This window comes from Streptomyces sp. NPDC001231 (assembly GCF_042896885.1).
In the GTDB taxonomy this organism is placed as follows: Bacteria; Actinomycetota; Actinomycetes; order Streptomycetales; family Streptomycetaceae; genus Streptomyces.
This window is the reverse complement of sequence record NZ_JBIAXS010000010.1, coordinates 113,597-170,885: the sequence shown is the minus strand read 5'-3', so window position 1 is coordinate 170,885 and position 57,289 is coordinate 113,597. Positions and strand designations below refer to the sequence as shown.

General features: G+C 72.8%; 46 protein-coding genes, 4 pseudogenes and 1 riboswitch (1 of these 51 only partly in view). Of the genes and pseudogenes, 20 read left to right on the top strand and 30 right to left on the bottom strand.

Annotated features, from left to right (window positions below):
- Positions 1-76: 76 nt before the first annotated feature.
- Together ACFY3J_RS14870 and ACFY3J_RS14865 are read right to left on the bottom strand one after the other, a co-directional pair.
- Positions 77-322 carry a DUF1963 domain-containing protein gene (locus tag ACFY3J_RS14870; RefSeq protein WP_384181683.1) on the bottom strand — a complete coding sequence of 82 codons (246 nt, stop codon included), beginning with the start codon at positions 320-322 and terminating at the stop codon, positions 77-79.
- A gap of 233 nt (positions 323-555) precedes the next feature.
- Complete coding sequence (locus tag ACFY3J_RS14865) at positions 556-1,656, bottom strand: hypothetical protein (protein ID WP_384181681.1); 1,101 nt, start codon at positions 1,654-1,656, stop codon at positions 556-558.
- Positions 1,657-1,974: 318 nt separating this feature from the next.
- On the opposite strand from ACFY3J_RS14865, the pseudogene ACFY3J_RS14860 reads away from it, so the two are divergent.
- Positions 1,975-2,669 (top strand): annotated as a pseudogene (locus tag ACFY3J_RS14860) (IS701 family transposase); the annotation flags it as partial.
- Positions 2,670-2,673: 4 nt separating this feature from the next.
- On the opposite strand, the gene ACFY3J_RS14855 reads toward ACFY3J_RS14860, so the two are convergent.
- Positions 2,674-3,876: a hypothetical protein gene (locus ACFY3J_RS14855; RefSeq protein ID WP_390841014.1), complete on the bottom strand. Its 1,203-nt coding sequence runs from the start codon at positions 3,874-3,876 to the stop codon at positions 2,674-2,676.
- Positions 3,877-4,510: 634 nt separating this feature from the next.
- Here ACFY3J_RS14855 and ACFY3J_RS14850 point away from each other — a divergent pair.
- The 3 genes from ACFY3J_RS14850 to ACFY3J_RS14840 all read left to right on the top strand — a co-directional run bounded on the left by ACFY3J_RS14850 (position 4,511) and on the right by ACFY3J_RS14840 (position 9,497).
- Positions 4,511-4,648: a hypothetical protein gene (locus ACFY3J_RS14850; protein ID WP_390840993.1), complete on the top strand. Its 138-nt coding sequence runs from the start codon at positions 4,511-4,513 to the stop codon at positions 4,646-4,648.
- A gap of 695 nt (positions 4,649-5,343) precedes the next feature.
- Positions 5,344-6,507 carry an exonuclease SbcCD subunit D gene (locus ACFY3J_RS14845; protein ID WP_390840992.1) on the top strand — a complete coding sequence of 388 codons (1,164 nt, stop codon included), beginning with the start codon at positions 5,344-5,346 and terminating at the stop codon, positions 6,505-6,507.
- Entirely contained in the window at positions 6,504-9,497 is a 2,994-nt protein-coding gene (locus tag ACFY3J_RS14840; protein WP_390840991.1) for an AAA family ATPase, read from the top strand. The genes ACFY3J_RS14845 and ACFY3J_RS14840 overlap by 4 nt, the downstream gene beginning before the upstream one ends.
- 730 nt (positions 9,498-10,227) lie before the next feature.
- On the opposite strand, the gene ACFY3J_RS14835 is transcribed toward ACFY3J_RS14840, so the two are convergent.
- Together ACFY3J_RS14835 and ACFY3J_RS14830 are read right to left on the bottom strand one after the other, a co-directional pair.
- The gene (locus ACFY3J_RS14835) at positions 10,228-11,919 is read right to left on the bottom strand and encodes a DUF885 domain-containing protein (protein WP_384181673.1); all 1,692 of its coding nucleotides are present in this window, start codon (positions 11,917-11,919) and stop codon (positions 10,228-10,230) included.
- A gap of 64 nt (positions 11,920-11,983) precedes the next feature.
- Positions 11,984-12,490, bottom strand: coding sequence for an Lrp/AsnC family transcriptional regulator (locus tag ACFY3J_RS14830; protein ID WP_141363100.1), 507 nt, complete (start codon positions 12,488-12,490; stop codon positions 11,984-11,986).
- 59 nt (positions 12,491-12,549) lie between these two features.
- Here ACFY3J_RS14830 and ACFY3J_RS14825 point away from each other — a divergent pair, with 59 nt between their 5' ends.
- Positions 12,550-13,767, top strand: coding sequence for a trans-sulfuration enzyme family protein (locus ACFY3J_RS14825; protein WP_384181671.1), 1,218 nt, complete (start codon positions 12,550-12,552; stop codon positions 13,765-13,767).
- A 67-nt stretch (positions 13,768-13,834) separates the two neighbouring features.
- Here the strand turns inward: ACFY3J_RS14825 and ACFY3J_RS14820 are convergent, their stop codons facing one another.
- The 4 genes and pseudogenes from ACFY3J_RS14820 to ACFY3J_RS14805 form a co-directional block, all read right to left on the bottom strand.
- Positions 13,835-15,286: a GNAT family N-acetyltransferase gene (locus tag ACFY3J_RS14820; protein WP_390840990.1), complete on the bottom strand. Its 1,452-nt coding sequence runs from the start codon at positions 15,284-15,286 to the stop codon at positions 13,835-13,837.
- A gap of 162 nt (positions 15,287-15,448) precedes the next feature.
- Positions 15,449-18,106, bottom strand: a complete 2,658-nt coding sequence (locus ACFY3J_RS14815; protein ID WP_390840989.1) for a DUF6493 family protein — start codon at positions 18,104-18,106, stop codon at positions 15,449-15,451.
- Entirely contained in the window at positions 18,103-19,509 is a 1,407-nt protein-coding gene (locus tag ACFY3J_RS14810; RefSeq protein ID WP_390840988.1) for an SWIM zinc finger family protein, read from the bottom strand. The genes ACFY3J_RS14815 and ACFY3J_RS14810 overlap by 4 nt, the downstream gene beginning before the upstream one ends.
- A gap of 162 nt (positions 19,510-19,671) precedes the next feature.
- Positions 19,672-21,112: pseudogene (locus ACFY3J_RS14805) on the bottom strand (PLP-dependent aminotransferase family protein).
- Between ACFY3J_RS14805 and ACFY3J_RS14800 the strand changes: the two are divergent.
- Positions 21,103-21,945, top strand: a pseudogene (locus ACFY3J_RS14800) (DMT family transporter); the annotation flags it as partial. The pseudogenes ACFY3J_RS14805 and ACFY3J_RS14800 overlap by 10 nt on opposite strands.
- Positions 21,946-22,044: 99 nt before the next feature.
- Here the strand turns inward: ACFY3J_RS14800 and ACFY3J_RS14795 are convergent.
- On the bottom strand, positions 22,045-22,875 hold the full coding sequence (locus ACFY3J_RS14795) for an alpha/beta fold hydrolase (RefSeq protein ID WP_384181663.1): 831 nt from the start codon (positions 22,873-22,875) through the stop codon (positions 22,045-22,047).
- A gap of 178 nt (positions 22,876-23,053) precedes the next feature.
- Here ACFY3J_RS14795 and ACFY3J_RS14790 point away from each other — a divergent pair, with 178 nt between their 5' ends.
- Positions 23,054-23,935, top strand: a complete 882-nt coding sequence (locus tag ACFY3J_RS14790; RefSeq protein WP_384181661.1) for an RNA polymerase sigma-70 factor — start codon at positions 23,054-23,056, stop codon at positions 23,933-23,935.
- Positions 23,936-24,226: 291 nt separating this feature from the next.
- Positions 24,227-24,988, top strand: a complete 762-nt coding sequence (locus ACFY3J_RS14785) for a GntR family transcriptional regulator (protein ID WP_390840987.1) — start codon at positions 24,227-24,229, stop codon at positions 24,986-24,988.
- A gap of 358 nt (positions 24,989-25,346) precedes the next feature.
- Here ACFY3J_RS14785 and ACFY3J_RS14780 read toward each other — a convergent pair whose 3' ends face one another.
- A complete protein-coding gene (locus ACFY3J_RS14780) occupies positions 25,347-26,510 on the bottom strand; it encodes an ROK family transcriptional regulator (RefSeq protein WP_384181657.1) in 1,164 nt (387 codons plus the stop codon).
- Positions 26,511-26,678: 168 nt separating this feature from the next.
- On the opposite strand from ACFY3J_RS14780, the gene ACFY3J_RS14775 reads away from it, so the two are divergent.
- The gene (locus tag ACFY3J_RS14775; RefSeq protein ID WP_390840986.1) at positions 26,679-27,122 is read left to right on the top strand and encodes a hypothetical protein; all 444 of its coding nucleotides are present in this window, start codon (positions 26,679-26,681) and stop codon (positions 27,120-27,122) included.
- A gap of 8 nt (positions 27,123-27,130) precedes the next feature.
- On the opposite strand, the gene mug is transcribed toward ACFY3J_RS14775, so the two are convergent.
- From mug to bioB, 12 genes are all read right to left on the bottom strand, one after another.
- Entirely contained in the window at positions 27,131-27,679 is a 549-nt protein-coding gene (mug, locus tag ACFY3J_RS14770) for a G/U mismatch-specific DNA glycosylase (RefSeq protein WP_384181776.1), read from the bottom strand.
- Entirely contained in the window at positions 27,676-29,118 is a 1,443-nt protein-coding gene (gene purB, locus ACFY3J_RS14765; protein WP_384181653.1) for an adenylosuccinate lyase, read from the bottom strand. Before purB ends, mug begins: the two co-directional genes overlap by 4 nt.
- Positions 29,119-29,177: 59 nt before the next feature.
- Positions 29,178-29,990 carry an SGNH/GDSL hydrolase family protein gene (locus ACFY3J_RS14760; protein WP_384181651.1) on the bottom strand — a complete coding sequence of 271 codons (813 nt, stop codon included), beginning with the start codon at positions 29,988-29,990 and terminating at the stop codon, positions 29,178-29,180.
- Between the two features lie 58 nt (positions 29,991-30,048).
- Positions 30,049-31,077 (bottom strand): hemolysin family protein, encoded by a 1,029-nt coding sequence (locus ACFY3J_RS14755; protein WP_384181649.1) that lies wholly within the window; start codon positions 31,075-31,077, stop codon positions 30,049-30,051.
- Entirely contained in the window at positions 31,074-32,468 is a 1,395-nt protein-coding gene (locus ACFY3J_RS14750) for a hemolysin family protein (protein ID WP_390840985.1), read from the bottom strand. The genes ACFY3J_RS14755 and ACFY3J_RS14750 overlap by 4 nt, the downstream gene beginning before the upstream one ends.
- Positions 32,469-32,641: 173 nt before the next feature.
- Positions 32,642-33,067 carry a GNAT family N-acetyltransferase gene (locus ACFY3J_RS14745; protein WP_384181645.1) on the bottom strand — a complete coding sequence of 142 codons (426 nt, stop codon included), beginning with the start codon at positions 33,065-33,067 and terminating at the stop codon, positions 32,642-32,644.
- A 77-nt stretch (positions 33,068-33,144) separates the two neighbouring features.
- Positions 33,145-35,712 (bottom strand): ABC transporter permease, encoded by a 2,568-nt coding sequence (locus ACFY3J_RS14740; RefSeq protein WP_390840984.1) that lies wholly within the window; start codon positions 35,710-35,712, stop codon positions 33,145-33,147.
- 4 nt (positions 35,713-35,716) lie between these two features.
- Positions 35,717-36,592, bottom strand: coding sequence for an ABC transporter ATP-binding protein (locus tag ACFY3J_RS14735; protein WP_384181641.1), 876 nt, complete (start codon positions 36,590-36,592; stop codon positions 35,717-35,719).
- A 225-nt stretch (positions 36,593-36,817) separates the two neighbouring features.
- Positions 36,818-37,525, bottom strand: coding sequence for a class I SAM-dependent methyltransferase (locus ACFY3J_RS14730; RefSeq protein WP_390840983.1), 708 nt, complete (start codon positions 37,523-37,525; stop codon positions 36,818-36,820).
- Between the two features lie 742 nt (positions 37,526-38,267).
- Positions 38,268-39,005: a dethiobiotin synthase gene (gene bioD / locus ACFY3J_RS14725; RefSeq protein WP_390840982.1), complete on the bottom strand. Its 738-nt coding sequence runs from the start codon at positions 39,003-39,005 to the stop codon at positions 38,268-38,270.
- A gap of 1 nt (position 39,006) precedes the next feature.
- Positions 39,007-40,305 (bottom strand): adenosylmethionine--8-amino-7-oxononanoate transaminase, encoded by a 1,299-nt coding sequence (locus ACFY3J_RS14720; protein ID WP_384181635.1) that lies wholly within the window; start codon positions 40,303-40,305, stop codon positions 39,007-39,009.
- Positions 40,298-41,521: a biotin synthase BioB gene (gene bioB, locus ACFY3J_RS14715; protein ID WP_384181633.1), complete on the bottom strand. Its 1,224-nt coding sequence runs from the start codon at positions 41,519-41,521 to the stop codon at positions 40,298-40,300. The genes ACFY3J_RS14720 and bioB overlap by 8 nt, the downstream gene beginning before the upstream one ends.
- 148 nt (positions 41,522-41,669) lie before the next feature.
- Here bioB and ACFY3J_RS14710 point away from each other — a divergent pair, with 148 nt between their 5' ends.
- Positions 41,670-42,797, top strand: a complete 1,128-nt coding sequence (locus tag ACFY3J_RS14710; RefSeq protein WP_384181631.1) for an 8-amino-7-oxononanoate synthase — start codon at positions 41,670-41,672, stop codon at positions 42,795-42,797.
- A 53-nt stretch (positions 42,798-42,850) separates the two neighbouring features.
- Here the strand turns inward: ACFY3J_RS14710 and ACFY3J_RS14705 are convergent, their stop codons facing one another.
- A complete protein-coding gene (locus tag ACFY3J_RS14705; protein WP_384181629.1) occupies positions 42,851-43,081 on the bottom strand; it encodes a DUF397 domain-containing protein in 231 nt (76 codons plus the stop codon).
- Positions 43,082-43,115: 34 nt separating this feature from the next.
- A complete protein-coding gene (locus ACFY3J_RS14700) occupies positions 43,116-43,976 on the bottom strand; it encodes a helix-turn-helix domain-containing protein (protein ID WP_384181627.1) in 861 nt (286 codons plus the stop codon).
- A gap of 227 nt (positions 43,977-44,203) precedes the next feature.
- Between ACFY3J_RS14700 and ACFY3J_RS14695 the strand changes: the two genes are divergently transcribed.
- Positions 44,204-44,659: an ATP-binding protein gene (locus ACFY3J_RS14695; RefSeq protein ID WP_384181625.1), complete on the top strand. Its 456-nt coding sequence runs from the start codon at positions 44,204-44,206 to the stop codon at positions 44,657-44,659.
- Between the two features lie 58 nt (positions 44,660-44,717).
- On the opposite strand, the gene ACFY3J_RS14690 is transcribed toward ACFY3J_RS14695, so the two are convergent.
- From ACFY3J_RS14690 to ACFY3J_RS14680, 3 genes and pseudogenes are all read right to left on the bottom strand, one after another.
- Positions 44,718-45,191, bottom strand: a complete 474-nt coding sequence (locus ACFY3J_RS14690) for a C40 family peptidase (RefSeq protein ID WP_384181623.1) — start codon at positions 45,189-45,191, stop codon at positions 44,718-44,720.
- Positions 45,192-45,194: 3 nt separating this feature from the next.
- A riboswitch (cyclic di-AMP (ydaO/yuaA leader) is annotated at positions 45,195-45,408 on the bottom strand.
- A 339-nt stretch (positions 45,409-45,747) separates the two neighbouring features.
- A pseudogene (locus tag ACFY3J_RS14685) lies at positions 45,748-46,055 on the bottom strand (hypothetical protein).
- A gap of 7 nt (positions 46,056-46,062) precedes the next feature.
- Complete coding sequence (locus ACFY3J_RS14680) at positions 46,063-46,698, bottom strand: ATP-dependent Clp protease proteolytic subunit (RefSeq protein ID WP_384181621.1); 636 nt, start codon at positions 46,696-46,698, stop codon at positions 46,063-46,065.
- A gap of 183 nt (positions 46,699-46,881) precedes the next feature.
- Here ACFY3J_RS14680 and ACFY3J_RS14675 point away from each other — a divergent pair, with 183 nt between their 5' ends.
- The 3 genes from ACFY3J_RS14675 to ACFY3J_RS14665 all read left to right on the top strand — a co-directional run bounded on the left by ACFY3J_RS14675 (position 46,882) and on the right by ACFY3J_RS14665 (position 49,475).
- The gene (locus tag ACFY3J_RS14675) at positions 46,882-47,241 is read left to right on the top strand and encodes an ANTAR domain-containing protein (protein WP_384181619.1); all 360 of its coding nucleotides are present in this window, start codon (positions 46,882-46,884) and stop codon (positions 47,239-47,241) included.
- Positions 47,242-47,272: 31 nt separating this feature from the next.
- A complete protein-coding gene (locus ACFY3J_RS14670) occupies positions 47,273-47,551 on the top strand; it encodes a type II toxin-antitoxin system Phd/YefM family antitoxin (RefSeq protein WP_384181617.1) in 279 nt (92 codons plus the stop codon).
- 325 nt (positions 47,552-47,876) lie between these two features.
- Entirely contained in the window at positions 47,877-49,475 is a 1,599-nt protein-coding gene (locus ACFY3J_RS14665) for an alpha/beta hydrolase (protein ID WP_384181615.1), read from the top strand.
- Positions 49,476-49,553: 78 nt separating this feature from the next.
- On the opposite strand, the gene ACFY3J_RS14660 is transcribed toward ACFY3J_RS14665, so the two are convergent.
- Positions 49,554-50,276 (bottom strand): lysophospholipid acyltransferase family protein, encoded by a 723-nt coding sequence (locus ACFY3J_RS14660; RefSeq protein WP_384181613.1) that lies wholly within the window; start codon positions 50,274-50,276, stop codon positions 49,554-49,556.
- A gap of 201 nt (positions 50,277-50,477) precedes the next feature.
- Here ACFY3J_RS14660 and ACFY3J_RS14655 point away from each other — a divergent pair, with 201 nt between their 5' ends.
- The 3 genes from ACFY3J_RS14655 (at position 50,478) to ACFY3J_RS14645 (ending at position 54,683) form a co-directional block, all read left to right on the top strand.
- Positions 50,478-51,128 carry a GntR family transcriptional regulator gene (locus tag ACFY3J_RS14655; RefSeq protein ID WP_384181611.1) on the top strand — a complete coding sequence of 217 codons (651 nt, stop codon included), beginning with the start codon at positions 50,478-50,480 and terminating at the stop codon, positions 51,126-51,128.
- Positions 51,129-51,399: 271 nt separating this feature from the next.
- A complete protein-coding gene (locus tag ACFY3J_RS14650) occupies positions 51,400-52,029 on the top strand; it encodes a FadR/GntR family transcriptional regulator (protein ID WP_390840981.1) in 630 nt (209 codons plus the stop codon).
- 233 nt (positions 52,030-52,262) lie between these two features.
- Positions 52,263-54,683 (top strand): SpoIIE family protein phosphatase, encoded by a 2,421-nt coding sequence (locus tag ACFY3J_RS14645; protein ID WP_384181607.1) that lies wholly within the window; start codon positions 52,263-52,265, stop codon positions 54,681-54,683.
- Positions 54,684-54,690: 7 nt separating this feature from the next.
- Here the strand turns inward: ACFY3J_RS14645 and ACFY3J_RS14640 are convergent, their stop codons facing one another.
- The gene (locus ACFY3J_RS14640) at positions 54,691-55,350 is read right to left on the bottom strand and encodes a FadR/GntR family transcriptional regulator (protein ID WP_390840980.1); all 660 of its coding nucleotides are present in this window, start codon (positions 55,348-55,350) and stop codon (positions 54,691-54,693) included.
- 6 nt (positions 55,351-55,356) lie between these two features.
- Here ACFY3J_RS14640 and ACFY3J_RS14635 point away from each other — a divergent pair, with 6 nt between their 5' ends.
- From ACFY3J_RS14635 to ACFY3J_RS14625, 3 genes are all read left to right on the top strand, one after another.
- A complete protein-coding gene (locus ACFY3J_RS14635; RefSeq protein ID WP_384181603.1) occupies positions 55,357-55,488 on the top strand; it encodes a hypothetical protein in 132 nt (43 codons plus the stop codon).
- A gap of 100 nt (positions 55,489-55,588) precedes the next feature.
- Entirely contained in the window at positions 55,589-56,503 is a 915-nt protein-coding gene (locus ACFY3J_RS14630; protein WP_384181601.1) for an ABC transporter substrate-binding protein, read from the top strand.
- Positions 56,500-57,289, top strand: the 5' portion of a protein-coding gene (locus ACFY3J_RS14625) for an ornithine cyclodeaminase family protein (RefSeq protein WP_384181599.1). The gene runs 224 nt beyond the window's last position; the window shows 790 of its 1,014 coding nt (coding positions 1-790); it begins with the start codon at positions 56,500-56,502; its stop codon lies beyond the right edge, outside the window. Before ACFY3J_RS14630 ends, ACFY3J_RS14625 begins: the two co-directional genes overlap by 4 nt.

Below are 57,289 nucleotides of genomic sequence, written 5' to 3'. Positions count from 1 at the left end.
CGTGCCCCATCCGTGCCCGATCGTGCGGGGAGACGACGGCAACGTGGCCTCCGACACCGATCTCCCGCTGTGCGGATCAACAGCAGAAGACTTGTGCCACTGCCTTGCAGAAGTCGCTGGTCGCGAGTGCCTTGACCGGAATCGTGAAGTACAGCGTTCCGGCGTATCCCCAACCCCATCCGAGTGCGGTGTCCTCGGCGAGCTGAAGCAGGTGGACGGCGGGGCCTTCGGTGTCGTGTGGGTGCGTGTGGGGTGGCTGGTGATCGGTGCTGCGGTCGCCTGGGACCTGGCCTGGCCTGACGGCCCTCTTTGACGGCAACACCGGTGCACGTTGCCGTACCGGAGGAACCAGCCCTGCGGGGGCTCCTCCTCGGCGATTGCCGATCAGAACGACTCTCGCCGCACACAGGGCTGAGAGCGCTCCCCGACCCGACAGCGCCCGGCCACCACCACGAAGGCGGGGCCGGGCGAGAAGTGACGTGACCTGGCAACCCTGCAGTCGGCCGCGTACGGCAACGGAATCATCCACGCCACGCCACGACGCGGTGCACTTCGCTACTTCAACTTGACGTAGGTACCCGCCGTCGTGACGGACGCGACCGTGGCGCTGCCCGCGTACGACCAACGCCAGTAGCCCGCGGCGTTCGCGGCTGTGGTCGTCTTCAGACGGCCGGCCGAGTCCGTGCGGACCGTCTTGATCGTGCTGTAGGTGTTGCTGCCGTACTTCCTGAACTGCAGCTTCACCGGCTGGTTGGCGTAACCCGCGAACGTGGTGGCCGCATCACTCGTGGCCCGGGTGAGGCGCCCGGTCACGGTGAGCTTGCCGCCCTTGCGTACCGGCTTCGGGGCCGCCGTCACGGTGAGCTTCGAGACCTTGAGCAGGGTGACGCCGTCCCCCGTCGAGACCGACGCGGAGGACGTGCTGTTCTGGGAGAACGCCCACCGCCACGTTCCCGACGTGGTGGCCGTGACCGTCGTCCTCAGCTTGCCGCTGGTGTCGGACGTGACCGTTTTCACGGTGCTGTAGGAGGTGGCACCGGCCTTCATGAACTGCAGCTTCACCGGCTGGTTCGCGTATCCGGCGGAGGCCGTGCTGAGGCCGTCCGAGTTCAGGAGGTTCCAGTCGGGCCGGCTCAGCTGCCCGGTGATGGTGAGCGTGCCGCCCTTGCGCACCGGCTTGGGGCCGGCCTTCACCGTCAGCGTGGTCTGCTTCAGTACCGGGACGGTCGCGCCGGGCAGGTCCGCGTATTCGGGGTACTTCGAGTTCAGGAGGTACTGGCCGCCGTCGTACGCGTAGCCGGAGATCCGCAGCCAGGCCGGCGCCGTCGCCGAGTTGATCAGTTGCGTGGGGTGGACCGTCGCGGTTCCGGTGCAGGTCGAAACGGTGGACGTGGTCTTCTCACAGGTCATGTTCTGCCCGGCCGGGCCGTCCAGGAAGAAGAAGCTGTACCCGTCGCCGACCCCGAGCATCGCGTCGATGGTGGTGATGCCGCCCGAGCTGTTCTGGAGCTGAGCCGTGATCGGGACGGGGACGGGGGTCTTCGTGCCCACGACGATGGGCTTGCCTCCGTTGATGGAGACACTCTTGAGCGTGGTGTCGCCGTACCAGGCATGAGCAGGTGGTGCCGCGAGCAGCGTCCCGCCCGTGGCCGCCACCGCCAGAAGCAGAGACGTTTTTCTTCTTGTGGATGTCAAAGGAGCTCCGCGAATCGACAAGGACCGCACCACCAAGGCGCGGTGGCCTGAATCCTGTCATGGGGAGATCACATCTCAACGGCGGCCGAATTCGAGGAGGTGCCCGGCCAGGCTCTCCCCTTTCTACTCCAGCCGTAGATCGTGATCCTGCTGGTTGGGTTGCCGTCGGGCATGCGTACGGCCACGAGTGATCATCGGTGTGTGAAGACAGAAGAACAGCTGGTGGCCGCAGGTCACAGCCTAGAACCTGCCCGCTGGCGGGCGACGTTCGAGGTCTTGATGGGCCGTATCGCCGGGCGGTTCGCCCGTGTCGAACCGCGAAGGCATGCCCGGGAGTTGGTCCTCGGCCTGATGGCCAGCATGCCCAGGAAGAACTGCTGAATGAGGCCGAGACGCTCGCCGAGCATGCCGGCCACGCCACCCCGGACGGCCTGCAGCACCTGCTCGCGCGGGCGAAGTGGGACGCGGACGCCGTCCGTGACGACCTGCGAGGCTTCGTCGTCGACCACCTCGGCACCGACGACGTCGTCCTGGTGGTCGACGAGGCCGGCGACCTGAAGAAGGGCACCCGGACGGTCGGCGTGCAGCGCCAGTACACCGGTACGGCCGGACGCATCGAGAACAGCCAGGTCGCCGTCTACCTCGCCTACTCCACCCCGCGCGGACACACCGCCGTCGACCGCGAGCTCTACGTGCCCCGCTCCTGGAGCCAGGCCGCCGGCATCCCCGAGACCCGCACATTCGCGACGAAACCTCAGCTCGCCGTCCGGATGATCGAACGAACCCTGGACGCCGGGATCCGTGTGCACTGGGTCACCGGGGACGAGGTCTACGGAGACAACACCCCTTTGCGCAGGTCCCTGGAGAGACGGGTACAGAACTACGTCCTGGCCGTCTCCTGCCGTCACCACATCACCACCCCGGCGGGGAAGGTCCGCGCCGACAACCTGGTCAAGCAACTTCCGAAACAAGCCTTAGCTAGTAGCTCGCCGTACTGCCGTCGTGCGACGAGCCCTGGATGTCGTGGCTGTCCTGGTCATCCTGGCTGGGTTGGAACGGCTCGGCAGCAGACAGTACGCCAAGCACGTAGGGCATGTCGTCCCTGTCCGCGCCGATCAGTACGCGCGCCCCGGGGGTCGGTCCGCCCAGGGCCTCGCACTCGGCAACGACCGCGAACGGCCCCTGATCCACCCCGTCCGACTTACGCTGGGAGCCGTTGAATCGCACCCGCAGCGGGTCGTCCCTGTACGGAGTCCGCACCCGGATCAGCCGCAACGGCCCGGGGAACGGCTGGATCCCGAAGGTGCCGGTACCAGCCGCCGGTCCGCGGGGCACAGCGGCGAGTCCCTGCGGGCCCGCCCGGAGCCACCCGATCGACAGCGCCTTCCACGGACCCGGTCCCCACACGACACCCGGGAAGCGGTGCTCGTCCACCGGCACAACCGGCTCTATCCGGTCCACCTCCGGCAAGCTGTGCCGCGCCCAGCGGTAGGCCCAGCTGGCCATGCCCACCGCGCTCACCGCACCCACGACACCCGCGGTCCACGCCACCGTCCGGACTGAGTGTGAGTGCGCCGCGAACAGCGCGCCCAGGGCCCCACCCAGCCCTGCCAGGGTGAAGGTCACCCCCGGCGCCGTCGTCTGCCACGGCCAGCTCAACCGGGATGCACCCCCACGCACGATCCGCCACAGCCCCGCCCACAGGGCCGCCACGCCCAGCCCGGCGAGGACCGCGCCGAATGCGGCGGGCGGCGTGAACTCCCCACCAGGGTAGTGCGCTGCGCGGATCGTCCGCTCCTGACCGCCGGCCGACACCTTCAGAAGCCGCAACGAGTCACGCCACCAGTACAGGGTCGCCTTTCCATGCCCACTGGCGGCCTCGACGACGTCCTGGTCTTCGCTGTTGACGTCCAGCGATAGAGCCAGCGTGCGCCCGCCGGACCGGCCGAACTCGAACTGGTAGCGGGCCCCGCTCTTCTTATTCAGCTTCAGCATCACGTCGTTCACCGTGACGTGCTCCGCCCGCAGGCAGAAGGGCTCCTGGTACCGGTCCCCGCACACCTTCAGACTGCCTGCGTCCCGCCCTTCGGTATCGCGTATCTCCAGGCGTCGGAAGGCGAGGTCGGCTGCGCCTCCGCGCTCCGCGATCTGTGCCATCTGCCAGGCCAACCCGAGCAGCACGACGGCCAAGACAACCCGAACCGTCCCCCACACCAGGTCATGCACTCGCCCGTGCACAAGCCACACCCCCTTGCCCCCGGACGCCCCTCGCGCCAGTGCGGCAGATCGAAAGTCTGCCACCAGGGCGAGCGCCGGGTGAGAGAGGGGTGATGCGCTTGCCGACCCCGCGGTCCTGCGGTCCTGCGGCCATCAGCTGTTCCTCTGTCTTCACACACCGATGCTCACTGGTGGCCGTACGCATACCCCAGGACACCCCAGCCAGCAAAGTCACGATCCACGGCTGGAGTATGAGGGGTGTCCTTGTTCGGCCCAGCCGGATCCTGCGGGTGGGCCGGATCTCAAGCGGGCCGAGCTCGCCGAATGCGAATCCCGGTCCGGGAAGCGGCCCAGAACCTCCTCTATCCGGCCCGGCTTCGCCTCGCGTCCCGGGTCCGGGTCGGCGATTCCCCCTGCCGTCCCGGTTCGACGCCACCCCGGCCAAGGTCGACCAGCACCGACCACCACCATCGCCACGAACCCGTACAGCCCGTACGCTGACCGCCCGAACGCGCGACACCCCCTGCCCGGCCGTATCGCGTACCTGATGGACTCGGAAGCACGAGAGGCCGGCAGATCCACGCGAGGAGACCACCCCATGAACATCTGCATCGCTCCCGGCGACGGTCTCCTCATCGGAACGGTGTACTGCGCCATCCTGGCGTTCGCCGGCCTCGTCTTGATAGCCGTCCTGGAACCCATTTGGACCGTGGTGATGAAACTGTTCCGACGCTGACCTGATGACGGCTCTGGCAACCGGGCGAGGCGAGGCCCGATTTCTCACCGCGATCCCGCCCGCCGCCCTGCCGTACGCCGACCACCCGATCACCGAGACGGATGGAGACCATGACCACTGCCCGGGCTGTCGCGCAGAACCGTTTGTCATGCGCTGATGGTTCCGCTTCGGTCCCTCTTTCGATCTGCGGTCGCCGAAAAGCGGATTCCCGAATCGCCGGTGGCGCTTGCCGCCATTCCTCGAGTGAAGACGAAGCGTCTTGACGAGAAATCGCTGCCTGATGGGAAAGCCGTGAGAGCTGTCGCTGGTGAGATTAGGCGTCCTTGCCGTTCGTGATGCAGACTTCGAATCCGGATTCATACGGCTCCGTCGCCAGTTCGTAAGAGTGAAAAGAGCTGGCGTGTACGGCGACGAGCCGTGGACTGCGCACACGCTGCGCCCCTTCTTTGCGAGCAGTGCCATCGCGGGTGGGGTCTCCCCGCTGGAGGTATCGCGGTGGCATGGTCACGCCACCATCCGGATCGCCGAGGACATCCATGGTCATCTGACGCCGGATGCCGGTGGCAGACTGAGGTCCGTGATGGATCAGGTACTGGCGGGCGTTAGCGTAGTCGGTGCTGACACCGAGGACCGTGCTGGTTTGGTGCTGGGTCCAGGGGCGGAGTAGGGAGAAACATGCAGGTCGGAGTGGCGCCTTGAGAATTCTGCACACTTCCGACTGGCATCTGGGCCGGGCGTTCCACCGCGTGAACATGCTCGACGCCCAGGCCGAGTTCATCGGGCACCTCGTCACGACGGTGCGCGAGCGCGACGTCGACGCGGTGGTCGTGTCGGGAGACGTGTACGACCGCGCGGTGCCCCCGCTGGCCGCGGTCGAGCTCTTCGACGACGCGCTGCACCGGCTCGCCGGCCTCGGCGTGCCCACGGTGATGATCTCCGGGAACCACGACTCGGCCCGCCGCCTCGGCGTCGGCGCGGGGCTGATCGACCGCGCGGGCATCCACCTGCGCACCGAGCCGTCGGCGTGCGGGACCCCGGTGGTCCTCGCGGACGCACACGGCGAAGTGGCGTTCTACGGTCTGCCCTACCTTGAACCGGCCCTGGTCAAGGACGAGTTCGGGGTCGACGGCGCCGGTCACGAGGCAGTACTGGCCGCCGCCATGGACCGGGTCCGCGCCGACCTCGCCACACGGGCCCACGGCACCCGTTCCGTCGTCCTCGCGCACGCCTTCGTCACCGGCGGCCGGCCCAGCGACAGCGAACGGGACATCACCGTCGGCGGGGTCGCCGCCGTCCCCGCGGGCGTCTTCGCCGGCGTCGACTACACCGCCCTGGGCCATCTGCACGGCTGCCAGACCATCACCGAGCGCGTGCGCTACTCCGGCTCCCCGCTGCCGTACTCCTTCTCCGAGGCCGCCCACCGCAAGAGCATGTGGCTGATCGACCTGGACGCCGACGGCTTCGCCGGCGCCGAGCGGGTCGACTGCCCGGTCCCGCGCGCGCTGGCCCGGATCCGGGGCACGCTGGAGGACCTGCTCGCCGACCCGGACCTCGCCCGCCACCGCGAGGCGTGGGTCGAGGCGACACTCACCGACCCGGTCCGCCCCGCCGAACCCATGGCCCGCCTCACCGAGCGCTTCCCGCACACCCTCAGCCTCGTCTTTGAGCCCGAACGCGCCCCCGGCGAGCCGGACGTGTCCTACGCCCGCCGGCTCGCCGGCCGAGGCGACCAGCAGATCGCGGAGGACTTCGTGGCCCACGTACGCGGCGCCGCACCCGACGAGCACGAACGGACCGTGCTGCGCGAGACGTTCGACGCGGTGCGCGCGGACGAGGCGGTACGGGAGGTGGCGCGGTGAGGCTGCACCGGCTCGACATCACCGCCTTCGGCCCCTTCGGCGGCTCGCAGACGGTCGACTTCGGCGCCCTGTCGGCCGCCGGGCTGTTCCTGCTGCACGGTCCCACCGGCGCCGGCAAGACCTCCGTGCTGGACGCCGTGTGCTACGCGCTGTACGGCGCGGTCCCCGGCGCCCGGCAGAGCGGGCAGGGCACGACCCTGCGCAGTGATCACGCCGCCGCGGGCACTCGCACCCAGGTCACCCTCGACCTCACCGTCGCCGGACGCCGGCTGGAGGTCACCCGTCTGCCGCCCTGGGAGCGCCCCAAGAAGCGCGGTACGGGCACGACGCTCGACAAGGCCCAGAGCCTGCTGCGCGAGTACGACGCGACGGCCGGTGCCTGGAAGGACCTCAGCCGTTCCCACCAGGAGATAGGCGAGGAGATCACCCAGCTGCTCGGGATGAGCCGCGAGCAGTTCTGCCAGGTCGTGCTGCTGCCGCAGGGCGACTTCGCGCGGTTCCTGCGCGCCGACGCCGAGGCCCGGGGCAAGCTGCTCGGCCGGCTGTTCGACACGCACCGTTTCGCTGAGGTGGAGAAGCGCCTCGCCGAGCGCAGGCGCGCCACCGAGGCCCGGGTGCGCGAGGGCGACGCCGCGCTGCTGGCCGACGCGCACCGTATGCAGCAGGCGGCAGGCGACGCCATGGAGCTGCCGGAACTCGCGCCCGGCGAGCCCGGCCTGGCACAGGCCGTCCTGACCGCGGCCGCAGTCGCCCGTACCACCGCGCGCGAGCAACTGACCGTCGCCCGCTGCCGGCTCACGTCCGCCGAGTCCGCCCATGCCGCCGCCGAGGCGTCGCTGCACCGGGTACGCGAAGTGGCCCGGCTGCAACGGCGGTCCGCCGAGGCCCGGGAGCGCGCCGAGCGCCTGGCGGAGCGGGCCGGCGCCCACCGGGAGGCACAGGCGCGGATGGAGCGGGGGCGCAAGGCCGGGACGGTGGCACCGGCGCTGGAACTGCGCGAGGCCGCCGACGCCGCGCACCGCCGTGCGGCAGCCGCCGAGGCACGCGCGCGTGCGGTCCTCCCGGCGGAGTTCGCCGACGCCGGCGCCGCCGGACTGGCCGCCGCCGCGCGCCGCGCCGCCGAGGAGCTCGGCGGACTCGAGTCGGCCCGCCGCGCCGAGCGGCGCCTGGCCGACGTCGTCGCCGGCCGCGACGAAGCGGACCGGCAGGAACGCGCCGACGACGACGTCCTCCAGGAGGCCGAGGCCTGGCTCGCCGGATGGGAGACGAACCGGCCCGCGTTGCAGGCGCGCATCGACACCGCCCAGGAGGCGGCCGCCCTGGCCGAGCGGCTCGCCCTGCGGCTGGAACCCGCGCGGCAGCGGCTCGCCGCCGCCCGGGTGCGCGACTCACTGGCCGCGGACACCGATGAGGCGCGGCGGCGGGCGCTCGCCTCCGCCGAAGCCGCCGCACGCGCCAAGGACCACTGGCTGGACCTGAAGGAGCAGCGACTGAACGGCATCGCGGCCGAACTGGCCGCGAGCCTCGCCGACGGGGAGCCCTGCGCCGTCTGCGGCGCCACCGAACACCCCGCGCCCGCGCGCAAGGTCGCCGGGCACGTCGACCGCGAGGCGGAGGAGCGCGCGCTCGGCGACCACCAGGCCGCCGAGGAGCGGCGCGTCCTGGACGAGCGCCGCCTCGGCGCGGTCCGCGAGGAGCTGGCCGCCGCCACCGCCGAGGCGGGCGACACCCCCACGGCACAACTCGTCGACGAAGCCGGGGAACTGGAGGCCGAGCTGGCTCGGGCCCGCCGGGACGCCTTTGCCCTGCACGCGGCACAGCAGGAGCTGCACCGGGCCGAGCAGGAGCGCGAGCGGCGGCTGACCGACCGCAGGCAGGCCGAACTCCGAGCCACCTCGCGGCTGGCCCAGCGGGACAGCCTGGAGCGCGAGAAGGCCGCCCTGGAGGCGGAGTTGGCCCAAGCCCGGGGAGCCGCCGAGACCGTCGCCGCGCGCGCCGCCCAACTGGAGCGGCGGGCGGCACTGCTCACCGAGGCAGCCGACGCCGCACGCACGGCCGAGGACAGCGCCGAGCGGCTCAAGGCCGCCGACGGACGGCTCGCCGAGGCCGCCTTCCGGGCCGGCTTCGACACCCCCGAGGCCGCGTCCGCCGCCCTCCTCGACGACGCCGCCCACCGTGAGCTGCAACGGCGCCTGGACGTCTGGCACACCGAGGAGGCCGCCGTCCGCGCGGTCCTCGCCGAGGCCGACACCGCGGCCGCCGCCGGGCTGCCGCCCGCCGACCCCACCGCAGCGGAGGCAGCCGAGGCCGCCGCGGACCGGCGGCTGCGGGAGGCCGCGTCCGCGCGGGACGCCGCCGACCGCCGCTGCGCCGAACTCGACCGGCTCTCCGCGCGCGCCGCGACCGGCATGCGCCGGCTGGCTCCGCTGCGCGAGGAGTACGACCGCGTGGCCCGCCTGGCCTCCCTCACCGCGGGCACCTCGGCCGACAACGAGCGCAAGATGCGCCTGGAGTCCTACGTCCTCGCGGCCCGCCTGGAACAGGTGGCCGCCGCCGCGACCGTACGCCTGCGGCGCATGTCGTCCGGCCGCTACACCCTCGTCCACTCCGACGACCGCGCCGGCCGTGGCCGCAGCGGTCTGGGACTGCACGTCGTCGACGCCTGGACGGGCCGGGAGCGGGACACGGCGACCCTGTCGGGCGGCGAGACGTTCTTCGCCTCTCTCGCCCTCGCCCTCGGTCTCGCGGACGTCGTCACGGACGAGGCCGGAGGGGTGCGTCTGGACACGCTCTTCATCGACGAGGGCTTCGGCAGCCTCGACGACCAGACCCTGGACGAGGTCCTCGACGTCCTCGACGCCCTGCGTGAACGCGACCGCAGCGTCGGGATCGTCAGCCATGTCGCCGACCTGCGGCGGCGCGTCCACGCCCAACTCGAGGTCGTCAAGAGCAGGTCGGGATCGACCGTACGGCTGCGCGGAGCGGGCTGAGCGTCCCGGAGCGGTGGTTCACAACCGCAGGCACGGCGCTCCGCACGCGGGACGGGTGGGGGAACGCGGGACGGGCCGCGGGTGCGGGGCGGCTGGGGGGGTGCGGGACCAACGGGGGACGTGGGTCAGGCGGGAGAGCGAAACCGTCGCGGGTGGGTCGGACGTGGAGTGCGGATCGGCACGGGACGCGGGATCAGCGCGGAATGCGGGATTGGTGGCGGCGCGGGATCGACGGGAGACGCGGAACCAGCGCGGGGCGCGCGGGACGGCTGGGGGAGCGGGACCAGCGTGGGGCGTGGGATTGGCGGGAGACGGCGTGGGATTGGCGGGAGACGCGGAACCGTCGGGGGACGCGGAACCGGCGCGTGAGCGGGACGGGCGGGGGACGTGGGATCGGCGGGGGACGCGGAACCGGCGCGTGAGCGGGACGGGCGGGGGACGTGGGATCGGCGGGGGACACGGAACCGGCGCGTGAGCGGGACGGGCGGGGGACGCAGAACCGGCGGGAGACACGGAACCGGCGCGTGAGCGGGACGGGCGGGGGACGCAGAACCGGCGGGAGACACGGAACCGGCGGGGGAAACGGAACCGGCGCGTGAGCGGGACGGGCGGGGGACGTGGGATCGGCGGGGACGCGGGTCAGGCGCGAGAGCGGAACCGCGCGGGACGTGGGGCAGCGAGGGACGCGGGATCGGCGTGGGGCGGCCGGAGGCCGGCCGCCCCCGGGGGTTTACAGCTGGGAGAGCTCGTCCACCAGGTCGTCCAGGCCCAGCGAGCCCTGTGACAGGGCCGCCATGTGCCAGGCCTTCGCGTCGAACGCGGCGCCATGGCGCTGCCTGGCCTTCTCCCGGCCCAGCAGCCAGGCCCGCTCGCCCAGCTTGTAGCCGATCGCCTGGCCGGGCATCGACAGATAGCGGATCAGCTCGCTCGCCACGAAGTCCCTCGGACGGCTGCTGTGCGCGCCGAAGAACTCCCGCGCCAGCTCCGGCGTCCAGCGCTCACCCGGGTGGAACGGCGAGTCCGCCGGAATCTCCAGCTCCAGGTGCATGCCGATGTCGATGATGACGCGGACCGCGCGCATCATCTGTGCGTCCAGATAGCCGAGCCGCCGCTCCGGGTCGGTGAGGAAGCCGAGTTCGTCCATCAGACGTTCCGCGTACAGCGCCCAGCCCTCGGCGTTGGCGCTGACACCGCCGACCGTGGCCTGGTAGCGCGAGAGGTTCTCGGCCACGTGCACCCACTGGGCGAGCTGAAGGTGGTGGCCGGGGACGCCCTCGTGGTACCAGGTCGAGACCAGGTCGTAGACCGGGAAGCGGGTCTGTCCCATCGTCGGCAGCCAGGTCCGGCCCGGCCGGGAGAAGTCGGCGGACGGCGCCGTGTAGTAGGGGGCCGCGGCACCTCCGGGCGGGGCGATGCACGACTCCACCTTCCGCACCCGCTCGGCCAGTTCGAAGTGGGTGCCGTCGAGCGCCTCGATCGCCTCGTCCATCAGGTCCTGCAACCACTGGCGAACCTCGTCCACGCCCTCGATGTGCGTACCGTGCTCGTCGAGGTGCGCGAGGGCCACCCACGGGCTCCCGGCGCCGGGCAGGACCTTCTCGGCCTCCTGCTTCATCTCGCCGAGCAGCCGGTGGAACTCCGACCAGCCGTACGCGTACGCCTCGTCGAGGTCCAGGTCCGTGCCGTTGAAGTAGCGCGAGAAGCGGGCGTAGCGCTCACGGCCGACCGTGTCCGGTGCGTCGCCGATCGTCGGCGCGTACACGTCGCGCATCCAGTCCCGCAGCTCCACGACGGCCGCGGTCGCCGCGCGGGCGGCCTCGTCCAGCTCCGCGCGCAGGGACTCGGGGCCCTCCGAGGCGAAGTCCTCGAACCAGGCGCGGCCGTTGCCGTCGGTGTCCGACCACTCGGTGAGCTGTTCGATGAAGATCGCCGTCGGCTGAGGGCCGCCGTACAGCTTGCGGTCCAGGCCGAGGGCGAGGGACTCGCGGTAGCCGCGCAGCGCGGCCGGCACGGCCCGCAGGCGCTCGGCGATCGCGGCCCAGTCCTCGTCGGTGGCGCTGGGGGTGATCGTGAACACCTCGCGCACCGAGTGCACCGGGCTGTGGATGTTGCTCACCGTGCGCAGGCCCTCGTCGGCGTCGTACACCGCCAGTTCCGCGGTCAGGCGCTCGCGCAGCAGGCGGGCGCAGCGGCGCTCGATGTCACTGTCCGCGCCGGGCTGCCGCTCGGCCTCGTCCAGCCGGGCGAGGGTGGTGCGCGCGAGGTCCGCGAGCGCCTGCTGGCCGGCGGGCGAGGTGTCGGGCAGCCTGCTCGAACTCTCCTTCACGCCGAGATAGGTACCGGTGATCGGGTCGAGGGCGATGAGTTCGTCGACGTAGGCGTCGGCGACCTGACGGGGCAGCGGGCTCTTGGTCTGTGACATGCCGACCATCCTCGTACGGAAGGGCGGCTCGCGTCAGTCCGGGGTACCGGGCATCGGGCCGTATTCAGTCCGATTTCGCCGAGGGCGTGCCCGGCTGCGCGCCGGGCGGCAGCAGAGGGCCGCAGTCCCACTGCTGGAAGATCAGCCGGGTCTCCACCCGGGCCACTTCCCGCCGGGCCGTGAACTCGTCCAGGACCAGGCGCTGGAGATCGGCCATGTCCGCGACCGCGACATGGACCAGGTAGTCGTCCGGACCGGTCAGATGGAACACGGTCAGCGACTCCGGCAGGGCCCGGATCCGCTCCACGAACGGCCCCACCAGCTCCCGCCGGTGCGGCCTGACCTGCACCGACAGCAGCGCCTGAAGACCCCTGCCCAGCTTGGCGGGATCGAGCCGCAGCCGGTGGCCGAGAATGAGCCCCGAGCGGCGCAGCCGGGTCACCCGGTCCAGGCAGGTCGACGGAGCGACCCCGACCTGCGCGGCGAGGTCGCGGTAGGTGGTCCGGGCGTCGTTCTGCAACAGCCGCAGCAGATGCAGATCCACCGGATCCAGTACGACGGATTCGGCCATGCGGCGAACGTAGCACGGTCCTCGTCCCCGTCATCCCGGCCGCTGTTCACCCTTCGGTCATGGACACGCCCTTGGACTCCGCGAGCACGCCCGCGTACGACGACGTACGCACCGCACCCAGAGCACTGGCCACCGAGGCGGTGCACGCCGGCCGTGACGACCTCGCACGGCAGGGACTGCACGCCCCGCCGATCGACCTGTCCACCACCTACCCCTCCTACGACAGCCGCGCCGAGGCCGCCCGCATCGACGCCTTCGCCACCGACGGCGCCGAACTCGACGGCACCCCGGTCTACGGACGGCTCGGCAACCCCACCGTCGCCCGCTTCGAGACCGCCCTGGCCCGGCTGGAGGGCACCGAGGCCGCGGTGGCGTTCGCCAGCGGCATGGCCGCGCTGAGCGCGGTGCTCCTCGTCCGGTCCGCCATGGGCCTGCGGCACGTCGTCGCCGTGCGCCCGCTGTACGGCTGCAGCGACCACCTGCTCACCGCCGGGCTGCTCGGCACCGAGGTCACCTGGACCGACCCGGCCGGGATCACCGACGCGCTGCGCCCGGACACCGGCCTGGTCATGGTCGAGACACCGGCGAACCCGACGCTCGCCGAGGTGGACCTGCGGGCCGTCGCCCACGCCTGCGGCTCCGTGCCGCTCCTCGTCGACAACACCTTCGCCACCCCCGTGCTGCAACGCCCGGCCGAGCAGGGTGCCCGCCTGGTGCTGCACAGCGCCACCAAGTACCTGGGCGGCCACGGCGACGTGATGGCGGGCGTGGTGGCCTGCGACGAGGAACTCGCCGGACGGCTGCGGCAGGTGCGGTTCGCCACCGGCGGGGTGCTGCACCCGCTCGCCGGCTATCTGCTGCTGCGCGGGCTGTCCACGCTTCCGGTCCGGGTGCGGGCCGCCTCCGCCACCGCGGCGGAACTGGCCGCCCGCCTGGCGGACGACCCCCGCGTCGCCCGGGTGCACTACCCGTCCATCGGCGGTGCCATGGTCTCCTTCGAGGTGCACGGCGACCCGCACACCGTCATCGGCGGCGTCGGCCTGATCACTCCGGCCGTGAGCCTCGGCAGCGTGGACACCCTGATCCAGCACCCGGCGTCCATCAGCCACCGCATCGTCGACGCGGACGACCGGCGGGGCGCCGGGGTGGGCGACCGGCTGCTGCGGATGTCGGTGGGCCTGGAGGACGTCGAGGACCTGTGGGCCGACCTGAACCGGGCGCTTGGGGCGCGGCCGGGACAGCCGCAAGTGAGGGGGCTGCACCAGGCGATGAGCTGAGTGGGGCCGGCCCGGAGGGCGCGCGGCCGGACCCTGTGCTTGGCCGCGGACCCTCCGGGGCCGCCGTTCAGTCCCGCGGGCGGGACCACTCGTACGGTGCCTGCTCGTGCGGTGCCTGCTCGGCCTCTGCCCGCTCGGCGTCGTACGGCAGCCGGGAGGCCACCGGGGTCGCGTCCAGCCGGGCCGTGATGACCACGGTGCCCTCCTCGATCTGGAAGTCGAGCGGCAGGCCCAGGCCCCGCATTGCGGCGACCATGCCGGTGTTGGCCGCCTGCGTCACGGCGTACACGCTCGCGCAGCCCGCCTCGACGGCCATCGCCACGAGCCGGCCCAGCAGTTCGCCGCCGACGCCGCGGCGCTGCCAGGCGTCCTCGACGAGCAGCGCGACCTCCGTCTCGTCGCCGTCCCACAGCAGATGACCGAGGCCGACGATCCGCCCGGAGGCGGTTCGCGCGGCCAGTGTGCGGCCGAACCGCGGGCTCAGCAGGTGGTCGAGATAGCGGTCGGCGTCGCCGACCGGCCCGTGGTAGCGCAGACCGAGGGTGCGCGCCGAGCAGCGCGCCTGCATCGCCCTGGCCGCCGCGAGGTCGCCGGTGTCGGCCCTGCGCACGGTGATCGCCTCGCCCTCGGGCAGCGTCAGCACGTCCTGACCGCGCGGAATCCGCGGTCCGAGCCGGGTGTCCAGCTCCACCAGGGCGCGCGCCCGCGCGAACTCGGTGGGCGTGAAGGGCAGATACGGCCGCTCCACGGTGATCGTCCCGCCCTCCGGCGACCGCAGCCGCATCACCGTGTCCTCGAGCACCCCCTCGGCCGGCACGTCCTGCGGGTCCCCGGCCGCCGCCGGCCGGTGCGGCAGTGAACGGATGGTGCACCGCCCCAGCAACTGTCGTAGGGCCAGCGGCAGTTCCGCCGCGTCGAGCGCCGTGCGCGCGGCCAGGCCCAGAACCCGTGTCGGCGCGTCCACCAGGTCGTGCGCGTCCGCCCGCTCGATCCACGTGTCGGCGCCGCCGGCCAGTGCGACCGCCCGGGTGATGCCGGACGCCTCGAGCCCGCCGGGAGCGCGCAGCAGGAACTCGTCCACCGTGCCCTCGGCCAGCGGATGCGTCTGCAGGCTCAGGATGTCCACGTGCCGGGTCGCCAGCGCCGCGCAGAGCGAGGCCAGCGAACCGGGCGCGTCCTGCACGGTCGTCCGCATCCGCCACAGCGTGCGGTCGCCCGGCGCCGCTTCGTCCGCCGCGGGACCGGCGGCGGACGGCCCGGCCTGCTGGGCGGCGAGCGGCCGGGTGCCGGTATCGTCCGCGGGCGGGGCGTGACCGTGGCGCCGTGCCCACCAGGTGTGGAAGGCCGCCGTGGCCACCAGCGCGAACGCCGAGATCACCAGCAGGGCCGGACCATCGGGGCCGTGACCGATCAGGTTGGCCACCCCGTCGGCCACGGCGACAGCCGTGAAGAGCGCGGCCAGTTCGACCAGGTCCCGCCGCCAGTGATGTGCCCGGCGACCGTGCTTCGACCACGTCATGTTCGACACTTCTCGAGTCATACGGCCACTGTGACGGAGCGGTGTTGCGTGATCACGAACGCGCTGTGACCGATGAGTAAAGCAATATTCGCACCTTTCGTAGCTGATTTTCGTGGTTGTCTCCGGCGGCGGTTCCCAGGGGCGAGCCCGGCGGGCGCCGGGTCAGGCGGCCACCTCCGTGGCCAGCGCGCCGCGCAGCCGGCGGGCCTCCACGACCAGGCGCGACGAGCCGCGCCGGTCCGCCGCCCGTGCCAGGTGCGGCAGGTCGCCCCGCGCACCGGACCGCTCGGCGCACTCGGCCGCGACGGCCAGCAGATCACCGAGCCCTCGCACCGGACCGGCCGGTCCGTCGGCGGCGAGGTCGGAGAGCAGCGGCGGCAACGCGTGGCCGAGCAGGCCCCACACGGTGGCGTACGCCCCGGTGGATGCGGCCGTGCGCAGCGACTCCGCCAGCCGCAGCGGCTTCACCGCACCGTGCCGCACCAGCTCACCGAGGTCCGCGCCGAGGCGGGCGGCGTCCAGCTGTCCACGCGCGGCGAGGACGAGCAGCGCGTCTACGGCGGCCAGCCGGTCCTCGGGGTGCCGGGCGCCCAGTCCGTACGCCACGCACAGGTGCGTCGCCTCACCCGCCTCGCCGCCGGACTCGGCGAGCAGCGGAAGGACGGAGGCCGCGCCCCGGCTGTCGTCCACGGCCACGGCGGACAGGTCCCGCAGGATCCGCACGGCCACCAGTTCGCGCAGTTCGGGCAGCACGGCCAGCCAGTGGGGGTGAGCGGAGCCGCTCCAGTGGGCGCAGTACCGGCTGTGCGCGAAGGCGCTGGACGGCCTGCCCAGGGCGCGGAAGGCATCGGGGAGGTCCTCCTGCAGCGCGGGAAGCTCACCGGACTCCGCCAGTATGCGCGGCCCCGAACTGCGGCGCCGGATCGCCGGCAGCACGGGAGCGCCGGTGGTCAGCCAGTGGACGAGTCGCCTTCCTTCCGCCGTACCGAGGGCTGCCGCGCGCTCCGCGGCGGCCGCTGCCGCCGGACGGTCCCCGCGCCGCACCCGCAGCAGCGCCTGCGCGAAGTCGGCCGCCGACACACGCGCCTCCAGACGCCGGTACACGTCGAGCCGCTCCACCAGCTCGTCCGGCTCCAGCAGGCCCGTGCTCCAGGTGGGCGTCGAGAGCAGGAACGGCAGGGGATCCGTGCGGATCCGGTACGCCACCTCCCACAGGCGGGCGTCGAAGGCATGGGAGAGCGCGCCGTGCGCGCAGGCCCGGTGCGGTGCTCCCGGCCGGATCGCGGCGTGCAGCCTGGCGGTGCTCAGCTTTCCCCGCAGCGTGATGAGCAGCAGATCCAGGCCTGCGAACCCGTCGAAGCCGCCCCGGGCGTCGCCGAATTGATGTTCCAGCCGCAGGTTGTGGAACGGATCGGCGCCGTCCCACCATCGGCGGGAGACCACCGGTTCCAGCGCCTCCAGCAGGGCGTCCCGATCGCGGTGGGCGTGGCGCACCAGCCCGTCCAGGGCACGTTCAAAGCCGGTCACATCGGTGTCGGACGCCAGTGCGGCCCCCACCTCCTCGGCGAGCTCGACGACCGAGGCCGCCGCGGGCGCGAGACGTGTCGGCTCGGGAACCAGGGGGAGCACCTCCTCGTACGCCGGGGTCACCTCGGCCGGTGCCGCGCCCAGCGACCGGACCGCCTGAGCGCGCAGCGGAGGGTTCAACTCATCGGCGGCCGAGGCGAGTTCGGCGCGCACTTCGGCGGAGCGGACCTTCTTCACATGCCGCTGGGCGAGCTTGAGCGCCCGCTCCTGCACACCGGCGTCCTCGTGCCCGAAGGCCTGCGCGACGGCGGGCAGCAGCTCGTCCGCCGCCGAGGCGTCCCGGGCGAGCACCTTGCCCAGCAGCACGAGCTGCGCCCGCACCAGCTTGCGCTCCGGCCGGAACAGCACCGCCTCCGACACCTCGGCCAGGTGACGGTGCGTCAACTGACCGTCCAGGGCCAGCGCCCCCAGCACCGACTGGGCGTGCGAGGCCACCGGAGACACCGCGTCCGAGGCCAGCGCCACCCAGTCGGCCACCCGCTCCCGCTGCTCCTCGCGCGTGAGCGCCAGGGACGTCAGTACCCGCAGGAACGCCCGGTGGTCGGCGTTCGTGCCGCCCCGCAGCAGGCGGGCCACGCAGGCGTCGACCGTGGCCCTCCGGTCGAGCGGGCCCTCCGCGGTGAGCTGCGCGAGGGCGCCGTGCCAGCTGGCGTGTCCTTCGTCGGCCGCCCATTCCAGCAGGCCGCCGATGTCGTTCACCTCGAAGAGCGCGGCCACGAGCGGCGCGAGGTGCGGGTCCGTACGCAGCCTCTCCAGCAAGGTGTTGCCTTGCCGCCAGTTGCCGCCGACCTGCTGCACCCAGCCCCGCACGTAGGCGTCGGTCGTCGGCACCGGGCAGCCCGCCAGGCGCACCAGGGCGGACATCAGCTCGTAGGGCACCTGCGCGGTGGCGGGCCGCTGGGCGAGCCGGTTCGCCAGATCGGCGAGCCAGTCGGTCTCCCGGTCGGCGAGGACGCGGAGCAGCACCGCGGGGGAGACCCCCGGCCAGCGCATGTCGGCGGCCGCGATCCAGCTCGCCACGCCGGCCGCGCCCGTCTGGCACGCCACCCCGGCCACGTACAGCGCCGGATACGCGCGGCGGGACGGCGCGTCCCAGCGCGTCGCTCTCAGCTCCTTGCGCAGCGCCTTCAACTCCGGGAAGAAAGCCCGGCGTCCGGCGTCGGTCATGGCGTCCAGCAGACCGACCACCTCGGCCGTCCGCCCGGCCCGCACCGCTTCCGTCAGCGTTGTCATCGCACACCCCCGTCGACTCGTGCCAGGTCCTGCTCCACTACGGCGGCGCCCCGCCGCGTCATCCGCACCGCCAGCGCGTGCTTGCACGGCCCGCGTCCGCCCCGGTACTTCGCCCACCACTGGCAACTGCAGCTGAGCACGCCCTTCTCCTCGCGCACCCGGTGCGCGTGGCCGTCCTCGGCGGTCACCGTCGCCAGGGCGCCGTCCAGGGCGACCGCTCCCGCGGCGACGAGGGCACGGGCGGCCCGCAGACGCGGGTTGTGCCGCTCGGCGCGATCCGCGTCGTAGGGCAGCTCGCGGTGGAAGTACGCCGCCTCCGCGGTGTCGTATCCGACCCGGCCCGAGGTGCCGAGCCGGACCAGCGCCGCGCGGACCCGCTCCGGGGCGAGCCCGGAGGCGGCGGCGAGGTCGGCGACGTCGACGCGGGGCTCCCAGGCCAGCAGCACCGCGATCAGCTCCGCGTCCTCGGCCGCCTCGTCGGTGGCGAGCGCGTCCAGCACCCCGCCCTCGCCGGAGAATCCGCGCGAGGCGTCGGGCGACAGCGTCAGCGTGAGCCGCATGCCGGGCAGGACCGCCTCCCAGGCACTGGCCGTGGCGGCGGCGCCCGCGACCGCCGGGCCGTACACGCGCAGGGCGGTCGCATGGCGCAGCACCCGCTGGAGCGCGGCGAGCCGCTCGGGCCCGGGCAGGCAGACCGCGCCCGGCACGGGCCGGGTGGTCGGCCGCAGCGCGCGACCCGCCGGAACCACCCACCGCGGACCGCCCCCGGCACCCCGCGGCCCGCTCCGCGGCAGCGACCGCAGGAACCGCACGGCCTCGGTCGCCGGCAGCTCGGCCCGCAGATCGAAGCCGGCGGCTATGACCTGGGCTTCCGCGAACCCGCGCAGCCAACGGTCCGGCAGCGGCACCTTCTTCTCCACCACGGGTCCGTCCAGGGTGGTCACGGCCAGTTCCTCCGGGCCCACCCGCATGTGGAGCGGATCGTCCGAGCCGATCCGGGACAGCGCCTCGCGCAGCGGGTTGTTGACGTCGACGTTCGTCGTGCCGTGTCCCACCTCGCCGCCGTCCAGGCCCGGGCGCAGCACGTCCAGACGCGCGTACACCCCGCAGCAGCCGGAGAAGGACTCGAAGCGCAGCCGGTCGCCGTTCCCCGTCACCACCGGGTCGAGAGAGGCGCGCAACTGCGGCTGGTAGTAGCGGGCGGCCGCCACGTCCGCCACCGCCAGCAGCCCGGCTGAGGCCACCTGAGGGGACGTCAGGAAGCCTGAGAAGAACCGCGGATGGTCCTGGATTCCCGAGGGTGTCGCACCCCGGGACGTCTCGAGTCCCAGGCGCTGTCCGCCCGTGGCGGGCTCCAGCACGGAGGGTCGGGAATAGGCCACGGCCTGCAAGGATCGCGTCATGGAAAAACCGTAGGGGCGACCACTGACAATCGGCCGCGACCTGCGGAAACACCCTTCGCGGACCGGGAGTTGCGACCTGGCCGCGGCACCCTTTTCCGCAGCGGGCCGCCGCGGCGGGGCTCGCCCGCCGGGCCCGGCACGCGCCTCCCGGTCCGGCGGAGGTCAGGTGCTGGCCGCCTCCGCCATCAGCCGCACCCCCGCCCGGATCCGGGCGGGGGAGAGGTGGGAGTAGCCGAGAACGAGGCGCACGCCGTCGTGGCCGGAGCCGGCGGCATCCGCGTGCCGGTACGCCGACAGGGCGCGCACCGCGACGTGGGCCTCGGCCATGCGTGCGAGGAAGCGCTCCTCGGGGCCGTACCGGCCGGGCAGCGCGGCGATGAGGTGCAGGCCCGCGGCGATCCCGGAGAGGCGCGCCCCGGGAAAGTGCTCGTCCAGGGCGGCGACGAGCGCGTCGCGTCGTTCGCGGTAGGCGCGCTGGCACCGGCGCAACTGCCGGTCGTAGTCGCCGCGCTCGACGAACCGCGCGAACACCGCCTGATCGACTGTCGGATGGCCGAGGTCCATGGTCCGCTTGCGCTCGACGACCTCGTCGGCCAGCGAGTCGGGCAGGAGCAGCCAGCCCAGCCGCAGCCCTGGGGCGAGGGACTTGCTGACCGACCCGGCGTAGGCGACGCGCTCAGGATCCAGACCCTGGAGGGCGCCCACCGGGGCGCGGTCGTAGCGGAAGTCGCCGTCGTAGTCGTCCTCGAAGACGATGCCGTCCACCGCCCGCGCCCAGTCGAGGAGTTCGGCGCGGCGCCGGGCGGAGCAGGCGATGCCGGTCGGGAACTGGTGGGCCGGTGTCGTCACCATGGCCCGTACCCCGGACCGGAGCAGCGGGCCGACGGCCGGACCCTCCGCGTCCAGGGGCAGCGGGACGGTGCCGACTCCGGCCGAGGCGTACAGGGCGCTGTGCTCGGGGCTGCCGGGATCCTCGACGCCCCACGGTGCGGATCCCGCGCGCGTGCAGCGCCGAGCCGACCAGAGCGCTCGCCTGGGCCACCCCCGAGACGACCACGATCCGCTCCGGGTCCGCGACCACGCCCCGGCGCCGGGTCAGCAGTTCGGCCAGCGCCGTGCGCAGCCGGGGCAGTCCGCGCGGGTCGGGGTAGCCGAGGTCGTGGTGCGGCAGGTCCGTCAGCACGGAGTGGTGCGTGGCCGCCCAGGCGGTCCGCGGGAACAGCGACAGGTCCGGCGTGCCGGGCACGAAGTCCGCGCGGGCTCCGGGAGAGCGGGGAGCGAGGTCACGCGCACGCGTGCGTGCGCCCCGGACGGCATCGCCCACCCAGGTCCCCGCACCCCGGCCGCTGCGGAGGTAGCCCTCCGCCGTCAACTGCTCGTACGCCTCCGTGACCAGCCCGCGCGAGACCCCCAGGTCCGCGGCGAGGTCCCGGCTGGAGGGCAGCCGTGTGCCCGCCGCGAGCCGCCCCGAGCGGACCGCCTCGCGCAGCGCGGCCCGCAGGGAGCGGCCACGCGCGCGTGCCGGGGCGGAGGCGGCCGGAAGGAGCAGTTCCCAGGCGGCCGAGCCGGTGAGTCCGCCCGGATTGGTCCCCGATGACGTCATGGAAGTGGACCTTAAACCGGACCGCCGCGCTTCCTAGCGTCGCTGCCATGAACGCCACCACCTCGCGCGGCACCCTGCTCGCCGCGCTCGCCTGCGTCCTCGTCGGGGCGTCCTTCACCGCCAACAGCGTCCTCGGCCACTACCCGTACGCGGGTGGCCAGTTCCTGCGCTACGGCCTGGCCTGCCTGCGGCTCCTGCCGCTCGCCGGGTGGGGCGCCCCGGCCCGGCTGCGGCGGCTCACACCCCGCCAGTGGCTCAGGCTCGCGCTGCTCGCGGCGGTCGGCATGGTCGGCTTCAACCTGGCCGTGCTCGCCGCCGAACGCAGCGCCGAGCCGGCGGTACCGGGGGTCTTCGTGGGCTGCGCCCCCGTGGTGGTGGCGGTCGTCGTTCCCGTATTGGAGGGACGCCGGCCCCGGCGGACGGTCCTCCACGGTGCCCTTCTGGTCGCCGCCGGGGCCTTCACCGTGCAGGGCTGGGGGCGGACCGACGGTACCGGAATCACCTTCTCCGCCTGCGCGCTGGCCGGCGAGGTCGGCTTCGCGGTCCTCGCGGTGCCCGTGCTGCGTCCGCTCGGGCCCCGGCTGCTGTCCGCCGTCGTGTGCGGGCTGGCGGCCCTGGAGTCGGCGGTGGCCGGGGCCGTCCTCGGCGGCGACTGGCTCAGGCGTCCGGACGCGGCCGAGGCCGTCGCGTTGCTGTGGCAGGCGGCCGTCGTCACCGTCGTCGGCTTCGTGTGCTGGTACATGGGCGTGCAGCGGATCGGCGCCGAGCGCGCCACGCTCTTCTCCGGTCTCATCCCCGTCGCGGCCGCCTGCACCGCGCCGATCGTCGGCGCCGGCTCGTACGGGGCGGTCCAGGCCCTGGGCAGCGCCCTGGTGGGCACGGGAGTCGCCCTGGGGGCGGGGGCATTGAGGACGGCCGGACGCCGGCGGCGGTCAGCGGCTGCCGTCCAGGAGGACGCGCGCGACCAGGGCCGGGTCGTCGTTCATCGGGACGTGCCCGCAGCCGGGCAGGCGCACGAGCCGGGCCTTGGGGATGATCTGCTTGGCGCGCACTCCCTGGCGGCGCACCAGCAGCCGGTCCCTGGTGCCCCAGGCGACGGTGACGGGGATACCGGGCAGGCCGTCGGTGAAGTGGACGCCGACGCCCGCCCGGAGGGTCTCCTCGAATCCGTCCGCCCCTGCCAGGGCGAGCGTCTCGGCCACCACGGCCTCGGGCGAACGGCGGGCCGGGTGGGCGTAGATGGTACTGGTCAGGACGGTGCGGCCGGCCGCTGTCCGTGAGAGCCGCTCGACCAGTGGCAGCGGCATCCGCCGGGCGAGCGTGCGCATCGTCCGCAGCACGCCGAAGGCGTAACGCCGCTCGGCCTGCGTCCAGAACCCCGCCGGGGCCAGAGCGGTGACGGACCGTACGAGCTTCTCGCGGCCCAGTTCCAGGGCCAGCAGGCCGCCCAGGGAGTTGCCGGCCACATGGGGCCGTTCTATCTCCAGTGCCGCGCACAGGGCGCCCAGCACCACGTTCATCGTGGGCAGGTCGTGCCGGAGCCCTTCCGGCAGCGCGGGGGAGGCCCCGAAGCCCGGCAGGTCCACGGTGATCACCTCGCGTTCGGCCGCGAGCAGGTGGACCACCGGGTCCCAGGCCTGGCGGTGGTGTCCGATGCCGTGCAGCAGGAGCAGCGGCTCGCCGCCGCCCACGCGCGCGTAGGAGAGGGTCACGGTCCGCGGGCCGTGCGCGGAGGGGACCTCGAAGGAGACGGTGGCGGACATGGGTGCTCCTTGTGGGGGAATCGCCGACAACGACGGTAGACAGACTGTCAGCAATTGCTACCGACGGGTAGCCCCGGGTTCGAGTTGAGCTCCGGAACGCCAACGCCTCTCCGCGGCCACGGCGTCCCCACCGCGGCGCGCCTGGACACGGACGCCTGACGTCGGCTGGGATGAGGGCGTGACCACCGATACCGGGACCGAAATCTTCGAAGAGCACCGCCCCGCCCTCATGGGTGTCGCCTACCGCATGCTCGGGCGCGTGGCGGACGCCGAGGACGTGCTCCAGGAAGCCTGGTTGCGCTGGTCCACCGCCGACCGGGGCGCCGTGCGCGAGCCGCGCGGCTACCTTGTGCGGGTGACCACCCGGCTCGCCATCGACCGGCTCCGCCGGATCAAGGCGCGCGGCGAGTCGTACGTCGGCCCGTGGCTGCCTGAACCGCTGGTCACGGATCTCGCGCAGACCGTCCCGGACACGGAGGAGCGGGCCGTCCTCGCCGACTCCGTGTCGCTCGCCGTGCTGGTCGTCCTGGAGACCCTGTCACCGCTCGAACGCGCGGTGTTCGTCCTGAGAGAGGCCTTCGGTTATCCGTACGCGGAGATCGCCGCCCTGCTCGACCGCGGCGAGCCCGCGGTGCGTCAACTGGCCGGCCGGGCCCGCAGGCACGTAGGCGAACGGCGGCCGCGCTACGAGGCCGACCCCGTCCAGCGGCGCGACCTCACCGAGCGGTTCCTGGCCGCCGCGGCGGGCGGCGACCTGGAGGGGTTGATGTCGCTGCTCGCACCCGACGCGCGCCTGGTGGGCGACAGCGGCGGCAAGGCCAAGGCGCCGCTGCGGGTCCTGGAGAGCGCCGACAAGGTGGGCCGCTTCCTGGTCGGCGTGGCGCACAAGGGCGTCCCGGATCCGTCCGTCCGCTTCCTGGAGGTCAACGGCGGCCCCGCCATGCTGATCCTGTCCGGGGGTGAGCCCGACAGCGTCTTCCAGTTGGACGTGGCCGACGGGCGTGTCCAGACCGTCTACATCGTCCGCAACCCCGACAAGCTGCGGTCCCTGGCCGCCTGAGCCTCCCGGCCCCGACGCCCGCACGGCCGCCGCGGCCCCCGGTCCCAGACGTCTGCGTGGCTGCCGCGCCCCCGTCCCGGATGACGGGGCCGCGTCGTGGTGCCCGGAAAACCGGCCCCGTGCGAACGGGTCGTGAACACCGTGCGACAGACGTCTGTGCGCCGTCCGAGGGAACGAGGATTGGTCTTGACCAAGGGTGGGGGCCGCCTTATCGTCGCAGATAAGTACAACAACCTTTAATAAACAAGGGCGCTAAAACGCGGCCGGATCACGGCGATTGCGGAGGACAGGGTGGGGACCACGCAGCTGGAATCGGTGCCGGAGCCGAAGTACTGGCATCTCAAGACCGTGCTCAGCGAGGCACTGGACTCCGAGTTCTCGGTGGGCGAGATCCTGCCCAACGAACGGGAGCTCGCCGCCCGCTTCGGCGTGGCCCGTGCCACGCTGCGCCAGGCGCTGGAGCAGCTGGAGCTGGAGGGACGGCTGCAGCGCCGCCGCGGCGTCGGTACGACCGTCGCACCGCCACGCGTGGGCGTGGCCGTCGGCACCGACCAGCACGCCTGGCCGGGAGCGTCCGGCGACGCCTGGCAGAGCGTCGACTGCACCCTGGCCGCCCCGCCGGCCGCGATCGCCGACGCCCTGGAGACCGGCCACGAGGAGCCCGTGCACATGGTGCGCCGGTCCCGGATGAGCCACGGTCAGCCGGTCGCCGCCGAACTGCTCTATGTTCCGCACGGATCGGTGCCCGACCTGAGCGCGATAGACGCGCCGTCCGGGCCGGCACGCGCGCGTGCCGTGCTGCGTGAGCTGCACCGCCTCGAGCTGGAGGGCCAGGACCGCTCGGTCGAACTGGGCTCGGCCCGCGCGGACGACGCCAAGGAACTGGACCGGCTGCCCGGCGCTCCCGTGCTCGTCGTCACCACCCGCTTCGTCGTCCAGGGACGCACGGCCGCGATCTCCGTCGCCACCTACCGCGCCGACACCTGCCGGCTGACCTTCGGGGACTCGGGTGGCGTGGAGATACACGACGGCCCGCACCAGCAGGCCTCCTAGCCGGCCGGTCTTCCGACCGGCAGGACCCCTGGCCGGCGTCACCCGCCCTCGGCGGCAGGCCGTCACTGGCAACGGCCTGTCGTCACTCGGAGGGGCGGGTCGGCACCGGGACGGGTTGGTCATCACCGGGAGGGGCGGGCCCCCGGACCCCTCACGGCGGAGCCACTGACGGCGGCTCGTCATCGGGTACGGTCAGCCGGCGCCGGGAGGAGCGGACCCCCGGCGACGACCCACGGCGTCCCCTTCCACGGCGGCCCCCACCGGGATCAGCAGGCCCCCACCGGGACCAGCAGGCCGTCACCGGGACCGGCGGTCCGTCACCGGAAGAGGTCGGGCCAAACCCCCCTACGGCGGCTTTTCACCGGGACCGTCGCGCCGTCACCGTGCCCTCCACCGCGAACAGCTGCTCCTCGACGTGGTCGAGGGCCAGCCGGAGCGCGCCCGTCGCCACGGCCGCCTCGCCGAGCATCGACAGGGTGACCTTGGGCGGCCGCAGACAGTAGCGGTCCAGTTCGCGCCGCAGCGGCTCCAGTACGCCGTCCAGCCCCGCCGCCCAGCCGCCGATGACGACGAGTTCCGGGTCCAGGGCCAGTGCCAGCGCCGCCACGTCGTGGACGAGCCGCTGGATGAACCGCTCGACGGCCGCGCCGGCCCGCCGGTCACCCCGGCGGGCCAGCGCGAAGACCTCGGCCACCGCCCGCTCGTCCAGCGGGTGCAGCGGCTGGTCCGTCGTCGACAGCAGCGTCTCGGGGGTCGCCTCCCGGCCCAGCAGGTGCAGCGCGCCGATCTCCCCGGCGGCCCCGCCGAACCCGCGGTGCAGTCGCCCGCCGATGAGCGAACCGGCGCCCGGGCTCAGTCCCGCCAGTACGAAGACCATGTCGTCGGACTCGGTGGCGGCGCCCTTCCAGTGCTCGGCCACCGCCGCCGCGTTCGCGTCGTTCTCGACGAGCACCGGGCACTTGAACGAACGGCTCAGCCGTTCGCCCAGGTGCAGGCCGGTCCACCCGGGCAGCGCGGTGCCCAGCCGTACCGTGCCGTCCGCCTCGACGATCCCGGGCGTGCCGACCCCGACGGCCCGCAGTGAACTGCGCGGGACGCCGGCCCTGCGCAGCAGTTCGGCGACCGCGCCGCGCAGCCGCTCCAGCCGCTCGTCCGCCTCGGCGGTCTCCTCCACGTCCTTGGCCTGGGCGCCCACCACACGGCCGTCCAGGTCGGCCAGCAGCGCGGCGACCCGGTGCGCGCCGATCTCCAGGCCCAGCAGGTGCCCGGCCTCGGCCCGGAACCGGAACCGGCGCGCGGGCCGTCCCTGCCGGCGTGCGGTACCCTCCTCGGCCGCCGTCTCGACGACGAGTCCCGCCTCGATCAGGCCCTCCACGACGCCCTCGACCGTCGGCCGGGACAGCCCCGTCACCCGGGTGATCTCCGTGAGCGTCGCACAGTCCGTGGCACGCAGCGCGTGCAGCACCACCGCGGAGTTGATCCTTCGCAGCAGCGAGGGATCCCCGCCGGTCAGCCGCCCCACCGTCCGTCCTCCCAGCTCGTGCGCGTGTTGGGCGGATCGTACTCGGCACGGGCCGGGGCAGCGAGCGCCGGGGACGGCACGAGCGCGCGCCGGCACAGCGCGGGCCGGCCGGGGGTGCGGTCGCTGACGCCCCGCCAGTTGTCAGTGGGGGCCGCTTTACTGGAGCACATGGACATCGCGAAGGCTCTCGCCGTCATCGACCGGCTGCGCTGCGGGGAGTATCCAGCCCAGCGCACCCGGACGGACCTCGGCACGGCCGGACCCGGTTACCGGATGGCCGAGTTGGAGACGAGCGAAGACTTCTGGGAGGACGACGGCGGCCGGCGGGAGGCGACGGCGGGGCAGTTCGAGCTCGACCGGGACGGACTGGGGGAGCGGCTCACCGGACGCTGGGGCCCGCCGCAGGTGTTCAGCCTGTACAGCGTGCTCGAACGCACCCTGTCGGGTGAGGACGTGCCCGAGCCGTGGGCCTCGCTCAGCGGGCACGTACCGGACGTCCAGCTGTGGAGGGAGCGGGAAACCGGCCCGTGGATAGCGCTCGGGGTCTCCCAGTGGGACCAGGAGCTGCCGTTCCAGCTCCTCGCGGTCGTCACCGACGTCGATCCGCCGTGACCCGTCCGCTACGACGCCTCCGCGGCCACCCTCAGCCGTGCGAACTCCTCAGCCATCGTCTCGGCCGTCCAATGCGCGTTCAGCCCGCTCGGATTGGGCAGCACCCACACCCGCGTCTCGCCGAACGTCCGTTCCTGCGGCCCCACTTGGGCCGTGCGGTCGCCGAATGCCGCCCGGTACGCGGTGACGCCCACCACGGCCAGCCACCTCGGCCGCAGCCGCGCCACCTTCCGTGCCAGGAGCCGTCCACCCTCCCGGTACTCGTGGGGCGTCAGCTCCTGCGCCCGGGCCGTCGGCCGCGCCACGACGTTCGTGATGCCCAGTCCGTACGACAGCAACTCGTCCTGTTCCGCGGGCTTCATCAGCCTCGGGGTGAACCCCGACCGGTGCAGCACCGGCCAGAACCGGTTGCCCGGCCGCGCGAAGTGGTGGCCGGTCGCGGCCGTCATCAGACCGGGGTTGATGCCGCAGAACAGAACCCTCAGGCCGTCCGCGACGACATCCGGGACCGGACGGTCGCGGGCGGCCTGGAGCTCCGCCGGGGTGAAACGGGTCAGAGGATCGCCCCCGGCGCGTAGGCCGCGGCCTCCGGGCGTTGCTTCACGATCTCCTCGATCCGGCCCACGACCGTGCCGACCTGGTCGGCCGCCGCACCGGTGAAGGACAGCTTGTCGGCCATCAGCGCGTCCAGCCCCGCGCGGTCGAGCGGGAGGCGGTCGTCGGCGGCCAGCTTGTCGAGCAGGTCGTTGCGCTCGGCGCCCTGCTCGCGCATGGCGAGCGCGGTCGCGACGGCGTTCTCCTTGATCGCCTCGTGGGCGACCTCGCGGCCGACCCCGGCCCGCACGGCGCCCATCAGCACCTTGGTCGTGGCCAGGAACGGCAGGTAGCGGTCCAGTTCGCGGGCGATCACCGCGGGGAAGGCGCCGAACTCGTCGAGCACCGTCAGGAACGTCTCCAGCAGGCCGTCCAGCGCGAAGAACGCGTCCGGCAGCGCGACCCGGCGCACCACCGAGCAGGACACGTCGCCCTCGTTCCACTGGTCGCCCGCCAGCTCGCCGGTCATCGAGGCGTAGCCGCGCAGGATCACCATCAGGCCGTTGACGCGCTCGCAGGAGCGGGTGTTCATCTTGTGCGGCATCGCCGAGGAGCCGACCTGGCCCGGCTTGAAGCCCTCGGTGACCAGCTCGTGCCCGGCCATCAGCCGGATCGTCTTCGCCAGCGAGGAGGGCGCCGCCGCCAGCTGGACCAGCGCGGTGACGACCTCGTAGTCCAGCGAGCGCGGGTAGACCTGGCCGACCGACGTGAACGCCCGCGAGAAGCCGAGGTGCCCGGCGACGCGCCGCTCCAGCTCCGCGAGCTTCGACGCGTCGCCCCCGAGCAGGTCCAGCATGTCCTGGGCCGTGCCCACCGGGCCCTTGACACCGCGCAGCGGGTAGCGTCCCAGCAGCTCCTCGACCCGCCCGTGCGCCACCAGCAGCTCGTCCGCCGCGGTCGCGAAGCGCTTGCCGAGGGTGGTCGCCTGCGCGGCGACGTTGTGCGAGCGGCCGGCCATGACCAGCTCGCCGTACTCGGCGGCCAGCCTGCCCAGCCGGGCGAGGACGGCGACCGTACGGTCCCGCATCAGCTCCAGCGAGAGCCGGATCTGCAGCTGCTCGACGTTCTCCGTCAGGTCGCGGGAGGTCATGCCCTTGTGCACGTGCTCGTGCCCGGCGAGGTCGTTGAACTCCTCGATCCGCGCCTTCACATCGTGCCGGGTGACCTTCTCGCGCTCCGCGATCGAGGCCAGGTCGACCTGGTCGAGGACCCGCTCGTAGTCGGCGATCGCCTCGTCCGGCACCTCGATGCCGAGGTCCTTCTGGGCGCGCAGCACGGCGAGCCAGAGCTGCCGCTCCAGCCTCACCTTCTGCTCGGGCGACCAGAGCGTGGCGAGCTCGGCGGAGGCGTAACGTCCGGCGAGGACGTTCGGGATGCGGGGCTTGGCGGGCGCTGAAGTCACGTAAACGGATTCTACTGGCGATTCGTGCAGGCCAGCGCCACGGGGGTGTTCGTGGGAAGCTACGAGAGCTCCGCGTCGGCCGCCGCCGGCGGCTGCGCCGGGTCCTCGTAGGGCAGCAGCTCGGGCCGCTTCGCGGGGCGGCCGTCCCCCGAGGAACGGCCGGTCAGGCGCCGTCCTATCCACGGCAGCAGATGCTGCCGGGCGAAGCGGGCGTCCGCCACCCTGCGGGTGCGCCAGCCCGGACGCGCGGTCGCCGGCATGGGCGTACGCCACTCGGCGTCCTCGGGCTCGTGGCCGAGCGTCTGCCACACCGCCTCCGCGACCCGGCGGTGGCCCTCGGCGGTCAGGTGCAGCCGGTCCACGTCCCACAGCCGGGGGTCGGCGAGCGACGCTGCCCCGTACAGGTCGACGACGAGCGCGCCGTGCCGTTCGGCGAGCTCGTCGACGCAGGCGAACAGCTCCTCCATGCGGGGCCGGAAGCGCTCCAGGACGGGGCCCTGCCGGCCGGGGCTGCGCATCAGCACCAGCCGCTCGCACGACGGCGCCAGCCGCTCCACGGCCTCCGTGAGCAGCCCCGTGACCCTGCCCATGTCGCATTTGGGCCGCAGCGTGTCGTTGAGGCCGCCCACCAGCGTCACGACATCGGCCCGCATGGCCGCCGCCGTCTCCACCTGCTCGTCGACGATCTGTCCGATGAGCTTGCCGCGCACGGCGAGGTTGGCGTACCGGAAGCCGGGCGTGCGGGCGGCCATCCGCGCCGCGAGGAGGTCCGCCCAGCCGCGGTACGAACCGTCGGGCAGCCGGTCCGACATGCCCTCGGTGAAGGAGTCGCCGACCGCGACCAGGCTGGTGTACGTGGGATTCGTCTGCATGGCGTGAGCGATGGTATCCCCGCGACCCGGCGCCATACCAAGCGGTTGGTCCGCGGGGTCAGGCCATCCCGGTCACTCCCGCCGGTCCGAACAGCTCCCGCAGCACGTCCTCCATCGTCACCAGGCCCGCCAGCCGGCCGTCGGCACCCAGGACCGCCGCCAGATGCGTACGGCTGCCGCGCATCGCGGTCAGCACGTCGTCCAGCGGAGTGCCCTCGCGGACCCGGGCGATCGGGCGCATGTCCCGCAGCCGGAACGGCTCTCCTCGCGGCGAGGCGTCCAGGGCGTCCTTCACATGCAGGTAGCCGACGATGTGGCGCTCCTCGTCGACCACCGGGAAGCGCGAGAAACCGGACTCGGCCGACAGCCGCTCCAGCTGCTCGGGGGTGACCCCCAGACGCGCGTGGACGACCCGCTCCAGCGGAAGCACCACGTCGCGCACGGGCCGGCTGCCGAGCTCCAGCGCGTCGTGCAGCCGCTCCTGCGCCCGGTCGTCGATGAGGCCGGCCGCGCTGGCGTCCTTGACGATCTGGGCCAGTTCCGAGTCCGTGAAGGTCGAGGAGACCTCGCCCTTGGCCTCCACCCGCAACAGCTTGAGCAGGCTGTTCGCGAACGCGTTCACCGTGAAGATCACCGGACGCAGCGCCCGGGACAGCGCGACCAGCGGCGGTCCGAGCAGCAGCGCGCTGCGCACCGGCTCCGCGAGCGCGACGTTCTTCGGCACCATCTCGCCGAGCAGCATGTGCAGATACGTCGCCAGGGCGAGCGCGATCACGAACGACACCGCGTGGCCCGCCCCCGCCGGCACGCCCACCGCGTGGAACACCGGCTCCAGCAGGTGCGCGATCGCCGGCTCGGCGACCACACCGAGGACCAGGGTGCACAGGGTGATGCCGAGCTGCGCCGCGGCCAGCAGCGCGGACACGTGCTCCAGGCCCCACAGCACGCTCCTGGCGCGTCGGTCGCCCTCCTCGGCGTACGGCTCGACCTGGCTGCGGCGCACCGAGATCAGCGCGAACTCGGCGCCCACGAAGAAGGCGTTGACGACCAGGGACGCCAGGCCGATCAGGATCTGTACGGAGGTCACCGGCCGGCCCTCTTCTCGTCGTGCGTGTCACCGCGCGGATGATCGGCCCGCCGTGCGGGTCCCTCGCGGCCGTCGCCGTCCTCGTCGTCGAGCGGCGCGTGCAGCAGCACGCGCGCGGCCCGGCGGCCGCTCGCGTCCACCACGTCCAGCCGCCAGCCGGCGACCTGGAGGATGTCGCCGGTCTCGGGGATCCGGCCGAGCTCGGTGGCGATCAGGCCGGCCAGTGTCTCGTACGGGCCCTCCGGCACCCGCAGCCCGACGCGCGCGAGCTGGTCCACCCGCGCGGAGCCGTCCGCCGAGTACAGGCCGCGGCCCTCCTCGTCGGCCCCGGCCGGGGCGAGGTCGGGCGTCTCGTGCGGGTCGTGCTCGTCACGCACCTCGCCGACCACCTCCTCGACGATGTCCTCCAGCGTCGCCACGCCCGCGGTGCCGCCGTACTCGTCGATGACGACCGCCATCGTGCGTTTGCCGGAGAGCCGGTCCAGCAGCCGGTCGACTGTCAGCGACTCGGGGACCAGGAGCGGCTCGCGCATGATCTCGGAGACCCGCGTGCGGGTGCGGCGCTCGGCGGGCACCGCCAGCACGTCCTTGATGTGGGCGGTGCCCACGACCGAGTCGAGGCCGCCCTGGTACACGGGGAACCGCGACAGCCCGGTCGCCCGGGTCGCGTTCGCCACGTCCTCGCAGGTCGCCTGGGCGTCGAGGGCCATGACCTGGACGCGCGGGGTCATCACGTTCTCCGCGGTCAGGTCGGCCAGGTTGAGGGTCCGCACGAACAGCTCGGCGGTGTCCGCCTCCAGGGCGCCCTCCCTGGCGGAGTGCCGCGCCAGGGCGGCGAGCTCCTGGGGGCCGCGCGCGGAGGCGAGTTCCTCGGCGGGCTCCACGCCGAGCCGGCGCACCAGGTGGTTCGCCGTGTTGTTCAGGTGGGTGATGAAGGGGCGGAAGGCGGCGCTGAACCAGCGCTGCGGATTGCCCACCCGCCTGGCCACCGCGAGCGGCGAGGAGATCGCCCAGTTCTTGGGCACCAGCTCGCCGACGACCATCAGGAACACGGTGGACAGGGCCGTGCCGAGGACCAGCGCCACCGTGGTCGCGGCGGACCGGGACAGGCCGAGCGCCTGGACGGGACCCGCGATCAGCTTGGCGATCGACGGTTCGGCGAGCATGCCGACCACCAGATTGGTGACGGTGATGCCGAGCTGCGCGCCGGAGAGCTGGAAGGTCAGGTTCCGTACGGCCTTCAGCGCGCCGGCCGCGCCGCGCTCACCGCGCTCGGCCGCCCGCTCCAGGGCACCGCGCTCGACGGTCGTCAGCGAGAACTCGGCCGCGACGAAAGCGCCGCAGGCGAGGCTCAGCAGCACCGCGACCAGCAACAGGAGCACTTCGGTCATCGGGTCACCCCCGACCCATGGTCGGGCAGGACAGGGACAGGCGCGCTATGTCGCGCTCGGGGAGGCTCGCCCATGGGCGGACGCTCACAACCTTTCATGCAGGACCGGGTGTCCTCCAAGAGTAAAGGATGAGCAAAGAAATGTTCGGGGTCGGCCCGTCAGGGCCTCACGGGTCAGTCCGTCAGGGGCTTCACCCAGCGCCGCCAGCGCTCCTCGGGCGCGTAGCCCGCCGCCCGCCAGGCGTGGTGCGCGCTCTCGTTGCGGGTGAGCACCATGGCGTCCCCGCGCCGCCCGCCGAGCCGCACGAACCGCTCCTCCGCGGCCGTCAGCAGGGCCGAGCCGATGCCCCGGCGCCGCCGGTCCGGGTGCACGGCCAGCCGGTACAGGTGGCAGCGCCAGCCGTCGAAGCCCGCGATGACCGTACCGGCCAGTTCGCCGTCCTGCTCCGCCAGCAGCAGGGCCTCCGGATCGCGGGCGAGCAGGCGGGCCATGCCGTCCCGGTCGTCGCTGATGCTGGTGCCCTCCGCGGCCGTCGTCCAGAAGGCCAGCACGGTGTCGAGGTCGTCGGCGGTCGCGGCGCGTATGTGTAGATCGCTCATGAGGTGATCACACCACGCACCGCCGCCCGCCGGGCCCAATTCCAGCATCCGGACGCTCGCGCACCGCCGCGACCGCGTCACTCGTGCGCGATCGCGGCCAGCACGTTCATCCGGGAGGCCCGCAGCGCGGGCAGCAGGGCCGCGACGACGCCCACGAGCGCCGAACCGACCACCACCGCCACGATCGTGCTCCAGGGGATGGCCAGCACCCTCATGCCCTGGAGAGCCAGCACCCGCTGGGTGCACAGGCCCCACACCAGGCCCAGCACCAGCCCCAGGACCGCGCCGAAGACCGCGATCACCACCGACTCCAGCCGGATCATCCGCCGCAGCTGCCGGCGGGCCAGCCCGATGGCCCGCAGCAGACCGATCTCCCGGGTGCGTTCCACCACCGACAGGGCGAGCGTGTTGACCACGCCCAGGACCGCGATGACGATCGCGAGGCCGAGCAGCGCGTAGACGAGGTAGAGCAGCACCGCGATCTGGTCGTGGACCAGCTTCTTGTAGTCCGCCTGGTCGCGCACCTGCACATTCGGGTACGGAGCGAGGGTCTTCTCCAGGTGGGATCGCAACTGGTCGGTGCCCGTGCCCGGAGCGGCGTTCACATACAGTGCGGCGTCCGGGGTGCCCGGCACGTACTTCTCCACGGTTGCGATCCCGAAGTACACGCCGCCCTGGACACCGAACCCCTCGGCCGGGTCCTGGTTGGTGAGTGCGCCCACGGTCAGCCGGGCCTGCCGTCCGCCCTGGAACTCGACGGGCAGCACGTCCCCGGGCCGCACCCCGTGCTTCCTGGCGAAGCCGGCGTCCATGGCGAGGCTTCCGTCGGCGAGCGCCGCCGCGGTGTCGCCGTGGACGTACGTGATGTGGACGACCGAGTCGAACCGCGGGTCGTATCCGGAAGCGGTGGTCTCGACGCGCTTGCCGTCCGGCAGTCTCATGGCGACCGCGGCCAGCCGCTGCCGTACGACGGTGCCGGCGCCCCGGGTGCCGCGCACCGCGTCCGTGACCTCCGCGGAGAACGGCAGGAAGCTGCGGTTCTGCACCACGTAGTCGGCGCCCAGCACCCTGTCGATCTGGCGGTCCAGGGAGCGGGTCATGGAGGCACTGGCCACGGACAGCCCGCCCACCAGGGCCAGGCCCACCATCAGGGCGGCCGCCGTGGCGCCGGTCCGGCGCGGGTTGCGCAGCGCGTTGCGCTGGCTCATCCGCCCGATGGACCCGAACAGCGCCGGGAAGACCCCGCCCAGCACCCGGATCAGTGGGCGCACCAGCAGTGGCCCCGCGACGACGGCGGCGACCAGGGTGAGGACGATGCCCACGCCCAGCAGCGCGGCGGCGGTCGCGGTCCGGTGCGCGGCGGCGCAGCCCGCGAGCGCGGCCGCGCCGGCCGCGCCCACGGCCGCGCCCGCCGCCGCGCGCACCCGCAGCGGCCGCCCCATCCCGGCCACCTCGGTGTCCGCCAGGGCCGCCATGGGCGAGACGGTCGCGGCGCGACGGGCCGGCAGGTAGGCCGCCAGGAAAGTGACACCGATGCCGACGGCGTACGCGGCGACGGGCGTGAGCCACCTGACGACCATCGCCGCGGTCGTCAGGTTCATACCGAAGGCGCTCATCAGCCGGATCAGTCCGGCCGCGAGGCCGATCCCGGCCGCCAGTCCCACCGTGGAGCCGACCACGCCGAGCAGCACCGCCTCGGCCAGCACCGAGCGGCGAACCTGCCGCCGGTCGGCCCCCAGGGCGCGCAGCAGGCCCAGCTCGCGGGTGCGCTGGGCGATCAGCATGGAGAAGGTGTTGACGATCAGGAAGACGCCGACGAGGACCGCGATCCCGGCGAATCCGAGCATGACGTACTTGATGATCTTGACGAATCCGCCGAGCCGGGCGGCGGCGGACTTGGCCTGCTCACCAGCCGTCCTGAGGTCGTAGCCGGTGGTACCCACGGCCCGGCCCACGCGCTGCTTGAGCTCGGCGTCGGTGACACCCCTGACCGCGTCGACCGAGATGCTCGTCGCGCGGGTCGTGGAGCCGAGCAGCCTGGCCTGGGCGGTGGGGGTGTCCAGGAAGAGCCTGGCCGCGCCCGGGTTGGTGGTGGTGAACGCGGCGATGCCGACGACCCGGACGCGGAACGAGCCGGGCTGCGCCTGGACCGCGAGCACGTCGCCGACCCGCACGCCGTTGTGCCGGGCAGTGTCGGCGTCCAGCAGGGCCTCGCCGTCGCCGCGTGGTGCGTGGCCGGAGGTCAGCCGCACCGGGCTGCGGTCGGTGACCTGCCAGTTGGAGACGATCGTCGGGGCGCCCGTGGTCGGGCCGACCGGTTCGTTGCGGCTGTCGACGACCATGGCGTTCTGGACGGCCACGTCCACGTGCGTCGCGGCGACGCCGTCGACCCTGGCCACCCGCTGGGCTAGGGACGCCGGCACGGTCTGCACGACCCCGGTGGGCAGGGCGGACTTCAGTTCCTGCTTCGGGGCCACCGTGACATCGGCGGCGGTGGAGGCGAAGAGCCGGTCGAAGGTGCGGGCGACGGTGTCGGAGAAGATCAGGCTGCCCGTGACGAAGGCCACGGACAGGATGACGGCCAGGGCCGAGAGCAGCAGCCGCCCCCTGTGGGCCAGGAAGCTGCGCAGTGTCGCCTTGAGCACGGGGTCAGGCCTCCTCTACGGCGACGCCGTCCCCGTCGAACCGGCCGTGGATCACGTCGAAGCCGGGGGTGGGGCCGGGGGTGAGGTCGGGGGTGGGACCGTGGGTGGGGACGACTCCTCCGGCGAACAGGCGCATGCGCTCCAGCACGGCCTCAGCGGTCGGGTGCTCCATCGCGTCCACGATCCGGCCGTCCGCGAGATACAGCACCAGGTCGGAGTGGGCGGCCGCGTTCGGGTCGTGGGTCACCATGACGACGGTCTGCCCGAGGCTGTCGACGGCGTCGCGCAGGAAGCCGAGCACCTCCAGACCGGCCCGTGAGTCGAGATTGCCGGTCGGTTCGTCGGCGAAGATCAGCTCCGGCCGGGAGGCCAGGGCCCGTGCGCAGGCCACGCGTTGCTGCTGGCCGCCGGAGAGCTGGGACGGCCGGTGCCCCAGCCGGTTGCGCAGCCCCAGCGTGTCGATGACCTCGTCCAGCCACTTCTCGTCGGGCTTCCGGCCCGCGATGTCCATCGGCAGGGTGATGTTCTCCAGCGCGTTCAGGGTGGGGATGAGGTTGAACGACTGGAACATGAAGCCGATCCGGTCCCGGCGCAGCCGGGTCAGTTCACGGTCCTTCAGCCCGGTGATCTCGGTGTCGCCGACCCAGACCCGACCGGTCGAGACGGTGTCGAGCCCGGCCAGGCAGTGCATCAGCGTGGACTTCCCGGAGCCGGAGGGGCCCATGACCGTGGTGAAACGGCCGCGCTCGATGTCGACGTCCACCGAGTCCAGCGCGAGCACGGCGGTCTCGCCCGATCCGTACGCCTTGGTCAGTCCGCGGGCGCGGGCCGCGATCCCGTCGACCGACGCCTGGGCCGGCGGCGCAGCAGGTGTGGACACGGGGGCCTCCTTGGGGGTCCTTCGACCCGTTACGTCCTGGCTCATGACAGGTTTGTCCCCGGACGAGCGTAATGTGATCGGGCCCACAGTCGGTATCCTCCGTTGGGCCCAGCAGCGCTCTCCGCCTTCAGGACGGGTCCCTGTTACCCGCGTAAGGGGCATGCGGGCTCCACGTTGCGCCCGTGCCCGCGCGGCGGAAGCGCGAGTGAACACCTGATGGGCCGATCAGGTGGTCGGCCGATCACCGAGGCCGGTGGAGACCGGTCGCCAGGCGGTGCCCAGCGTGCAGTACGAGGAGGGCTGGACCGGACCCCGCTCCGGAACCAGCATCCGCCGATAGGGGCCGAGCTCGAACCCGGCGTCGCGCAGGGCGGAGACCGGATCGCGGGACAGATGGCAGCCGCCGCACAGCAGTGGCCACACGGTGAGGTCCAGGGCGCGCTGGGTCAGGTTCATCGCGCGGCCGCCGCCCCTGCCGTGCTCGAAGAACCGCACCTCGCCGCCGGGCTTCAGCACCCGCCGCGCCTCGGCGAGCGCGCGCCGCACGTCGCGCACGCTGCACAGCACCTGCGCGAGCACCACCGCGTCGAACGCCTCGCTCTTCACCGGCAGCGCCTCCGCGCAGCCCGGCACCACGTCGACCGGGACCTCGGCGCGGACGCCGGCCTCGAGCGCCCGCTGCCGCAGCAGCCGCTCCGGTTCGATCGCGACGACCTCCGCGACGGAGCCCGGATAGCGCGCGAAGTTCAGTCCGTTGCCCGCGCCGATCTCGATCACCCGCCCGGACAGCCCGGCCAGCAGCCGTCGGCGCACCCCGGCCATGCCCATGCTGGTCTCCGCGGCCACGCTGGCGCGGGCGTAGTAACGGGCGAACACCGGATGTCGCACGGCATCCCGCGCCGCCTTCCCGGAGCCTACGGATCGCAAGGACATGGCACCCTCCCCGACCATGACGGGCCTGGGGTGAGTGTCCCCCACGCCCACCCACCGCACGCCCACCAATGCCGACCCCCAACCTCGCCCGCACGTCCCGGCCGTGCCTGCGGCACGTGCGCCGGAGTCGTGCGCCGTCTCCTGCCGCAAGACGTGGGTGCGATGTGTGCCCCGGAGAGGCCCGCGTCCCCGGCGTGCGTGACGGACGTGCGCGGGGGCTCGCACGTGCCGCGCGTGCACAGGGCCGGGGTGGTTTTCCAGGTGTCACCGGGGCCGCTACGCGCCTCCGCACCGGGCGCCGTCGCAGCCCGCCGCGCGTTGGATGACGTAAGGCGTACTCGTTCGTGGCGTGCCCGTCCGGGCTGTCGGCCGTGTGCTTGTCCGGGTTGGCCCGATGATCGTGTCGGCACGGGTGATGGTCCGGCGCCAGGCAGCCGCGCATGGGCCGGCTGCGGCTCTCAGCGGCTGCCGGGGCCCGGGGGCCGCCCGATCCGCGTTGGGTGGTCGTCGCGGTCGACCGCTTTGGATGACACGGCGTGCTCGCCTGCGTCGTCGGCCGTGCGCTCGTACGGGGTGGCCCGACGGCTCAGCGCCCGGCTGCCGCGCACGGGTCCGCCGCGGCCGTCACCCGGCCGCCGGGGTTCAGGCCCGCCCGAGGCGCGGCCGCACACGGGCGGCGTACGGGCACGCGGGCCAGGTGTCCGTACGCCGCCGGTGCCGGGTGCGTGGGACCCCGTCTCGCTCAGGCCCCCCGTGCGAACGGCGCGGGTGCCTCCCGGGTGGTGAACTCCTCCGCGTTCCACCTGCCGCTCAGACAGGGGGCCAGCCACTCGGGGGCCATGGACCGGAAGGTGGCCGGGGACAGGGCGCCCGCGGCTTCGGGGAGGGCGCCGAGCAAGGGGGCGCCGGCCGCTTCGGGGAGGTCGGTGACGTTGCAGCGGCAGGCGAGGTCGGGCTCGGCGGGCCAGCTGCCGATCACCACGCCGAGGAGATCCAGATCGCGGGCACGCAGTTCACGGGCCGTCAGCTCCGTCGTGTTCAGCGTGCCCAGACCCGCCGTGGCCACGACCAGCACCGGGGCGCCCAGCAGCTTCGCCGCGTCCGCCAGAGTGCCGCCGTCCGCGTCGAAGCGGACGAGCAGCCCGCCCGCGCCTTCCACCAGCACCAGATCGTGCTCGGTGGCCAGCTTGGCGGCGGCCTCGGCCACCTCGTGCGGGCGCACCGGCGCCCGCCCGGCCCGCAGGGCCGCCGTCGCGGGCGCCAACGGCTCGGGATAGCGGGCGAGTTCGCGCGCGGTCACCGCACCGGCCAGCCGAGCGACCTCGTCGGCGTCCCCGCGCTCGTCCGGCCCCACGCCGGTCTGCGCGGGCTTCAGCACGGCCACCGACCGCCCGGCCGCGACGGCCGCCGCGGCGACGGCGGCCGTCGCCACCGTCTTGCCGACCTCCGTGCCCGTGCCCGTGATCACCAGTACCGGCATCTCAACCCTCCCGCGCCGCAGCGCACACCGCGCGCGCGATCCGTGCCACGTCCACGTCACCGGTGACGTACGGCGGCATCGTGTACACCAGGTCACGGAACGGCCGCAGCCACACGCCCTCGCGCACGGCCGCCCGGGTGGCCGCCGCCATGTCCACCGCGTGGTCGAGCTGGACCACTCCGATGGCGCCCAGGACCCGTACGTCCCGCACTCCCGGCAGCTCCGCGGCCGGAGCCAGTCCGTCCCGCAGACCCGCCTCGATCCGCTTGACCTCCGTGTGCCAGTCCTGGCCGAGCAGCAGCCCGATCGACGCGCAGGCCACGGCCGCCGCCAGCGGGTTGGCCATGAACGTCGGGCCGTGCGCGAGCACCGGCACCTCGCCGCGCGAGATCCCCTCGGCCACCCGCGCGGTGCACAGCGTCGCCGCCATCGTCAGATAGCCGCCGGTCAGCGCCTTGCCCACGCACATCACGTCCGGCGTCACGGCGGCGTGCTCCGCCGCGAACAGGGTGCCGGTGCGCCCGAACCCGGTCGCGATCTCGTCGAACACCAGGAGCACGTCGTGCGCGTCGCACACCTCGCGCAGCACCCGCAGATAGGCGGGGGAGTGGAAGCGCATCCCACCCGCGCCCTGCACCACCGGTTCGACGATCACGGCGGCCAGTTCGCCGGCGTGCCGCTCGACCGTCTCCCGCAGATGGTCGGCGTACGCCTCCTCGTACCCGGCCGGCGGCGCGTCCGCGAAGACCTGACGCGGCAGCACACCGGTCCACAGCTCGTGCATCCCGCCCTCGGGGTCGCACACGGACATCGGCTGCCAGGTGTCCCCGTGGTAGCCGCCCCGCCAGGTCAGCAGCCGCCGCTTGTCCGGGCGGCCGAGCGAGCGCCAGTACTGAAGGCACATCTTGACCGCGACCTCGACCGACACCGAACCGGAGTCGGCGAGGAACACATGCTCGAGGCCCTCTGGTGACATGTCGACAAGGAGCTTCGCGAGCCGGACGGCGGGCTCGTGCGTGAGCCCGCCGAACATCACGTGGCTCATCCGCTCCAGTTGCTCCCGGGCGGCCTTGTTCAGCACCGGGTGGTTGTAGCCGTGGATCGCCGCCCACCACGACGACATGCCGTCGACCAGTTCGCCCGAGCCGTCCGCGAGCCGCAGCCGTACCCCGCTCGCCGACTCCACGACGAGCGGTTCGTGGCGGCCGGGCATGGGTCCGTACGGGTGCCACACGTGCCGCCGGTCGAGCTCCAGCAGCTCGGGCACGCTCGGGCCGGGCGTGGTGTGCGGTTCAGGCATTGGGTGCGAGGTCCGTTCCGGCGCCCCGGCGGCGTACGGAGACGAGATCCGTACGCGGCTCGTTGCCGGTCGCGGTCGCGGCCGGTGCCGTTTCCTCCGCCGGTGCCGCGGCGGAACCGCAGACCCCGCCACCCTGGTGCGACCCGCACCCCGCCCCCTGGTGCGACCCGCACCCCGTGCCGTCGTGGGACCCGCATCCGCCCCCGGCCGCCACCCGGTGCTCGGGCAGCGTCACCTGGTCGGCGCCCTCCACCTCGAACCCGGCGTCCGCGATCATCTCCAGGTCGGCCTTGCCCGCCTGGCCCTCGCTGGTCAGGTAGTCGCCGAGGAAGATCGAGTTGGCCAGGTGCAGCGCGAGGGGCTGCATGGTGCGCAGGTGCACCTCGCGGCCGCCCGCGATCCGTACCTCCACGTCGGGGCAGACGAACCGGACCATCGCGAGGATCCGCAGGCAGCGCTGCGGGGTCAGGTTCCACTCCTTGGCGAGCGGTGTGCCCTCGAACGGGATCAGGAAGTTCACCGGAACGGAGTCCGGGTCCAGGTCGCGCAGCGAGAAGACCACGTCGACCAGGTCCTCGTCGCTCTCGCCCATCCCGGCGATGAGCCCGGAGCAGGCGGACAGCCCGGCCGCGTGCGCCTTGTGCACCGTGTCCACCCGGTCGGCATAGGTGTGGGTGGTGGTGATGTCGCCGTACGTCGCCTCGGAGGTGTTGAGGTTGTGGTTGTAGGCGTCGGCCCCGGCCTCGCGCAGCCGTTCGGCCTGGCCGTCGGAGAGCAGTCCGAGGCAGGCGCACACCTCGACGCCCTCGTTCTGCTCCTTGATCGCCTTGATGGTGTCGGAGACCCGGTCCACGTCGCGGTCGGTCGGGCCGCGCCCGCTGGCCACCAGGCAGACCCGCTTCGCGCCGCCCGCCAGCCCCGCCGCGGCGGCCCTGGAGGCGTCGTCGGGCTTGAGCCAGGTGTACTTGAGGATGTCCGCCTTCGAGCCGAGCCGCTGGGAGCAGTAGGAGCAGTCCTCGGGGCACAGGCCCGACTTGAGGTTGACGAGATAGTTGAGTTTCACCCGCCGGCCGAACCAGTGGCGGCGCACCTTCCCTGCCGCGGCCACCACGTCGAGCAGGTCGTCGTCCGAGGTGGCCAGTACGGCCAGAGCTTCCTCGCGGGTCGGCGACTCGCGCCGAAGCCCCTTGTCCACCAGCGTGTTCAGCAGGTCCATGAGAGCTGATCCTGTCCTACGGCCCGGTCCGCGGCCAAGGAGACTCCGCACAACGACCGGCCCATCGACATGTGGGTATTGCCACATCATGGGCGGCCGGCCCTGCCGCTAGGGTCTGTCCACTGCCTACAAATGCCCCGGAGGACCCATGGCGTTCGGCTGGATCGAGGAGCAGGCGGACGCACGCCGCCGGGCCGGACTCGTACGGACCCTGCGGCCCCGCCCCGCCGACTCCCCGCTGCTCGACCTCGCGGGCAACGACTACCTGGGGCTGGCCCGCCATCCGGAGGTGACCGAGGGGGCCGCGGCCGCGGCGCGTACCTGGGGCGGCGGCTCCACCGGCTCCCGGCTGGTCACCGGCACCACCGAACTCCATGCCGAACTGGAGCGCGAGCTGGCCGGATTCTGCGGCTTCGAGGCGGCGCTGGTCTTCTCCTCGGGATACGCCGCGAACCTGGCCGCGGTCACCGCGCTTGCGCCGCACGGCTCGCTCGTCGTCTCCGACGCGGGCAACCACGCCTCGCTCATCGACGGCTGCCGGCTGGCCCGGGGCACGACACAGGTCGTCGCGCACGCCGACCCGGACGCCGTGCGCAAGGCGCTCGGCACGCACGAGGGCCCGGCGGTGCTCGTGTCGGACACGGTGTTCTCGGTCGACGGCGACGCGGCTCCGCTGGCGGAGTTCGCCGCGGCCTGCCGGGAGCACGGCGCCGGTCTCGTCGTCGACGACGCCCACGGGCTGGGCGTCCTGGGCGCCGGCGGCCGCGGCGCCGCGCACGCGGCCGGGCTGGCGGGCGCCGACGACGTGGTCGTCACGGCCACGCTGTCGAAGTCGCTCGGCAGCCAGGGCGGAGTCGTCCTCGGGCCCGCGCGGGTGATCGACCACCTGGTCAACGCGGCCCGGACGTTCATCTTCGACACCGGTCTCGCGCCCGCGGCCGCGGGGGCCGCCCTCGCGGCGCTGCGACTGCTGCGCCGCGAGCCGGATCGGGCGGCACGCGCGCGTGCGGTGGCGGCCGAACTCCACGCACGCCTGACCGCCGCGGGCCTGGAGGCGGTACGTCCGGACGCCGCGGTGGTCTCGGTGCGCGCGCCGTCCCCGGAGCGGGCCGTGCGATGGGCGGCCGACTGCCGGGCGGCCGGGCTGGCCGTGGGCTGTTTCCGTCCTCCTTCCGTGCCCGACGGCATCTCACGACTGAGGCTGACCGCCCGCGCGGACCTCTCCGGGGCGCAGATCGAACGTGCTGTACGGGTGATCGGTGGAACACGACCATGAGTCGGCGTGACACGGCCGGGCGCCACTGGCTGTGGATATGACCGGATTGCCCGTCAGGTGCGGTGTGTCGCGGCCGTGAAGACCGCCCAGCTCGCGGGGGAGAAGAGCAGCGCGGGCCCGGCCGGGGCCTTGGAGTCGCGCACGGCGAGCAGCCCGGCCCACGGTCCCGTGGTGGGCCGGCTCGTCTCGACGCAGTTGTTGGCTCCCGTGCTGTAGCTGCTGCGCAGCCAGCGCACGCCGTGCAGATCGGTACTGGAAGGTACGTGCCGAGGCGGAGTGGACATGGGGCCTCCTTACGCGGTACGCGGTTGTGCGACGTCAGGGGGTCTGGCGTATCCCGGCGATGAAGTCCAACGAGTCCTCGGGCGAGAGGGCGTGGATCCGCAGGGTGTCGAAGGCCTCGGCGTAGGCCTCTAGGTCTTCTTTCCGCTCGAGGTGGAGGCTACTCGTCAAGTGGTCGAGAACCACCACGTTCAGATCAGAAGCGTTCGAAAATGAGAAGATAACGAAAGGGCCGGTGATGCCGATGTGCGCGCCGGCGGCGAACGGCAACACCTGGAGTCGTACTTGGGGCAGCCGGGCCGCCTCCGTCAGCCGCTCCAGCTGCCGCCTCATGACCTCGGGCCCGCCCACCTCCCGGCGCAGCACCGCCTCGTCCAGCACCGCGTCCAGCGCCAGCGGCGGCCGCGAGCGCAGCACGTCCTGGCGGGCCAGCCGCACCTCCACCAGCGCGTCCAGCCGGTCCTCGTCGAGCCCGTCCACGGCGGCCCGGGTGACCGCGCGGGCGTACTCGGGCGTCTGGAGCAGTCCGGGGACGACCGAGGTCTCCAGGGTGCGCATCCCGCTCGCCTGCGACTCCAGGCTGATGAAGTCCCGGTAGGTCGGCGGCAGCACTCCGCGATAGGCGTGCCACCAGTGGTGCCGGTCGCCGCCGTCGTCCAGCCCCGCGAGCACCAGGAGCAACTCGCGCAGCTGGGCGTCGTGGACCGCGTACGCGTCCAGGAGCGAGCGCACGTCGGCCGGTTTCACCCCGCTGGTGCCGGTCTCGATCCGGCTGACCTTCGACTGGTGCCAGCCGACCAGGCGGGCCGCCTCACCGCTGGTGAGACCCGCGCCGGTGCGCAACGCGCGCAGTTCGGCGCCCAGCTTCCGGCGGCGCACCTCGGGACCGTGCTGCATGGGCTACTCCCTCGCTCCCTCTGAACGCTCCATGCGACCCGCTGCGGATACGGTCTGTCGTCGCAGAGTTCACCGCATCGAGCGACAGATATATGCATATCTCGGTGGATCGCCACCGAGACCGGAGAGGTGATGGCAGTCTGACGGCGAAGCACCAGTGCGGGACCGTACTCGAATCATCCGCCAAGTGTCGGACTCCGGCCCCGTGGGAAAGGGACGACGTCGCCATGGCAGACCATCTGGAAGCATCCGTCACTCTGCCGAGCGATCCCGCCTCGGTCTGCGCGGCCCGTGCCTATGTGGCCGGCACGCTCGCGGAGTGGGGCCTGCCGCCGACCACGGACACCGCCGAGACGGTCCGGCTCATCGTGTCCGAACTCGCCACCAACGCCGTACAGCACACTTTGGGGCAGTCACCCACCTTCACGGTGGACCTCGTCCTCGTGCGTGACGAACGACTGCGTATCGGGGTCACCGACAGCCACCCCCGGTTCCCGAAACGCCTGCCGGCCGCCGTCCAGCAGGACAACGGCCGGGGCATGGTGATCATCCGGTGGCTCACCGCCGAGTGCGGTGGCAGACTGACCGTGAGGCCGACCCGGGAGGGCGGCAAGACGGTCTGCATCGAACTGCCGTGGACGGTTCCCGCCCGACCGGTGACGGCCGCGGGTCAGGAACCGTAGGAACGTGCGGTGACGACGTCGAAGCTCCGTCACCGCACGGCACCGCACTGCGGCCGGGTCAGCTCACCCGGCCGTACCAGACGCTCTTCGTCCAGATCTTCTGGAGCTTCACCACGTCCCCGGTCTTCGGGGCGTGCCAGATCTTGCCCTTGCCGGCGTAGATGCCCACGTGGTAGACGTTCGAGCCCGAGTGGAAGAACACCAGGTCCCCGGCTCGGCGACTGCCCGCGGAGATGTGCCGACTCTTGTTGTACTGCTGTGCGGCCGTGCGGGGCAGCTTCTTGCCCGCCCTCTTGAACGAGTACAGCGTGAGCCCGGAGCAGTCGAACCTCCGCGGCCCCGTGGCGCCCCACTGGTAGGGCGACCCCTGCTTGGACGCTGCGATCCGCAGCGCCGTGTTCGCGGTCGTCACGGCCGAGGCCTCGGAGGCCACACCCGGGACCACGATCGAGCCGCCCACGGCGGCCAGGGTCAGGGCCGAGGCCGTGCCGGCCCGGGCCATCAGCGACGGGACACGATTGAGCGCAGTCATGCGCAACCCTTCGTCAGCCGCCTGTGAAGGATGACCTGTCGGATTCGGGCTGGCGAAGTTGCCCGGCCGCGTTGCCGCGGCTTCACCCCAAGGGCTGCTCGGACCGGCCATGGCGTGACCGTTCCGGCGACCCGTCGTGCTTGGGTCCTCCACTCCTGCCGATCCACTCCTGTCGACCGGTCATCCGGGCGGCGGCAGGACTCGGCGTCCGCCCGGACCGCCCCGCCGTTGTGGCGGGGGCTTGTCGTCAGACAGGGATCTTCACCTACGGATGTCCGAAAATCCCAACGCAACCGCGTGTTTGTGTTGTTACTCACCACGCGCCCGTTCGGGTGGACACCCTCGCGATCGAACGTCTTCCCCCTCCCGCGACGACCCCCGGACCAGCAGCGGAACACCTCATTCCGCCATCCGGGGAGGCGCGTTGCGCAACTGCGGCGGTCCCGAAAAGGGAGCTGAACCTACACCGAAAGGCGGTCGGTCATTAGGGGCGATTTCACCCCGTGTCCAGACAGATGGGCCACATTGCCCGCCGAGACCGCGGCTGGGGATGACGTCAACTTCCGCAGTCGGGGGGCAGGGTGACGCGGGCCGTGCGCCGCTCGCCGTCCAGCACCCGCAGGGCCCGGACCGGAGTGTCCGCGTGCAGCTCGGTCTCGCCCCGCCGGTGCGTCAGCGCCAGGGTGTCGCGCAACTCCGCCGCCCTGCCGACGAGCGCCCGGGCGGCCCTCAGGGCCCGGTAGGTGTCTCCGGGTCGTCCCGGGTTGACGCGGCCCAGCAGGCGGCCGCCTCCAGGTAACGGTTGATCGGCTCCGCCTCGGCGCGGGTCGGCGCCGGCAAGGGCGGCAGCTCGGGTGGTGGCATCGGCGGCTCACCCCGCGTCCGGCGCGGTGCGCGTGGCCCCGCGGTTCGGGACGATTCGGTCAATCAGTCCATAGTTCAGGGCTTCTTGTGCGTCCAGCACCTGCTCCCGCTCCAGGTCGGTCCGCACCTGCCGCGCGGACCGCCCGGTGCTCCGCGCGGGCAGCTCCTCCAGGCGGGCGCGCACCCGCGTCAGCTCGTCCGCCTGGATCGCCAGGTCGGACGCCTTGCCCTCGACCGGCTCGGGCAGCGACGGCTGCCGCAGGACCACGCGGGCGCCGGGCAGCGCGTACCGCTTGCCCGGGGTGCCCGCGGCCGGCAGCACCGCCGCGGACGCGACGGCCTGGCCCAGGCGGATCGTCTCCACGTCGCAGCACACGTACCGCATCGTGTCGTGGACGGCCGTCGTCGCGCCGAACGAGCCGCCGGGGGAGTTGATGCAGAGCGAGATGTCCCGGTCGGGCGTCCAGTGCTCCAGGTGGAGGAACTGTGCGATCACGTCGTTCGCCGCGGTGTCGTCGATCGGTGTGCCGAGGAGGACGATCCGCTCCTCGAGCAGTTTCGCGTACGGATCCAGGGATCGCCGGCCGGCGCTGGTGATCTCGGTGAACTCGGGCAGGACGCAGCGGGCGGACGGTCGCGTCATGGCACACCCCTCGATGCGGCGGCGCCGGCTCCGGTCGGAGCGGTCTCTGTGAAAAATGTACAGGACGTACGTAAGTCGCGGAGGGCTCTCCCGTGCCGGGCGCGGAAACGGTCCCGGGTCGTGCACGGCGTCCTGCGGGGTGAAGCTGGAAGCACGGGCGCTCGACGACCCAGGGGACTGGCCATGGTGTTCTTCGCGATGTCCGAGCGGCGCCCTCTCCCGCCGCTCTCCGCCGCAGATCTGGTGCTGGAGCACGAGCGGCTCCACCAGGAGATCGATCAGCTCCAGCGGGCCCTGACCTCGCATGCCGTCATCGATCAGGCGATCGGCGCCGTGGTGACCTTCGGGCGGATCCCGCCCGAGGACGCCTGGCAGGTCCTGCGGGAGGTCTCCCAGCGGTCGAACACCAAGCTGCGCACGGTGGCCGAGCACGTGCTGAAGTTCGCGCAGGGCGGTGCTCTGCCCGACATCGAGCTGGAGCAGCTGAGGCGGGCGCTGGGGCGGTACTCCGCACGCTTCTCCGGCGGGCGGTCGCAGCCCTGAGAGCAGCGCGAACGCCCCGTAGGGTGGGGGTATGGCCTACGAGATTCCGGTGACGCAAGCCCGGGCTGAGCTCGCCGACCTGATCAACCGGGTGGTGTACGGCGGTGAGCGCGTGGTCGTCACGCGGCACGGCAAGCCGCTCGTCGCCCTGGTCTCCGCCGCCGACCTGGAACGGCTCGAGCAGCTCGCGGAGCCTGCCGGGGACCCGGTGGTCGGCGCCGTCCCGCAGGTCCGCGACGTTCCGTCCGCCCCTCGTGAGCAGCAGCGCTTCGGCATCACGGCGGACCATCGGGGGCCGGAGGCCCGCTAGCGGGTGAGGCCCGGGGCGGCGCGTGTCCTGCGTCGCCGGCGGGTCTGAACTGCACTGCCCGACGGGGCAGTTGAATTGCCCGAGGGTCCCGCGAGGGGCCCCGCTTCGCCGTCACGCCGCAAGGCGGCGCGCTCCGACGGCCGGGTGAGTGGCGAACGGCCCCGGCGCCCCGGGCCGTTGCCGAGCCCCTCGGAACTCCGCTCAGCGGGACACGTCGCGCCGCTTATCGGATTGGCAAAGAAGGTCAACGCCCCCTGTTCTCAGGGACCTCACAGCCGCAAGGATCCCCGTACCCAATTCGCAACGATGTACGGGGAGGTCCCACTTGAGGGACGTGAGACCCAAGAGCCGTGCGCTGGCGCTCGGTTCGGCCGGCGCGCTGGTCACGGCGACCCTGATGGCCGGCGCCATGGCGACGCCCGCAGCCGGCGCGAACAACGGCCAGGGCCAGGACCGCGAGACGCGTGGCGCGGCGATCGCCGCGGAGCGTGCCGCGAAGGCCGGCATCGACTGGCAGGACTGCCCCGCCGACTGGGGGCTGGTCAAGCCCATCCAGTGCGGTTACGTCTCGGTGCCGCTCGACTACGCCGACCCGTACGGCAAGCAGATCAAGCTGGCCGTCGACCGCATCGGCAACACCGGCACCAAGGAGGAGCGCCAGGGCGCCCTCGTCTACAACCCGGGCGGCCCCGGCGGTTCGGGCCTGCGCTTCCCGACCCGGGTCACCAACAAGAACGTCATCTGGGCCAACGTCGCGAAGGCCTACGACTTCGTCGGCTTCGACCCGCGCGGTGTCGGCCACTCGGCGCCCATCTCCTGCGCGGACCCGCAGGAGTTCGCCCAGGGTTCCGGGATGGACCCGGTGCCCGACTCCGAGGCGGACAAGAGCATCCAGCGCAAGCTGGCCCGCGAGTACGCGCAGGGCTGCTACGAGCGCACCGGCGCCGCCATGCTCCAGTCGATGACCACCGCGAACACGGTCCGCGACCTGGACGTCATCCGCGCCGCGCTCGGCGAGCAGAAGCTCAACTTCCTCGGCGTCTCCTACGGCACCTACCTCGGCGCCGTCTACGGCACCATGTTCCCGGGCCACGTGCGCCGGATGGTCGTCGACAGCGTGGTCAACCCGGCGCGGGAGAACATCTGGTACCAGGCCAACCTGAACCAGGACACCGCCTTCGAGGGCCGCTGGAAGGACTGGCAGGACTGGGTCGCCGCGAACGACGCCACCTACCACTTGGGCACCACCCGCGACGCCGTCCAGGAGCAGTGGCTGAAGCTGCGCGCCACCGCCAAGAAGAGCCCCATCGGCGGGGTCGTCGGCCCCAACGAGCTGATCTCCTTCTTCCAGAGCGCGCCCTACTACGACTCGTCGTGGGCGCCGGTGGCGAGGGTGTTCAGCAAGTACGTCGCCGGTGACACCCAGGCGCTGATCGACGCCGCCGCCCCGGACATGTCCGACATCGCGGGCAACATCTCCTCGGAGAACGGCAACGCCGTCTACACCGCCGTGGAGTGCACCGACGCCAAGTGGCCCACCAACTGGCAGACGTGGGACCGGGACAACACGAGGCTCCACAAGACCGCCCCGTTCATGACGTGGGCCAACGCGTGGATGAACCTGCCGTGCGCCACGTGGCCGGTCAAGCAGCAGAACCCGGTGGACGTGAAGACCGGCAAGGGCCTGCCGCAGGTGCTGATCGTGCAGTCCACGCGGGACGCCGCCACCCCGTACGCGGGCGCCGTCGAGCTGCACAAGCGCTTCAAGGGCTCCCGCCTCATCACCGAGAAGGACGCGGGCTCCCACGGCGTCACCGGCCTGGCCAACCCGTGCATCAACGACCGGGTGGACACCTACCTGCTCACCGGCAAGGCCGACGCGGCGGACGTGACCTGCGCACCGCACGCCACGCCGAAGCCGTAGCGACCGGCGGAAGGTGACGACGAGGGGCGGCCGGGATGCCCGGCCGCCCCTCTCGCGCGTACGGCGTGCCCCGGGGCGTCAAGTGAGCGGCGCGCGCGGGAACCTGCGCCTGTCCCCCTTCGCCTCGGACTGCTCCGCCTTGGCCACGGCCGCGTACTGGTCGACGTACTCCTGCTCGGACAGCGACAGGATGGCGTACATGATCTCGTCGGTGGCGGCGCGCAGGATCGCCTTCTCGTTCTCCATGCCCGCGTAGCGGGAGAAGTCCAGCGGCTCGCCGAAGCGGATCACGATCGGGTGCGGGCGCGGGACGACCTTCCCGGGCGGCTGGGCCTCGAACGTGCCGATCATCGCGCACGGGACGACCGGCACCCCGGCCTTGAGCGCCATGACCGCGACGCCGACCTTGCCCTTGTACAGGCGGCCGTCGTGCGACCGGGTGCCCTCCGGGTAGATGCCGAGCAGCTCGTCCTTGCGCAGCACCCCGAGCCCCTCCCGGATCGCGGCCTGCCCGGCCTCCTTGCCCGAGCGGTCCACCGGGATCTGCCCCGCGCTGCGGAAGAAGGCCGCGGTGAGCCGGCCCTTGACGCCCGGTCCCGTGAAGTACTCGGCCTTGGCCAGGAAGGTGATCCGCCGCTTGAGGATCGCGGGCATCAGGAAGTGGTCCGAGAACGACAGATGGTTGCCCGCGACGATGGCCGCTCCCGAGGCCGGCACGTGCTCCAGCCCCTCGATACGGGGCCGGAAGACCAATCTGAGCAGCGGTCCCAGCAGAACGTATTTGAGCAGGTAGTAGAACACGGTTCGCCCCTCACTCCGACCAGCTCGGCTTCAGACCGGTGTTTTGCCAGGTAAAGGGCAGGATCCCGGAATTGGTCCACGTGCGTCAGTAGTCATCTGTAACCGCCTTCGGCCGTGCTCATGCTGACCCGTCGCCCCCGTGCCGGACGGACGTGCCGGTATGCGGCAGACGGGTGGCGCGGACCTGCGAGAATGAGGCCCATGCCAGGGTCAGAGGGTTTTGAGTCCGAGTCCGAACGCGTCACGCGACAGTTGCGCGACCAGATTCTCGACGGTGACCGTCAGCCCGGCAGCAAACTCGTCGAACGGGAGCTCGCCGCCGAACTCGGGGTGAGCCGACTCCCGGTCCGCGAGGCTCTGAAGGCGCTGGTGGCGGAGGGACTGGTCACTCCGCGCCCGCGCACCTGGGCCGTCGTACGCGAGTTCACGTCCACCGACATCTCCGACCTCGACGAGGTTCGCTGCGCCCTGGAGACGCTGACGTTCCGGCTCGCGGCTCAACGGCGCAACCGCTCCGGCCTGGAGAAGCTGCGCGCGGACCTGGACTCCGAGCTCGAAGCCGCGCGCCAGGGGGACGCCGTCAAGGCCCGGCGCGCCGCGGCCGACTTCCACGAGACCGTGACGTCGATGGCCGCCAACGAGCTTCTGAACGAGCTGGGGACCACTCTCCGCAGCCGTATGCGCTGGCTGCTGGCCCAGCACGACGACCTGCTCACCGTCGCGAAGGAGCACGAGGCGCTCTACGAGGCGATCGAGGACCGGGACGTGCCGAGGGTCGAGGACCTGGTCATGAAGCACCTGGCCACCAGCCGCGACGTGGCCGCGAACCACCGCAGGCAGGTGCCGGGATAGCTTGAGGACGCGCTCGGCGGCGGCCGGACGGACGGGAACCGGCGCTTCTTCCCGGAGTCCTCGACGCGCCGGCCCGGCGGGGACTGCGGCGGCCCGGCCCCGGGCCGGAAGACATGTGGGTGGCCGGAAGTCGTGCGGGTGGCCGGAAGACCCCGGCGGCAGGGCCGGGGGCTGGACCTGGACTCTGGGGCTTCCTAGGCTTCTGACGTCGTCAGATGACCGAGAAGAGGGTCGGATGGAAACGGTGGGGCGCGTATCGATCGTCGATACGGTGATCAGTGAGCTACGCGCGGAGATCGCCCGGGGCGCTTGGCGGGTCGGCGAACGGATCCCTCCGGAGGGCCAGCTGGCCGAGTCTCTCGGCGTGAGCCGGCTCTCGGTCCGCGAAGCCGTCCGCGTGCTGGTGCACTCCGGACTGCTGAGCACCCGCCAGGGCGCCGGCACCTACGTGACCGCCACCGACGAGGCACAGGTCGCGCTCCGCCGTCACCTCGGCAGCGTGACGGCCGACGACATCCTCGACGTGCGGCGCGGCCTGGACATCGTCGCCGCCCGGTTGGCCGCCACCGCGCGCACCGAGGAGGACCTCACCGCGCTCCGTCAGGCCATGGACCGGCGCACCGCCGCGGGGCGGGCCGCCGACCTGGACGCGTTCACCGACGCCGACGTCGACTTCCACGTCTGTGTCGCGGAGGCCGCGCACAACCCACTGCTCGGGGACCTGTACCGGAACATGAGCGACGCCCTGCGGGAGACCGTCAAGGCCGGCCGGTGCATGGACGAGGCCGGCGAGGACCTGTTCCACAGCGCTCTGTTCGAGGCGGTGAGCGTCGGCGACCCCGTCGCCGCGACCAGCGCGGCGCTGGCGATCCTCGAAGGCGGCGACGAAGGGGACGTGTGAGCGCCGCGGCGGCGATCTGAGGGCGGCTGACGACGGCCCTCCGGACGGTTGCGGCCGGGGCCGCAAGGGGCGTGCGCCCTGCCGGTCCGGCCCCACGCCGTGTGCGGGGCGTCCGGGGACGACGACGACCGCGTCCCGGGGCGCCGGGCGGGGGAGCGGAGGCGCGGGCTGTCCGAAATCGCCGATAATGGGGACGAGCCTGTCGGGCGGCTCGGCCGCCAGCGAGGAGCGAGATGAACGGGTTCGACCCCGCCGGCGCCCTTGCCCTCGGCGCCGTGGCAGCCGCCGTGCTCGACGAAGCCGGAACCGTCGTGCGGTGGTCCCGCGCGGCGGCCGACCTCCTGGGCCACCCGGCCGCGCACGTCTGCGGCCGCCCGGTCGGGGAACTTCTCGCCGATGCCCCCGACGAGCCCCACCACTGCGCGCTCGCGGCGGACGGGTTTCCGGCCGCCGGCCGGACACGGTTGCGGCACCGCTCGGGCCGTGCCGTGGAGGTCGCCTTCCGGATCGTGCGCCTGGAGGGATCCTCCGAGCTGCTGGCCCTGGCCGCCCCCGCGGCCGACACGACCGAGCGGGAACAGGGCCTGTCCCTGCTGCGCGCGCTCTTCGCCCAGGCCCGGATGGGGGTCACCCTCCGCGACACGGACCTGGCCCTCGTCCGGACCAACATCACCCTCGAGACGCTCGGCGGACCTCCCGGCGCCGTCGGCGTGAAGATGAGGGAGGTGGCCAACGCCAGGAACACCGAAGCCGCGAAGGCGGCCCTGCGCCGGGTGCTGGAGACGGGCACGCCGCTGATCGGCGAAGCACAGGACGTGCGCTCACCGCTCCTCCCCGGGCACCGGACGCTCTCCCTGTCCGCCTTCCGGCTGGAGGACGCGCGGGGGGAGCCCGCGGGCGTCGTCACGCTGGTCACCGACATCTCCGAGCAGCAGCGGACCCGCGACCACCTGGACCTGCTGCGCCACGCCTCCACCCGCATCGGTGGCTCACTGGACGTCGTGCGCACCGCGCAGGACCTGGTCGACGTCCTCGTCCCCGCGCTCGGGGACCTTGCCTGGGTGGAGCTGGCGGACCCCGTCATCGAGGGGGACGAGCCCGCCAATGTGCTCGGCGGCGCCTGGCTGAGCTGGCGGCGGGTCGCGGTCGCCTCGGCCGACGGGACGTGGCCCTCCCGGCTGCTGCAGAAGGGCGCGGCGGCGCCCCGGCAACCGGACATGCCCACCCTGCTCGCGGTCCAGCGCGGTGACGTCGTCGTCGTCGACAGCGAGACGATCAGCGCCATGTTCGGCGAGCCGCACCTGATCGACTTGCTGGTGCCGGAGAACGCGCGTTGGCTCGCCGTGGCACCGCTGTTCGCGCGTGGCACGGTGCTCGGCGTCGTCGGGATCAGCCGCAACGAGGAGGGGGAGCCCTTCGACGAGGACGAGGCGGACCTGCTGAAGAAGATCGCGTCCAGGGCCGCGCTCAGCGTCGACAACGCCCGCCGTTACACACGGGAGCACCGTGCCGCCGTCGCGCTCCAAAGGCGCCTCCTCCCACGCGCGACCACCGAGACGCCGGCTGCCGAGACCGTCGGCGTCTACCGGCCCGCGGGCGGCGGAGCGGAGATCAGCGGCGACTGGTTCGACGTCCTCTCGCTGCCCTCGCTGCGGGCCGCGTTCGTCGTCGGCGACGTCATCGGTCACGGCCTGCACGCCACCGCCACCATGGGCCGGCTGCGCACCGCCGTGCAGACCCTGGCCGACCTGGAATTCGACTGCGACGAACTACTCACCCACCTCGACGACCTGGTGCAGCGACTCGCGGGCGAGGCCGCCCCCGAGAACCGGGACACCGTCGGCGCCACCTGCCTGTACGCCCTCTACGATCCGGTCGCCCACCGCTGCACCGTCGCCAGTGCCGGACATCCGGTGCCCGTCGTCTCCCCCTGCGACGGCACTGCCCGACCCGTGGACCTCTCTCCCGGACCGCCCCTGGGCGTCGGCGGCATGCCCTTCGAGACCGCCTCGCTCGATCTGGCGCCCGGCAGTGTCCTCGTCCTGTACACCGACGGACTGATCAAGGGCGACGACGGCGACACCGACGCCGGACTGCGACGGCTGACCGAGCGCCTCGCCGCCCACTGCCGTCCCGGCCGGCCGCTGGACGAGATCGGCCGAGCGCTCCTCGCCGGCCTCGACGACCATCCGCCCAGGGACGACATCGCGCTGCTGCTCGTCCGCACCCGCGTGGTCCCCGCGGAGTCCGTCGCCGACTGGGAGTTCCCCGCGGACCCCGCCAGCGTGTCCGACGCCCGGGTGGCCACCACCCGTCAGTTGGCCGCGTGGGGGCTCGACGACATCGCCTTCAGCACCGAGCTCATGGTCAGCGAACTGGTCACCAACGCCGTCCGCTACGCCGGCGGCCCCATCGGGCTGCGGCTGATCCACGAGGACGTCCTGGTCTGCGAGGTCAGCGACCCGAGCAACACCCAGCCCCGCCTGCGCCGGGCCCACACCACCGACGAAGGAGGCCGGGGCCTGTTCCTCGTCGCCCAGCTCAGCACCCGCTGGGGCAGCCGTTACAGCCAGCGGGGGAAGACCATCTGGGCCGAACAGGCGGTCAGCCCCGGTCCGGATCAGCTCATGTTCTCCTCGATGATTCCGATGTGAGGCGGCATCAGCGATCCCGCGTCGCCGGGCCGTTCTCCAGCAGGGCGAGTGAGGCGGTGGTGGCTTTGTCGGCGTCGCCTTCGGCGATGGCCGCGGCGAGGGTGTTGTGCCAGGTGTCCCGTCCCTGGGTGAAGACGTTCAGGCAGCGGTCGTCGCGGATGCTGTCGGCCAGTGCCCTGGTGAAGGTCGAGTAGAGCTCGACGAGGAGTTCGTTGTGGGACGCGCGGGCGACGTGGAGGTGGAAGTCGACGTCGGCGGCGACGAAGGCGGCTTCGTCGCCCGCGGTTCCGGCCGCGGCGCGTCGGGTGAGCGCGTCGTCGAGGGCGGTGATGTCGTGCGGGGTGCGGCGGGTGGCGGCGAGTCCGGCGGCGAGGATGTCCAGGCCGCGGCGGACTTCGAGGACGTCGCCGTCGTGGGCGTCGTCGAGCCGGCGTCGTAGGGCGACGTCGGTCGCGTCCCTGGCGGCCACGTAGGTGCCGTCGCCCTGGCGGGTGGTGAGCAGTCCCATCCGGGCCAGACCGTGGACGGCGGCACGCACCGATACGCGGCTGAGGCCGAGCCGTTCGGCCAGCTCACCCTCCGACGGCAGCCGCCGGCCGACCTCCCAGCGGCCGCTCTCGATCTCCGCCTGCAGCTGCCCATCGGCGCGGGCCTGCTGCTCGACCACGCCGGCGTGGTCGCTGTCTTCGTCCTGACCGCCGTGATGTACGGGGTGATGGCCATCGCCGTCCGCTTCGCCCCCGAAACCCACGGCCGCCCCCTCGAAGACATCAACGTGGAGGCCTCTTCGCCGGCCGCCGCCTGACCCGCCCACCGGCCGTGCGCAACGTCCCGCCCGGCCGGTCCGGCACCCCGTACCAACCAACCCTGATGTGAAACACCGTCAGAAATGTCAAGGAGAGATGATGGACCGTCTGCATGTCTCGGCTACTTCGCACTGGCCGAACTACCTGCCCGAGTACGTTGCCCGGGAGTTCGGTTTCTACGAGGAGGAGGGGATCGACTTCTCCCGTAGCGCTCCGGACGACTGGACGCGGGTGCTGGCCGATCTGGAGGAGGGGCAGGCCCAGGTCGTTCTCGGGGGGCTGTGGGTGCCGGCGATGTACCACGGGCGTGGCCGTGAGTACCGGGCGTTCGCACAGCTGAACCACCGCAACCCGAAGGCGCTGGTGGTGCGGGAGCCGGTGTCGGACTTCGAGTGGACGGACCTCGAGGGCAGGATCGTGCTGGCCCCGGGTGCGGGCGGCACTGCGCCGTATGTGCACACCGCGGGGCTGATGCGCAAGGCCGGTGTGGACATGTCCAAGGTGCGGTTCGTACGGGACCTGTCCGGGTCGATGCTCACCGAGCTGTTCCTGGGCGGCATGGGGGACGCGCTGGTCACCGACGCCGTCAACGCCGCCTTCCTCGAGCACCGCGGGCTGGCCCACATCGCGGTCCGCTACGACCGGGCGGGCGGGCTGATGCCCAACAGCGTCTACTACACCACCCGGGCGGTCCTGGACCGGGACGACGAACTCGTCTTCCGCTTCTGCCGGGCGCTGCAGCGCTCGATCGACTGGCTCAAGACGCACAACGCCGACGAACTGGCCGGCCTGCTGGCCCGCGAGTGGCCGTCCCTGGACACCAAGGTCCTGGTCCCGGTCGTGGACGACCTGCGCGCCAGCGGCATCTGGGACGACATCCGCGTCAGCCAGGACGGCTACGCCGAGTGGCTGCGCATCCTCGCCGAGGACGGCCTCCTGGACGCCCCCGTCCCGTATGCGGACCTGATCGACGCCCGCCCCGCCGGCCAGGCCGCCGCCGAGGTGACGCCGTGACGGACCAGACGGGTACCGGCCGGGCACCCCTGCTGGTGCTGGACCGGGAGCAGGTCGCGAGTCTGCTGGATCTGGGCGAGGTGATGCACGTCGTCGAGCAGGCGCACGCGGCCCTGTCGACCGGCACGGCGCGTCAGCCCGACCGGTCCGCGATGGAACTGCCCGGCGGGGCTGGACTGCTGGTGCCGATGGTCGCCGCGGTCGACCCACTGTCCAGTGCCGGGGTCAAACTCCTCACCGACACCCCGTCCAACGCCGGTCGGGGACTGCCGGTCCAGCAGTCGGTGATCACACTCATCGATCCCGACACCGGCACCTGCGAGGCGGTCCTCAACGGCGCCCCGATCACCCTGCTGCGCACGGCGGCGGCGTCGGCCGTCGCCACCCGGCACCTGGCCCGCCAGGGTGCGGGCGTCCTCGGCCTGATCGGCGCCGGCGCGCAGGCCCGCGCCCATCTCGCCGCGCTGGCGCGGGTGATGGACATCGGCCAGGTGCTGGTGTGGAGCCGGACCCGTGCCACGGTCGAGGCGTTCGCCGAGCACGCCCGCGGGCAGGGGTACGCGGTCAAGGTCGCCGACGATCCGGAGCAGGTGGTGCGCGCGGCGGAGGTGCTGTGCACGCTGACGCCGTCGCGTGTGCCGGTGGTGCGGGGGGAGTGGTTCGGTCCGGGCCTGCACGTCAACGCGGTCGGGGCTCCGCCGCGGCCGGATCACCGGGAGATCGACACGGCGGGCATCGTCCGCAGCCGTGTCGTGGTCGACAGTTTCTCGGTGTCGTCCCACGAGT

Excerpts from the sequence above, each read along its gene's own strand:
- bioD (WP_390840982.1), bottom strand. The coding sequence starts at position 39,005 with ATGCCGGTACTGGTGATCACGGGCACGGGCACGGAGGTCGGCAAGACG.
- ACFY3J_RS14690 (WP_384181623.1), bottom strand. The coding sequence starts at position 45,191 with ATGACTGCGCTCAATCGTGTCCCGTCGCTGATGGCCCGGGCCGGCACG.
- ACFY3J_RS14680 (WP_384181621.1), bottom strand. The coding sequence starts at position 46,698 with ATGACGCGACCGTCCGCCCGCTGCGTCCTGCCCGAGTTCACCGAGATC.
- ACFY3J_RS14710 (WP_384181631.1), top strand. The coding sequence starts at position 41,670 with ATGGCGTTCGGCTGGATCGAGGAGCAGGCGGACGCACGCCGCCGGGCC.
- bioB (WP_384181633.1), bottom strand. The coding sequence starts at position 41,521 with ATGGACCTGCTGAACACGCTGGTGGACAAGGGGCTTCGGCGCGAGTCG.
- ACFY3J_RS14700 (WP_384181627.1), bottom strand. The coding sequence starts at position 43,976 with ATGCAGCACGGTCCCGAGGTGCGCCGCCGGAAGCTGGGCGCCGAACTG.
- ACFY3J_RS14670 (WP_384181617.1), top strand. The coding sequence starts at position 47,273 with ATGGCCTACGAGATTCCGGTGACGCAAGCCCGGGCTGAGCTCGCCGAC.
- ACFY3J_RS14720 (WP_384181635.1), bottom strand. The coding sequence starts at position 40,305 with ATGCCTGAACCGCACACCACGCCCGGCCCGAGCGTGCCCGAGCTGCTG.
- ACFY3J_RS14850 (WP_390840993.1), top strand. The coding sequence starts at position 4,511 with ATGAACATCTGCATCGCTCCCGGCGACGGTCTCCTCATCGGAACGGTG.
- ACFY3J_RS14760 (WP_384181651.1), bottom strand. The coding sequence starts at position 29,990 with ATGCAGACGAATCCCACGTACACCAGCCTGGTCGCGGTCGGCGACTCC.
- ACFY3J_RS14730 (WP_390840983.1), bottom strand. The coding sequence starts at position 37,525 with ATGTCCTTGCGATCCGTAGGCTCCGGGAAGGCGGCGCGGGATGCCGTG.
- ACFY3J_RS14745 (WP_384181645.1), bottom strand. The coding sequence starts at position 33,067 with ATGAGCGATCTACACATACGCGCCGCGACCGCCGACGACCTCGACACC.
- ACFY3J_RS14655 (WP_384181611.1), top strand. The coding sequence starts at position 50,478 with ATGCCAGGGTCAGAGGGTTTTGAGTCCGAGTCCGAACGCGTCACGCGA.
- ACFY3J_RS14810 (WP_390840988.1), bottom strand. The coding sequence starts at position 19,509 with ATGACGCGATCCTTGCAGGCCGTGGCCTATTCCCGACCCTCCGTGCTG.
- ACFY3J_RS14675 (WP_384181619.1), top strand. The coding sequence starts at position 46,882 with ATGGTGTTCTTCGCGATGTCCGAGCGGCGCCCTCTCCCGCCGCTCTCC.
- ACFY3J_RS14695 (WP_384181625.1), top strand. The coding sequence starts at position 44,204 with ATGGCAGACCATCTGGAAGCATCCGTCACTCTGCCGAGCGATCCCGCC.
- ACFY3J_RS14645 (WP_384181607.1), top strand. The coding sequence starts at position 52,263 with ATGAACGGGTTCGACCCCGCCGGCGCCCTTGCCCTCGGCGCCGTGGCA.
- ACFY3J_RS14825 (WP_384181671.1), top strand. The coding sequence starts at position 12,550 with ATGGACACGCCCTTGGACTCCGCGAGCACGCCCGCGTACGACGACGTA.
- ACFY3J_RS14705 (WP_384181629.1), bottom strand. The coding sequence starts at position 43,081 with ATGTCCACTCCGCCTCGGCACGTACCTTCCAGTACCGATCTGCACGGC.
- ACFY3J_RS14830 (WP_141363100.1), bottom strand. The coding sequence starts at position 12,490 with ATGGCCGAATCCGTCGTACTGGATCCGGTGGATCTGCATCTGCTGCGG.
- ACFY3J_RS14820 (WP_390840990.1), bottom strand. The coding sequence starts at position 15,286 with ATGACGTGGTCGAAGCACGGTCGCCGGGCACATCACTGGCGGCGGGAC.
- ACFY3J_RS14750 (WP_390840985.1), bottom strand. The coding sequence starts at position 32,468 with ATGACCGAAGTGCTCCTGTTGCTGGTCGCGGTGCTGCTGAGCCTCGCC.
- ACFY3J_RS14795 (WP_384181663.1), bottom strand. The coding sequence starts at position 22,875 with ATGTCCGCCACCGTCTCCTTCGAGGTCCCCTCCGCGCACGGCCCGCGG.
- ACFY3J_RS14630 (WP_384181601.1), top strand. The coding sequence starts at position 55,589 with ATGGACCGTCTGCATGTCTCGGCTACTTCGCACTGGCCGAACTACCTG.
- ACFY3J_RS14775 (WP_390840986.1), top strand. The coding sequence starts at position 26,679 with ATGGACATCGCGAAGGCTCTCGCCGTCATCGACCGGCTGCGCTGCGGG.
- ACFY3J_RS14815 (WP_390840989.1), bottom strand. The coding sequence starts at position 18,106 with ATGACAACGCTGACGGAAGCGGTGCGGGCCGGGCGGACGGCCGAGGTG.
- ACFY3J_RS14835 (WP_384181673.1), bottom strand. The coding sequence starts at position 11,919 with ATGTCACAGACCAAGAGCCCGCTGCCCCGTCAGGTCGCCGACGCCTAC.